The sequence below is a fragment of the Calothrix anomala FACHB-343 genome, from assembly GCF_014696435.1.
Taxonomy (GTDB): domain Bacteria; phylum Cyanobacteriota; class Cyanobacteriia; order Cyanobacteriales; family Nostocaceae; genus Aulosira; species Aulosira anomala_A.
Window position 1 is genome coordinate 1 of record NZ_JACJQG010000073.1, and the last position, 49,294, is coordinate 49,294.

The following is a 49,294-nucleotide window of genomic DNA, read 5'->3' on the forward strand; positions in this document are numbered from 1 at the left end:
GCAATTTAAACCCCTTAATCAATGTTTGAATTTTGGCTGTCGCCATCCAACGACTTCAGCCACATACTCTTGTTGGGTTTTAGCCAAAGTTTGATTTTCAAGTTAGAAGGGAAGAGGTTTTTAGGCAACTTTACTTTTTGTTAGATACTTTGGTTTATTTGCACCGTTCTACTTACAGTAGACTGAAAACTTCTGCGTTCGCTAAAAAATAGTAGTGTATAATACCCTCTTTAGCGGAATAGAAAAAAGCTGCCCATCTGTGAAAAATGCTCGGATGGGCTTATTGATTAAAGACGATTACTATTTTTAGTAATCAGTTGCCAACCTTCTGCTTGACCGATGATTTTCACAGATTCTAAGTTTAACTTCTCGTAAGCCGATTCATCGATGAGAAAGAAGGATTGACTTTTGTAGCGCCAATAATATTCTAATTCTCCTAAGGTAGCGGGGGTAATTTTGCGATCGCTATAAAAATCTAAGGAAGGACGGTTGTAGGGAAATGAGGTGTAAATTTGCTTAACGCTGGGATTTGCCTGTAATATCATGCTGGCAACGGGTTTAACTGGGTAAGCATTGCCTAATTCCCATACCCAATAGTTGGTTTTCATTAACAACAGCAGGGAAATATAAGTTCCCCAAAAAAGAATCTTCAGGAATTGCCCATCGCCCCGTTCGGCGTAAATGGCTGCTAAAGTCATAGTTAGGGCAACAGCTGCGCTAATTACTTGTAAATCTGTTTTTGGTGTAGCACCAGCACTAAAAAAAATACTCCCCGCAGAACCAGCTAAAGCCATGATGGATAACCCCGCAATCCACGACCGGGGATAGGATGAGAGTAAGGGTAAATTTTCGATTTCTGCGATTTGCGCACCCAAGGCTAAAGCTAAACCTGGATAAATAGGGAATAAGTACCAGTGCAGCTTGTCACCCATCCCGGTAATAATCAGCAGGTAAACCCCAATCCACACTAATACGAGTCTTGCCCAGCTAAGATTGCGATTTTCCCAAGTTAAGCGTAAGCTTTGAGGTACAAATAGCAGCCAAGGCCATGCACACAGGGCAATTTCTTGAAAATGAAACCAAGAGATTTGAAAATTGTCTTTGATGCCAATACTAATTTGATTGATGGCGGGATTAATAAAAGCCAGCTTGAGAAAAGAGTAACCGTAATGTAATAGCTGGGCACCATACCAACAAAAGGCTGGTAAAATACCGATGCCGATGGCTATCCACAGATAGTAACAAGTGAGTAGTCGTGGCGTGTCCCACAATAAAAATACAACTGCGATCGCACCTAGCAATAAACCAAAAATTCCTTGCGTTAGGCAAATCAAGCCTAGACCAATACCAATGCCCAAACAGTAACGCAAATCTCGACGCGATCGCAAGACACATAACATCATCACCATCAAAAAGCTGACGACTGCGCCATCTAACATCGCTAACCTACCGTGACGCACCACAGGTAGCATTGTCAGATAAATCAACGCGCTATAAATCGCCACCCAACGTTGACGGAATATCTCTCGCCCAATGCTATACAGTAATGGTACGGAACAAGCTGTTAAAATTGCGCCTGGTATCCGCGTACTCCATTCATTCACACCTTTGAGGTGATAAGCCCAAGCAACTAGCAAATGCATTAAAGGCGGTTTATCTGGATATGGTTCACCTGCGATTGTTGGGTAAAGCCAAGCCAGAGAATCGGCTGGGGCGCGGAAAATTTCACGGGCGACTTGTGCCACAATCCCCTCATCTCCATCGCGTAGGGGGACTCCTCCCAGATTGACGCTAAATAGTAACACTGCTGCCAATAGCAGAACAATTAGCCAGACGCCATCAATCAATTTATCAACTGCGCGATGTTGTTTTCCTAGATGACCCCAAATAAAGCTTCCTTCTTGCATATTCTATGATAATCATTTTGCTTGCTGGTTTGATTACATAGAGATCGAGGCGAATCTCTAATGTTGCCACCCAGTAATAACCTGTGTGTTTAGCAATTGCTAGATTCCAAATTAACTCATTTTTTCGGAATAGTAATCTTTTTTTTGAAGAAACTTGTCTAAGTTTTTTTACTCTATTTTTTATCTAAAATATTTTTCATCAACGAGATATAAATCATACAAATATAATGCTTTGGAGTTCCTGACTATTCTTTGGTAGCAAATTCTAACAGCATCTGCAAAGGCTTTAAATATTCGATATTTAGGGAAATAACTATAATATTTTTATGCGTTCCTATTTCAGGAACTGATAATTACAGTGTTGCAAAGATTAACTGTCAACCCCAGTTTATCAATTAAACTTCTCTGACTTGTAGTTGTAAAAACTCAAAATTGGCTAAATTAATTACAAAGTGCAGATTCTATTCATGATAAACCTAGAGCAGCAGGGAGTTGTGGGAAGGGAAGGAGGACAAGGAGGACAAGGAGGACAAGGGAAGGGGGATAAATAAAAAATAGTTGAGTTTTTTGTAATCGCAAATGACAAATGACAATTGTAGAGACGCGATTAATCGCGTCTCTCAAAATATAATAATCGCGTCTCTCAAGATATAATAATCGCGTCTCTCAAGATATAATAATCGCGTCTCTCAAAATATAATAATCGCGTCTCTCAAAATATAAAAATAATTTGCAAATCCCATGCAGATTGTTGACGAACAATTTCAATTTGGCGAATAAATTCTCGAAAATAAAATCTGCGTTCGGCTTCGGATAAATCTAACCAAAATTGCGGGATAGAAACAGCAACCGCAACAGAACGTAAATTAACTGGTGGTAAAGTAGCTAACTTAGCTTGCAGTGCAGAAATTTCTGTATGGAGTTTATAAGCTCTTAAATTTGCTGTTTCTGTATCTAAGACTCCGGTTTCTACTAATGCAGGTAATTTAGTCAGTATTTCTTGCTGACGAGCGATCGCATCTACTAAATTATTCTTAATTGCATCTAATTGAGGAAAGTTCATTCCCGCTACTGCTTGGGGTAATTCTTGACAAACTTTATTAATAGTTTTGTGCAAAATTTTATCATAGGCGATCGCTCGACATTTAGGATTTTGCGGACAGCTAATGGGACGTAAATAAAGATACTCTTTCTCTTGACGATGTTGGGTGACGCGAGTAACCGTCATGTGAGATTGACACTGGCTACAAACCACCAAACCCGCCAAAGAACGGGGTGCGCTAGCTGTGCGCGATGGTAAGCGACTATTACGGCGTAAAAGTCGGTCAACTTGGGCGGCTTCTTCCGGAGAAATAATTGCTACATGAGTGTTGGAAATAATCTCCCCATCTAGGTAAGCTGTATGACCCCGATATACTGGATTAGTTAGCCAGCGTCTCCCTGTGGTGACAGAGATTTTTTTACCGTATTTTTTGGCTAAATAACGCACAGCACCCCGCAAGGAACCATAGAGTAAAAATTGTTCAAAAAAATCTTTAACTACCGGGGATGTACTGCGGTCAACAATGTATTTATCTTTAGTACGACGGTATCCGTAGGGAGGCTTACCCGGTGGTGGTGCAGTTGCCAAACGACTGCGGGCGTGTCCTTGGCGAATCCGCCGACTACGTTGTTGACGTTGAATTTCTTGTAATAATTTCAACAATTCCGCCCGGAGATTGCCTTTTTCAGAACTGTAGGGTTGTTCTGTAGCAATAATTACTACATCCATCGCTTCTAATTCATTCAAGCGATCGCCTACCTCCCCAACAGTATCACCCAATTCCTCCAAGCGGCGAATTAACAAATAAATTCCGCTTTCAGCTTTACAGTCAGCAAATAATTGCAGTAATTGCGTTCTCCCTCCCAAATCGCGATACACTCGATCCACTTCCCATCCCCAATCCTCAGCATCAGGGAGATTTTCTAATAAAGGGTCAGTGTAGCTGTAGGCGATGATTTTCATGGGCATTGGGCATTGGGCATGGGGCATTGGTAGACAGTCAACAGTCAACAGTCAACAGTCAACAGTCAACAGTCAACAGTCCCCTCATTGCTGACTCAACTCGATAATATTCCCATCGGGGTCTTGGGTAAATACAGCCGGACGACCGGAGGCGCTGGCTTGAATGGGATAGTTGTGATTGAGTAATTCTTGTTTGGCGATTTCCAAATCAGCAACAGCGAAAGCAACATGGGGGTTGCGTCCCCATTTTTCGTTTTGGTTGTCTGTGGGGGAAGAAGGGGCGACTATCAGGTGAATTTGATAGTTACCGACTTGATACCATGCACCAGGGTATTTCAGAGAGCGATCGATTTTCGCTAGTCCTAATACTGTGCCATAAAAATGTTCGGAGCGTTGCAAGTCAGTAACGAGAATGGCGGTATGCAGACTGTTGGTAATTTGCATTGTCTATGAGATGCGATCGCGTTTATTTCAATTTTCGCCTATTTCAGGGATTAGGGGTTAGGGGCTAGGGACTAGGGAAGAGAGAGTATAACAGTTACTAGCAATCTTTTATACATCATTGCATTTATCGCTGATTATGGGACGCTCTCGGTATAAATTTCTGGAAAACTATCCACATTTTCTTACCTGCACGGTTGTTAACTGGCTGCCTATATTTAGCCAACCAAGATTTGTGCAAATAATTTTCCAATCCTTAGATTTTCTTCAAACAAATCAACGTTTAGCTTTGCACGCCTATGTGATTATGGAAAACCATCTTCACATAATAGCCTCATCCAATAACTTACCTAAAGAAATAGCCGCTTTTAAATCATTTACTGCGCGTTCAATTATTGATGATTTGAAAGGCAATCAAGCAGAATATTTACTTAAACAACTTCAATTTCACAAAAAATTCCACAAAACTGCTCAAGATTATCAATTATGGCAGGAAGGTTCACATCCACAAGCATTAACAAATGAAAATATGTTCTTACAAAAATTAGAATATATACACAATAATCCTGTGCGACGTGGTTATGTAGATGAACCTGCTCATTGGCGATATTCCAGTTATCGTAATTACATTAGTCAGGAAGGACTTTTAAATATTGACATCTTAGATATATAACGAGCCTCCGAGACAGTGTTTCTACGTATCTGATCTCTGGTTATCTGGTTCCCAGACTCTGGCTGGGAATCAATTCTGTGAGGCTCTGCCTCAATAATTTACTGGAGGCAGAGCCTCCCAGTTAGCGTTCCCAAGCAGAGCATGGGAACCAGAGCAAGCATGGGAACGAGAGCAACGGGAGATCTCTGGTTCCCAGACTCTGGCTGGGAATCAATTCTGTGAGGCTCTGCCTCAATAACTTACTGGAGGCAGAGCCTCCGAGTTGGCGTTCCCACGCAGAGCATGGGAACGAGAGCAACAAGAGCAACGAGAGCAACGGGAGATCTCTGGTTCCCAGACTCTGGCTGGGAATCAATTCTGTGAGGCTCTGCCTCAATAACTTACTGGAGGCAGAGCCTCCGAGTTAGCGTTCCCACGCAGAGCATGGGAACGAGAGCAACAAGAGCAACGAGAGATCTCTGGTTCCCAGCCAGAGTCTGGGAATCAATTCTGTGAGGCTCTGCCTCAATAATTTACTGGAGGCAGAGCCTCCGAGTTGGCCAGAGCATGGGAACAAGAGCAACAAGAGCAACGGGGTATTATGGATAGTTAATGCAATATCCAATCTACTGTATGAGCTTCGGTAATATTAGGCACTTCTAGCTTATGCTTTAACCGATAAAGTACTGACTCTGGAACTTTGGCAGCGCGATCGCGGTTTCTCCGTAATAATTCATGCCAAGATGTTTCTAAATACACAATGCGAATATTGGCTTGATAATTAGCAAACAGCCGAATTAGCATTGACCGTAATTGACGGCTAATATTAGTAGCATTCCAAACAAAGCATTGTCCATGACGCAGATATTCTTTAGCCAAGGCTTTAGCTGCATTTGCGACTACACCTTGGTCATCATCAGGTTCAATCCCCATTTTCTCGCGGAGTTTATCTAAAGAAATGACTTGCCAATCCGGGAGATTTTCGCTAATCCAGGTGTCTTTTCCCGCACCAGGTAAACCTGACATAAGTACTACCTGCAACCGGGTATCATCGTATGCTTCATAGTTTGGGTTACCATCTTCTTCTTGGAAGTAAATAAACCGACTATGGGCTGAGGGAAATATTCGCGGCTGGTGAAAGCAATGATTTTCTTGGCAGAATTCGCGGAAAAATTCGATGCGTTCGATTAATTGGGCTTGGTCGTCACAGTAACGCCCTTTTACGTCTGCTTCTGCTAGTAAAGCTAGCAAATCGCAACGGATAATTTGACTAGCTTTGATAACTGCTCGTTCAGGGTTGGGTTTATCCCAAAACCACAGGGGTAAACTGCCATATTTTACCAAAGATGCGATCGCTTCCCGTTCTGCTAATGGTACCTGCAAATCCCATAAAATCTGCTGTGCCATTTTTGCACCTTGGATTACGTGACCTTTCGAGGAAATAGCCCCATCATCAGCAATTTCTGTCGCTGCAGGTTTAGCAACATCATGTAGCAAAGCCGCCGCAAATACTATTGAACGTTCTTTAGCTGGTAACGCCCGCCATTGAGGTAAAGCAACTAACGCCTCACATACCAATTTTGTATGAATAAGAACATCGCCTTCACCATGATAACGCGGATTTTGGGGACAATTAGCAAGCGATCGCAGCCAATCAAATTCAGCCTCTAATGCAGACCAATTAATCGACCAATCGCTTTCATTCGGGCAATGAGGAAAAGACCACATAGTAGAGTTCATAAGGGGATAGGAGAAAAGGGAAGGGAGACAAGGAAGACAATTGTAGAGACGCGATTCATCGCGTCTCTGCCCAATGCCCAATGCCCTAATTAAACAAATCCACATCAGCACGCAGGACATTCGGTATAATTGGGCGATTAAGCCAATGCCCATCTGATTGTTGAATAGTCGTTAAAAAGCTGGAACGCACATATTTATACCTAGCAATTACCGTATCTTCCGGTTCAACTTTAATGTATAAACCTTCCATTAAAAAACTTTGATCGGTTTGTTTCAAGGAACGTTCCACATCAAGTCCTTGCGCTTGACAAGCTTCGCGGAAGTTTTGCAAATATGCGGCGGTTTGATAATGGGAATTACCCAGCAAAGCAATCATTTGCTGGTAAGATTGCAGCTTTCCAGTAAAAAGTATGGGTACGGAAACTAAAGGTAATCCACTGAGTAATTGCTGACGGCTTTTAGTGCTGAGAAATACTTGCTGTTGTAAATCCAGCACATCGTATTCTAAAAAGTAGTGAGGTAAGGCATCATAAAATACTGTGTGCTTGGCGTATAGCCATTCACCATAGAGAATATAACGACTTCCCAATACTTGCCAAAATGCACTGGCGTGAGTATGTGCCCATTGTTTAAATAAGTTAAAGTGCTTTTCGCGCAATCCACCTGTTAAATAATGTCCGCGACTTTGCAGCCGGATTTGTCCGTTAGCTGTAAAGCTAATTGCTGTATTGGCACCATCAACTTTTTCTTCAATGACTACGTACTGTTCCTTTAGGGCATCAAAGGGGATACAATCGAGGTCTTCATCCCCAGGTTGCGATCGCGAGCCTTGAATATGATGGGTACGCGGATATTTATAAATTTGTTCCATGACTTTTCTACCTTGGTAAGGGAAATAAGGCAGATGGCAGATGGCAAATGGCAGAAGCTTGAAATCAGAATTATTTCCTCTGTTAAAAAGGAAACAGAGTAACTAAATCTATTGATTAAAAAATGAATAGATATGTATTTACCTCGCCATACGTCTGGAAATACAACATCCATGACAAATCCCTGACATCTATTTTCGGGGATTCCCTTCTGCCATCTGCCTTCCTACATCTGCCTTTTTCAATGACTGCAATCAAATAAATTTGTGACGAATCGCAAAGAATCAGCAAGTTATTTAAATACTTGATGTCATTATTTTTCTGATGTAAATAAATTTGTAGTCAGGACTTCAGCCCTTGATTTAGCAGTAATACAATGCTAATTATTAACACACCAAAACTAATGACACCAATCATAGATACTTGATATATCAGGGACTTCCAAGTAAAAATATTCCCTTGGTATTGTTCACGGTCAACAGTCAACAGTCAACAGTCAACAGTCAACAGTCAACAACATCAAACGAAATAATTTATTTTTTGGAGTTCCCTAAGACTTGCTACCATTCGCCATTAAATTAAATTTTGATTGAGATGAGGGGCTACATATACCTTTACCGCAGTTTTCCAAGGGTAGTATTTTTCTAATAATTATACTTCACAGGCTTGGGCAATGTTTCCGGAAACTGGATCGGACTAACTCAACAGTTAAGTTGAAATCTATTTCGCGAATTCTGAAGCTGTAACACATCAGCATAAATGGTGCGTTAAGCTGATGCTAAAGACTTAAGATTTATCTATCAATCTGTTCTCGCAATTTAGGGCTGAAAATGACTGAAGTAACTGCTCCTCCTCTCAATAGCCGTATTCAAGAACGTATACCAACTATACATTATCAGGTGGCAATGCCCCATCCAGAAACTCATCTGTTTGAGGTAACTTTGCAGCTTGTAGACTATCCGACGGCGATTGTTGATTTAAAATTTCCGGTTTGGACACCAGGCTCTTACTTAGTGCGAGAATACGCTAAAAATATCCAAGATTTTACTGCTTTTGCTGATGGTAAACCATTACATTGGTGGAAAAAAAGTAAAAATCATTGGCAGGTAGAAAAAGGCAATGTTTCCCAAATAACAATTAGTTACCGTGTATTTGCGAATGATTTATCAGTAAGGACAAATCATTTAGATATCTCTCATGGTTATTTTAACGGTGCGGCACTGTTTTTTAGATTACCAGGTTGGGAACAGCAACCCATTCGCGTAACTATTGTACCTCCCCATCCCCAATGGCAAGTAACTACAGCTTTACCAGCAGATAAGCAAGGAGAGAATACTTTTTACGCGGCTGATTTTGATACCTTAGTTGATAGTCCCTTTGAAATTGGTAGCCACAATTTATATCAGTTTGATGTGTTGGGGAAACCCCATGAATTAGCGATTTGGGGACAGGGAAATATTCACCCCCAAAGTGCGATCGCGGATATCCAAAAAATTATCGAAGTAGAAGCACAAATGTTTGGCGGGTTACCCTATGACAGATATGTGTTTCTGCTGCATTTATTTCATCAAGCTTATGGTGGTTTAGAGCATAAAAATAGCTGCTCTTTAATTTATCAAAGATTTGGTTTTCGCAGTCAAGATAAGTACGAGCGCTTTATGCAATTAGTCGCTCATGAATTCTTTCACTTATGGAATGTGAAGCGCATTCGTCCTCAAGCTTTAGAGGTGTTTGATTACGACCAAGAAAACTATACTCCGTCTTTGTGGTTCTGTGAAGGTACTACCAGTCATTATGATTTACTCATTCCTTTATGGGCAGGAATTTATGATAGTAAATCATATTTAAATCACTTGAGTAAGGAAATCAGCCGCTTTCTGACTACACCAGGGCGGAAAGTACAGCCATTAGCTGAGTCGAGTTTTGATGCTTGGATTAAACTTTATCGCCCAGATGCTAACAGTGCCAATTCGCAAATTTCCTATTATTTGAAAGGAGCGATGGTTTCTTTGCTACTAGATTTATTAATTCGCGCCAAGCATCGCAATCAACGTTCTTTAAATGATGTGATGCGGCAAATGTGGCAGCAATTTGGTAAAGCCGAAATTGGCTTTACTCCCGAACAATTGCAAGCTGTAATTGAATCGGTAGCGGGAATGAATTTAAGTGATTTCTTTCAACGTTATCTTCACGGTACAGAAGAGTTACCTTTTAATGAGTATTTAGCACCTTTTGGCTTACAATTGCTGGGGGATGCTGATGAAGAACCTTTCTTAGGTATAAAGGTAGCGACTGAAAATGGACGGGAGACGATCAAGTTTGTAGAAACTGGTTCGCCAGCACAAAAAGCCGGAATCGATCCAGGTGATGAATTACTGGCTATTAATGGCATTAAGGTGACAGCAAATAATTTAAGCGATCGCCTCAAAGATTTCCAGCCTAAAGATATCATTCAAGTCACAGTTTTCCACCAAGACTTACTCCGTTCTGTTCATGTCACCTTAGCTGAACCACGAGCGACACGCTATCAAGTAATTTTAGTGAGTAATCCCGATTCAGTTCAGCAAGAAAACTTAGCTGGCTGGTTGGGTACAACACATTAGGGACTTCCAAGTAAAAAAATATTCCATTACTATGGTTCACTGTTGACGGTTGACTGTTAACTGTGAACCGTCAACGTTTAACGGAATAATTTATTTTTTGGAGTTCCCTTAATAGTTCTTGCGTCACCATCAATTCTCATTAGTGGGTTTAGTAATGCTAAACCCCTCTAGTACAAGTCGGCGGAAATAAACCACCCATTCCAAATCAATGAAACACCTATGCTGTATTCATTTTGAATTTTGAATTTTGAATTTTGAATTCCGCCTTGCGGTACTAGTAATATTTACTACCCTATCAAAAGTCCAGTTTAGAGTTCTGCAATTTTGTTACAGCAATCGGGAACTCTAATATTATGTTGACTTTTGAAGGTTTTTATGACTTTCCAGAATAAAGGTTCAAATGTATCACCTGTATCTAATAGGACTCTTACCTTAACCTTACCCGGAACAAAGTGGTTCTTGCAGATTTTCAATAGGTTGAGTATTGGTAACAAAATTAAATTTGGCTATGCGATCGCCCTTGGGGTGGGAATTTTTGGCACTACAATAGGCTTAATATTAGGCGATCGCTATCAGCAACAGGCGTTTAAACAAGAGGAAAATGCCTTTAAAGAAATTAATATGCTCCAACGTTTGCAAGCAAGTATCCTGCAAACCCGCACCCATCAGCAACAACTGATTCCCTTGGTAGCGAATCCAGAACTCTACAAGGAAGAATACAGTCATATTACTGATAAGCATACGCCAGATATTCAGAAAGTTTGGTCAGAATTGCATACTTATATCAAAACGGCTGATTATCAAAGAGAAAAGCATACCGATAATATTCCTCAGCTACTACAAACTTATCATGGTGTACCACAAGCTTATCTACAGGAACTAGCAATAATCCTTAAAGAACTGGATTTATCGCCTTTAACAGCAGAGAAAATCGCCACAGCACAACAAAAATTATTAAAGTTTACTAATAGTGAATTAGCCTTAAAATTTGATGGTATATCCGATAGTTTGGTAGAAGTTATTAATGCTGGTTATGAAGACTTAAAAATAGCCACAAATCAATTTCAAATAGCCGAGCAAATCCGCATTAAAATTATAGTTGGTAGTATATTGCTATCAGCTGCGCTCGCCACTTTGTTAGCCCTGTTAACTAGTCGCACTATTACTCGTCCCGTACAAGCACTCACCAGTATAGCGCAGCGAGTGACGCAAGAATCTAACTTTGATTTGCAAACGCCTGTCACCACCACAGATGAAATTGGTATTTTGGGTGATGCTTTTAACCAAGTTTTACAAAGAGTTAAAAGCCTTTTAGAAGAACAAAAAATGGCGGCTTTGCGTCAGCAACAATTACAAGAAACTCAATTAATTCAAAGTGAGAAAATGTCTAGCTTAGGCAGAATGTTAGCTGGCGTTGCTCACGAAATTAATAATCCGGTGAATTTTATTTATGGTAATTTAGCACCGGCGATTGAGCATGTAGAAGATTTATTAGAATTGCTGCGAATTTATCAAGAAGAAGTAGCAAATACACCAGCAACCGTTGCAGATTATGCTACCGAAATTGATGCGGAATTTGTCGCCGAAGATTTACCAAAACTATTACATTCAATGAAATTCGGTGCCGATCGCGTGCGTCAAATTGTCTTGAGTTTAAAGAATTTCTCCCGTTTGGAAGAAGCCGAAGCTCATGCGGTAAATTTACATGAATGTATTGATAGTACATTACTAATACTCAATAACCGCATCAAAAAAGGTATTACAGTTGAGCGTAACTACGGCGATATTCCTAACATTGAAGGCTTTGCTGGTTCACTGTATCAAGTGTTTATGAATATTATTAATAATGCCTTGGATGCATTGGAAGGAAAGGATAACAGTCAAGAAGCAGCCAAAATTGCGATCGCAACTGAACGTCAAGACAATAACTGGGTAGTGGTGCGGATTGCTGATAACGGTTCCGGGATTCCTGTGGAAAATCAAGCCAAAATCTTTGAAACCTTCTTCACCACCAAACCTAGAGGAATTGGTACGGGAATGGGACTTTCTATTAGTTATCAGATTGTAGTTGAAAAACACCGAGGACAACTAACCTGTAAATCTGAGGCGGGTAAGGGTACAGAATTTATGATTTCTCTGCCTATTCAGCTACCATCAGAGGTAGACAGTCATAATTTATACCCCAGTTGCCTGATTAGTGAAAAAACCAGTATTTAGCCTACAAAACAGCTGCTACTCAAAATAATTTGTGTTGGTTATAACTGAACAGAAGTAAATGTTTATAAGCAAAGTTACAAATTATTTAACTTGTTTCAGAAATAATACTGAGCTTAAAGGCTTGTCAACAACCCGCGTATTTCCTCCAACAGGAGCAGTCAGATGACTAAGGAAACGACATATCTAGAGCTTTCGGATGGTAAGTCGCACAAATTCTATGAGGTGACAATTGATGATGTCGAGGTAACAGTACGTTACGGGAGAATTGGCGATGCCGGAAAGACGACTGTAACAGCCTATGATAATGCCGAACAAGCACAGAAAGAAGCTAGCAAACTCGTCAATTCTAAACTGAAAAAAGGCTACGAGCGAGCAAACAAAGGCGATCGCATTAAGCAACCCATTTCTCGAAGTGATCGCCGTTTAGCGCGGTTAAATCATCTGCGGCGCACTGGCTGGAAACCCTTGATAAAACCGACTCTTGACGCTCCCTTGGCATCTAAATATCTCGGTAAACCTTGGCTGAGTCCTGGTGCAAATTATCCTCATTGTCCTAATTGTCAAGGTGCGCTCAACTTTCATTTTCAACTGAATCTGCAAGAACTACCTGAAAGCTTGCAAGGTAAATTTGGCACTGGATTATTTCAACTATTTACCTGTTTCTCTTGCTACACACAATTTCCCCAAATTTTACAGCTTCCGGAGGCTGCAAACTCAACATCATTAGTCACAGAAATTACTCCCGAAGATGCGGCAAACCTCAGTACATGGGCACCCTATGTAATTCAAACCAGTGGTATTGATGACTTTCATGGTCGCTATATGCTGCAAATTGTCGGTTGGCAACCTTTTGATGACTATCCTTATTATGAGGAAGCACAGGACACTTACGGCACAGAATACAGCGAATACGAAGAAATGCTGATTTTCCATGTTGATGAGCAGGATTGTGAATTCTACGAAGAAGATGACCCCGACAGGCCTACACCAACAGATATTCAATTAGCTTGGGATAGAACAGCAGATAAGCTTTCCGGCTGGGGATACTGGGGACAATCTGTAGAGCATCAATATTGTCGAATCTGCGGTCAACTAATGCAACTTTTATACCAACTAGGTCAAGGTATTGAATATGCAGGCCATCAGGGTATGACATACGATACCGATAATCTCCTGCTGGTGTTTCAGTGTGCGGAACACAAAGAAGAATTTAACTGTTATGGAAGTGCTTTTTAGTCAACGGTCAACAGTCAACAGTCAACAGTGAATAACCATGCATTCAAGCTTCATTGTTGTATTAGTATTGCTGTACTTGGTGCCATCTCTATGGATTGGCTATCAGGCCTTTATGCGATTTGGTTGGACATGGATGTTGCTGTTGTTACCCATTGCGTGGTTGGTGGGGTTGTTCCTGGGAGCGATCGCGGCAATGTTTGTCACGGGAATACTCGAATGGCTCAGTAATTTCAACCAGCCACCAGCAGCATCAGGTTCAATGGGTGGGGTCGCATGGCTGGGTATCTGGGTAGTTCTAGCATTGATAACAAGCCCATTTTTTGCGGCTGTCTCTACCTGGCTAACTGCAAATTTCTTGTTACCCGCTTTTAGGAGATAGTATGGCGGAAAGTTTGTCAGCGTCGCAAAAACAACTGATTATCTCGCAAAATTTAAATCAATGGCAGAATATCGGCAGTAAACCTCTGGATTTAGCGCAGGCAACAATCGCCATTCAAGCATTGTATAAATATGCTGGCTTGCCTCAACCAGAAGTCCGGTTTTTTGCCAGTCCGGCGGCGGCGAGAGAGCAGATTGAACAAGAAAGTATGCAGTCTGACTGTGTGTTAGCTGAGTTATGGGATGTGTTGCGTGAGGATTTATGGCGATCGCTCTCTAGGAGTTTAGGCACATTACAACCTGAATTAACTCATAGTATAAAAAATCCCCTAGCTGACATTTGGGAACGCTCTTTTCAGCGAATTATGTTAGATGGATTAATGGATATTTTGGGCGATTTTTTAGGAGATTGTCTGTTACCAGAATGGGGTATTTCCTGGGCTGGGATGTTTGCAACAGCACATCGGTTAAGCGTGGCATTACCAGAAGAGAAATACAATCTGTTTTGCAACTATATGCAACAGGTTGGTTGGATGTTCCCCTACGAAGGAGTTGCGATCGCAATTCAGCGTCCTTCAATTCGCCGCAATAGTGCAGGGGAAATTCATGGCGAAGGTATACCCGCAATTGAGTTTCCTGATGGTTTTGGTGTCTATGCTTATCGGGGAATTAATCTCCCAGAACAGTATGGTAAAGTTCATCCCACAAATTGGCGTGGTGAGTGGTTGCTAGAACAACGAAACGCGGAACTCCGGCGAGTCTTGATTCAAGGGATTGGCTATGAAAGGATTTGCCAAGATTTACAAGCCAAAGAATGCGATCGCTGGCAAGAATACACTTTACTGCAAATTGAGTCTGAGATTGATGTAGAACCCATACATTTACTCAAAATGACTTGTCCCAGTACAGATTTTATCCATGTGTTGCGAGTTCCGCCTGATATCAATTCTGCGCGTGAAGCTATTCGCTGGGTAAATTGGGGGATTGATCCGACTGAGTTTGCGGTTCAAAGCTGATATTTTTCGATACAAGCAAAATATACCTCAAAGTCGTATTGAGGTACTTCAAAATCGTGTTGAGGTACTTCAAACTCGTGTTGACGCGACTGCAAAATCTGTATACTGCCGCATTTTCGGCTCATGGAATGCCAAAACAATATCTTCCTTGGGAACACCCGCACTAACTAAGTCATTTGCAATACCATTTTCCGTCCAATCTTCCTCAATCCAGAATTTGCGATCGCGAATCCGAACGTAAACAGTTATACCATTAATGCGTTCACCATTCTGCCAGCCAAGGTTCATCCAAATATAATGGCCTTTTGGCTCATCCACAATTAAAAATGTCTCAATGTCTTGGTTGGGACGACAATTGCATAATTCTACATATTCCGCCAAAATACGCTGAATTATTTGGGAATAATCATCTAATTTATCCATTGTATCATCTTCTCTACCTCTACCTCTATATCTACAATTTTCATTACTGCATTGAAAACCCATCCCTAGAGCGTTAAGCTATTAAGGCTAAATCTTTAATATAGTTATTAGTATTTTTTACATCATCAGGTGTTATGACTAACCCCCTCCAAGACTACAACCCTAGCGGCGTAGGTGAAATCAACGGTAACCTTTTGGGTTTACCCGGCGATTACGAGTCTGCAAACCTGATTGTGTTTGGCGTACCTTGGGAAGTTACCGTTTCCTATGGTGCAGGAACCGCCAATGGCCCCCAGCAGATTTTAGATGCTTCTACGCAACTAGATTTGTTTGATTTCGATCATCCTGATGGTTGGAAACAGGGAATTTTTATGATGGAAATTTCCCCAGATATTAGCGAGAAAAATGAATATTATCGGACTTTAGCTGCCCAAATTATCGATCGCCTTGCCCAAGGGAAAGCACTGACAGACGAGCCAGATTTAACACCCGTACTTACGGAAATTAATCAAGCTTCCCAGCAAGTGAATCAATGGCTATTTGAAAATTGCCAGAAAGCAATCAATGATGGAAAACGAGTGGCGGTGATTGGTGGCGATCATAGTTCACCTTTAGGTTACTTTCAAGCCTTAGCAGCTAAGTACCCTAATTATGGCATTTTACACCTAGATGCCCACGCAGATTTACGCAATGCCTATGAAGGATTTGAATTTTCCCATGCGTCGATAATGTTCAACGCCATGAAAATACCGCAAATTTCTAAGTTAGTGCAGGTAGGTTTGCGGGATATTTGCCATGATGAAGTGCAAATAATTAACGAATCAGGCGATCGCATTATCGCCTATTACGACCCAGCCATCAAACAAAAACTTTATTCGGGAACAACTTGGATTGATTTGTGCCAAGAAATTGTCAGCCATTTACCCGAACTCGTTCACATCAGCTTTGATGTTGATGGTTTAGATCCCAAACTCTGTCCGAATACAGGTACTCCCGTTCCCGGTGGTTTGGAGTTAGAACAAGCCTTTTGTTTATTTCGGGAAGTGGTGAAAAGCGGTAGAAAAATCATTGGCTTTGATGTCTGCGAAGTTGGTGATGCTGAGTGGGATGGTAATGTTGGTGCGCGAATCGTCTATAAACTGGCGAATTTCCTAGATTTATCTTGGCGATAAACCCTAAGTCATCAAGTAAAAATCAGTAGTGCGAGCATCTTGCTCGCGCGGGCAAGATGCCCGCACTACAAATATTACAGCTATTTTCAGGTAAATAGACCACACTGTAGGGGCACGGCACCGACAATCTTTTGGTACATACAATAATTTTACTGTTGCCGTGCCCCTACGACAGATGTGGTTCAAATAGGTGAAAACTGCTGTAAATGGTTCAACTGATTTTTACACGACTCCTAACCGTAACATTGGCTACTTTTACTATTTTTTCATCTGTGCAAAGCAAACAGAAAAGATTTGGCCAAGTTTGATACATATTTATGAAGAATAGTTACAAGCCTCGTAACGTTAGGAAACATTTCTTATGGAAATTTCACGTGAAAATCAACCACCCCATCAAGTTGTGATTATTGGTGGTGGTTTTGGTGGTTTACATGCAGCAAAAGCACTTGCTAAAGCACCTGTAAATGTGACGCTGATTGATAAACGCAACTTTCATTTATTTCAACCACTGTTATATCAAGTAGCCACAGGTAATTTATCACCAGCAGATATTTCCTCACCCTTGCGATCGGTATTGAGTAAAAGCCAAAATACTCAAGTATTGCTAGGATCTGTAAATGATATCGATCCCCAAGGACAGAAAGTCATCCTAGAGAATGAAGCCATACCTTACGATACGTTGATTGTAGCTACAGGCGCTAAACATTCCTACTTTGGTAAAGACGACTGGGAAGAATTTGCACCGGGTTTAAAAACTGTAGAAGATGCAATCGCTATGCGTAGCCGGATTTTTACAGCCTTTGAAGCCGCAGAAAGAGAAACCGACGCAGAGAAACGTCGTGCTTGGTTAACCTTTGTGATTGTTGGTGGCGGCCCTACCGGGGTAGAATTAGCAGGTGCGATCGCAGAATTAGCATATCAAACCCTCAAAGCAGATTTTCGCAACATCGACACATCAGAAACCAGAATTCTCCTCTTAGAAGGTTTAGATCGCATCCTCCCACCTTTTGCCCCCGAATTATCACAAACAGCAGAAAAATCTCTCAAAGAATTAGGCGTTTTGGTGCAAACAAAAACCTTAGTAACTAATATTGAAAATGATATTGTTACTATTAAACAAGGAGATAGCGTTAGAGAAATTGCCGCTAAAACAATCTTATGGGCTGCAGGCGTTAAAGCCTCGCCAATGGGTAAAGTTTTAGCAGAAAGCACAGGTGTAGAATTAGATCGTGCAGGTAGAGTAATTGTTGAATCAGACTTAAGTATTAAAGGACATGGTAATATTTTTGTAATTGGTGACTTAGCTAACTTCTCTCATCAAGATGGCAAACCTTTACCCGGTGTTGCACCAGTCGCCAAGCAAGAAGGAGAATATGTAGCCAACCTGATTGCAGAGAAATTACAAGGCAATACCCTGTCACCATTTAACTATAAAAATCATGGCAGTTTAGCGATTATCGGACAGAAGTTAGCGGTTGTAGATTTAGGCTTTATGAAGCTGAAAGGCTTCTTTGCTTGGATATTTTGGTTATTCGTACACGCATACTTTTTAATTGAATTTGACAACAAATTAAAAGTAATAATTCAGTGGGTATGGAACTATATAACCCATAATCGCAGCGCCAGATTAATCACAGTATACGAATCACCAACCAAACTTGAAGATAATCCGAGTTATTATTCATCTACTAGCAGTAGACAACCAGTCAAAGTTTAGAACATAAAATAGGGGAGCATCCCAATGTTGATGCAATCCCCTATGAATAGAAATCCTATTGGATATGTCAACAAAAAGGACAAGTAAGACAAGGAAGATGGGTATTTGTGAATCTTTTAGGATTGCTATATATACTAGAGTGCATGGCATTGCCCATTGGTGTCAACTTAACGTGAAACCCGCTTGGTGGCAAGGTTTTGCCCTCACCCCCAGCCCCTCTCCCAGAGGGAGAGGGGAGCCTTTTATTAAATTCCCCTTCTCCCAAGGGAGAAGGGGTTAGGGGATGAGGGCGAGAGGGTTTTGCACAACGCCTACCCTATATAGCTTTTAGCTTAAGTTGACACGTATGGGCATTGCCACACCCCTACCATCTGTTGTATTCTTCTTGAAAATAGTATGACTATTGACCATTGACCATTGACTATTGACTATTGACCATTGACTAAACAGGCAAATTCACAATAAAAGTCGTACCAATTCCCGGCTTACTAGCAAAAGATATCTCTCCACCATGTAACTCTACATAATGTTTGACAATTGCTAGTCCTAAACCATTACCGGGGATATTACCGACATTACTACCTCTTTGAAATGAAGTAAATAAATTTTCTTGATCCGCTTCAGGAATACCAATACCTTCATCCTGGATACGAAAAATTACTTCTCCCGGAACATAAAAAATTTCAAACTTGACTGTACCCCCTTGCGGTGAATATTTCACAGCATTAGTCAACAAGTTAGTCAGGATATGGCGTAGCATTTTTTCATCTACGCTGATTAACTGGGGAGTTTGGGAAATTATGGGATTATTTGTAATGCTGTAACTACCTATAGATTTAAAGATAATATTGTGATTAGTATTAGCACCAAGTTGAATATCTGTTACCAAATTTCGGCAAAATGTTTCTAAATCTATTGGCTGAGGCTTAAACTGATTTTTATCTATTTCTGCTTTACCAATTAACAAAACATCATTTAACAAATTTTCTAGGTGCTGTACAGATTTTTGAATATGATTGAGGTATTCCTCTTTTTTATCTGCATTTAATTGATGAGAATGATCTGTCAGTAATTCCGCACAAACAGAAATACTATTTAAAGGATTACGAAATTCATGACTGAGCATCGAAAAAAATTGACTTTTACTTTTTTGGCGTTCTTTCTCTTGTTCTAAAGCTTCCCGCATCACAACTTCTTTTTGATGCTTGTTCAAAGCAATCTCAATAGTAGTGATTAATTGATTTTCTTCAAAGGGTTTCAGTATATAGCCAAATGGCTGTGTAGTTTTTGCCTTTTGTAAATTACTTTGATCGGAGTAAGCGGTTAAATAAATCACTGGTATATTAAACCGACTATTAATTTCCGCAGCAGCTTCTATACCACTCATCTTCCCTTTCAACATCACATCCATCAACACCAAATCCGGTGCAAATTCTTCTGCTTTGGCTATTGCTTGTTCTCCATAAGCTGCAATTCCGGGAACGATATAGCCTGCTTGTTGTAAGCAAGATTTAATATCAGCAGCAATAATGATTTCATTTTCAACAACCAGGATTTTTTCTTTCATATTTTTGTCTGCTCCTAGTTTTGTTCGCTGAAGGTTATGCTAAATTTAGCGCCAGAAGAATTATCAAGAGTTATTTTCCCTTCTAATTGATCTACCAGGCTCCAAACTAATTGCAAGCCGAGTGATTCTTGTTTATATATTTCTACATCTTTAGATAAACCTACACCATTATCGCTGACGATTAACGAGTAATTATTTTGTGAGGTTTCGATTAATTCTATACATATAGAACCTGGTTGAGTATTGACAAAAGCATATTTGATGGAATTGGATACCAACTCATTAATAATTAATCCACAATAAATTGCAGTATCAATTTTTAAATAAATTTTCTGAATATTCATTTGGATATGAATTTTCGTATTAATTCCATAGGAACGTAAGAGATTATTAACTATGCTTTGGATGTAATCAGAAACTTCAATTTTGGTTAAATCATTAGCTTGATATAAGATTTCGTGAATTATTGCCATAGCTCGCACTCGATTATGACTATCTTGAAACACTTCTAAAGCTTGTTCATCATTAATATATCTAGTTTGCAATCGTAATAAACTAGAAATTATTTGTAAATTATTTTTCACTCGATGGTGAATTTCTTTTAATAAGATTTCTTTTTCTTTAAGGGAGATTTTAAGTTGATTTTCTGCCTGGATATGAGCGCTAATATCAGTATTTGAGCCAGCAATAAAACTTTCTTTATTTTGGAGATTGCACAGAATTATCCCCCGACTTAAAAACCAAATATAGCTACCATCTTTTTTGAGCATCCGATGTTCAATTTCGTATTTAGATGTGATTCCTTCTAAATAAGCTGTGACAGCATTTTTTACTAATTCAACATCATCAGGATGGACAAATTTTAACCAATGATCGTAAGATTTAGGTGTTTCTTGCTCTGTATAGCCAAGCATGGCTTGTAAATTAGGATCTATATAAATTTTATTGGTTTGAATATTCCATTCCCATATCCCAACTTTTCCTGCTGTAATCGCACGAATATATCTATCTTCACTGACTCGCAATGCTTGTTCTACACGTTGACGTTCGCTAATTTCTTGTACTAAACGGTGATTAGTATTTTTTAATTCTTTAGTTCTTTCCTCAACGCGAATTTCTAATTCTGCTTTGGCTGTTTGCAATGCTTCTTGTGCTTGCTTGCGTTCAGATATATTGCGGATAATGGCGATAATTTGATGGCGGACTGATGGTAATAAGCGTGCTTCAAAAGTTTGATTTATATCCTCGTTAACTAATGCATACTCAATATCTACAAGGGCGTTTTTATGCTGGACATTTAAAAGCGCTTCGATAAATTTATAGCCAATCTTTTCTGGTAAGATATCTTGAATTCTTTTTCCTAAAGAATCTGTTGTTAATAGATAAAAATCGCTAATATTTTTCGTGTAATAGCTCATAATCGTGCCATCATAATCCAGGCGAAGATATAAATCGGGAAAAGCTTGAAATATTTCTTGGAGTTCAGATGTTGTTTGTAAAAGTTGTGCTTCAGTCGTGATGCGATCGCATATTTTTTGCTGTAATCTTTTATTAAGATTTAATAATTCCGCAGTGGCTTGCACAATGTGCTTTTCCTCATCTTCTTCAGCTTTTTTAAAGCTCATTTCTAATGCACAACGCTGGGCAATTTCTAATTGTAAACTTTCCTGGAGTTTGGCTACTTCTGTTTGTAAACCAACAGCTAGGCTTTCTGGTGTAATAATTCCTAACAATTGTCCTTGCTCGTTGACAATTGGTAATTGACGGATGGCATATTCATGCATTAAATATAGTGTTTTATTAGCATCAAAATCTCTTTCTAAAGTAATGATAGGCTCCTGCATAACTTCAACAGCTTTAACTGTAGCCAAATTAATCCCCGAATTAATTAACCGGATAATATCCACAATCGTTAACATACCTAACAATTGCAATTTATCTACTATATATATGCAATCTATGGGCAATTTAGATTGATAATTTTGGGGATTTATTTTCGTAATTTCTACAGGTTTTAATGTAGGTGCTGCTTTACCTGCAACCATTCTTACTTGACGGCGAACGCTTTGAAATTTCTGGGCAGTAACAAACGCTCCACTATCTATATATACAGATACCCCTAATTGTCCCATGCAAATCATAATATCTTGTAATGAAGTGTGAGGAGCAAAAGTCAAAACAGGGCTTTGAATGGCATAGTCTAATACGCGCATAATGGCAACTTCTAAATTACATATTGATAACTAGAACCAGTAGCCTAGTGAAATTTTTAAGCATGGAGAAATTGTTTAAATCTTATTAACCAGATTCTGTCTAGAAGAATTATTGAAATATGTTGCTACTTCAAGATTGCCAGTAATTTCAGCAATCAGTTTTCAAATAAATTAAGCAGGCGAAAGAATTTTGACTGCTACAATTCTCATGGCAGTATTAGATATATAGCAATCTGAATTAATTTTGGCAAAAAATCTCAGTTTTTATAGCATTTGTAGGCATTACCAACCGCAACCCTGATAGGTAAATCATCGCCCTACTTCAGTATGATTTCATAACTCAACTAGTCATCCTACTAATTTATTAGCCATAAAGATACTGCGGTTATGTAGATGTATGTACTGTAATCCAACAGACTTAAAAGATGCTTGATGACCATAATTGATAACATTGCTACCCTGATTCAATAAAGATGCATTTTTCAGTCACATAAAGTTTATATTTGCCAAATTTAACAAAATATAAATTCTTTGATGACACTATCCTGTAGTCAGCTTAAGTCATAATTAATATTATCGCTTCAGGATTTTTACTTAGAAAATACGAATAGTATGAGAGTAAATTTAATAACTTCACCTGATCTAGTGACAATATTTACGTATAGCAACAAAGATTGTGGTTGCATTTGTCAGGGTTTTTTGTTAAGAGAACTGAGTGCCCTGATGTCAAATTACTCAGCAATTTTTTCGGGAACTTAACCAGTAAATTAGAAATAAGGCGTAAAAAATAAACTGATGAATGCGATCGCATCTTATCTAGCATCTATCGTTAATGAAGAAAATGCTGTCTATCCTTGGGAAAATCTCGAACCCAAGCTTAAAGAATCTATCCAAAAGGCAATGGCTGTGGGTAAAACTCCCAGTTGTCTTGTCTACCCCCGTACCCAAGAACAACTAGCTGCCATTGTTGCACAAGCGGCTCGGCAAAATTGGCGTATCCTTCCCTGTGGTAGTACTAGTAAACTTAGCTGGGGAGGTTTAGCACAAAACATTGATGTGGTAGTAAGTACAGAACGCATCAATCGGCTAATTGAACACGCCGTAGGTGATTTAACGGTGACAGTAGAAGCGGGGATGAAGTTTTCCCATCTTCAAGAAATTTTAGCTAAATCTCGCCAATTTCTCGCCCTCGATCCCACCGCACCAGCTTCTGCCACAATCGGCGGTATCGTCGCTACTGCGAATACAGGTTCCCTGAGACAGCGTTATGGTAGTGTCAGAGATCAGTTGTTAGGGATTAGCTTTGTCCGTGCTGATGGTGAAATCGCCAAAGCTGGGGGAAGAGTGGTGAAAAATGTCGCCGGCTATGACTTGATGAAATTATTTACCGGTTCTTACGGCTCATTGGGAATTATCACCCAAGTCACATTTCGAGTTTATCCCCAACAAGAAGCATCCGCAACGGTGGTATTAACTGGCGCAGCTGAAATGATATCTCAAGCGGCGGAGACTTTGCGCGGTTCGGCGTTAACACCCACCCAAGCTGATTTATTATCGACAAAGCTAGTATCTAACCTGAATTTAGGTACAGGATTAGGATTAATCGCCCGGTTTCAAAGTATTAGCGAGAGTGTCAACGAACAAGCCAACCGTTTGTGGGAAGTTGGGCAACAATTAGGATTAAAAGGGATAATATATCAAGCTGAGGATGAAGCTAATCTATGGCAGAGATTGCCAGAACAAATGCATTCTGCTGCCACATCTTTGCCGATTACTTGCAAAATAGGAGTATTACCAAGCACGGCTTTTGAGATTTTAAATCAAGTCGAAGTAGGAATAATTCACATTAGTAGCGGCTTGGGTTTATTGTGTTTAAATAATCAAAAGCAAGCTCTAAAATTGCGAGAAATATGTCAAGTAAACAATGGTTTTTTGTCGATTTTAGAAGCACCAGCAACAGTAAAAGAAAAATTAGATGTGTGGGGATATAAAGGTAATGCTTTAGGATTAATGCGCAAGATTAAATCACAATTTGATAGCAAAAATATTTTCAGCCCCGGTCGATTTGTAGGAGGGATTTAAACAATTCAAAATTCAAAATTCAAAATTCAAAATTAAGAATTCTATTTGACTTTGTCCCCATGACGCCAGTTGCTACAACGGGGGGGGAACCCCCGCAACGCACTAGCTCCCCAATGCCCAATGCCCAATGCCCCATGCCCAATGACTATTGACTAATATGCAAATTTCCGAAAATTCTGTTAATAACACGGCAAGTTTAAAAAATTTACAAGGGTTTGATCCTAATCATCCCCCAGAACCAAAGTTAATTGATAGTTGTGTACATTGTGGATTTTGTCTCTCAACTTGTCCGAGTTATCGGGTATTAGGTAAAGAGATGGATTCGCCTAGAGGGCGTATCTATTTAATGGACGCCATTAATGAGGGAGAAATTGCCCTGAATACGGCAACTGTAGAACATTTTGATTCTTGTTTAGGTTGTTTGGCTTGCGTGACAACTTGCCCTTCTGGGGTGCAATATGACAAGTTAATTTCAGCAACTCGTCACCAAGTAGAACGCAATTATACGCGCAGTTTACCAGATACATTAGTGCGGAAATTGATATTTTCTCTATTTCCTAATCCCGATATTTTGAGAATATTACTTGTGCCTTTGATGGCTTATCAAAAGTTGGGTTTATCGAAATTTGTCCGCGCTACTGGTGTACTCAAAAATATCTCTCCCCGGTTGGCAGCAATGGAATCAATTCTGCCAGAAATTACGCTGAAAACTTTTCAAAATAATTTACCGACGGTGATTCCTGCTAAAGGTGAGAAGCGTTATCGAGTAGGGGTAATTTTGGGATGCGTACAACGGCTATTTTTCTCGCCTGTGAATGAAGCAACGGTACGGGTGTTGACGGCGAATGGTTGTGAAGTTGTCATCCCTCAATCCCAAGGTTGTTGTGCGGCGCTTCCCGAACATCAGGGACAAACCGAACAGGCGAAAGCTTTAGCCAGACAGATGATTGATAGTTTCGCTAAGACTGATGTCGATTTCGTAATTATCAATGCGGCTGGTTGCGGGCATACTTTGAAAGAATACGGTCATATTTTAGCCGATGACCCAGAATATCGGGAAAAAGCGCAGCAATTTGCAGCTAAGGTGAAAGATGCCCAAGAGTTTTTGGCAACGGTGGGGTTAACGGCGAAACTGTTACCCATTACCGATAAACCTGTGAATTTGGTTTATCAAGATGCTTGTCATTTGTTACATGGACAAAAAATTAGCGTTCAACCGCGTCAATTATTGCGCCAAATTCCTGGGGTGAAGTTAAAAGAACCGTTAGATGCAGCTTTATGTTGTGGCAGTGCGGGTGTTTATAATATGTTACAACCGGAAGTTGCTGAAGAATTGGGACAGCAAAAGGTTCAGAATTTGCTGAATACTGGTGCGGAGTTGATTGCTTCGGCTAATCCTGGCTGTACGTTGCAAATTACTAAGCATTTGCATTTGCAGGGTAGGGATATTGCGGTGATTCACCCAATGGAGTTGTTAGATTATTCGATTCGGGGTGAGAAGTTGCTAGCTTAAATATTTTAGAGGGCATGGCACTGCCATGCCCCTACAATTTGTTGCATTCTTTTGGCAAATTGGTATCAATTGACGTTGATGATTACACGGCAATTTCTTTTAAAGCGTGTAATACTCGCTCAACTTCTTCCATTGTGTTGTAGTGGGTGAATCCCAGCCGCACTAAGCCGCCGGTAGCTTCTACGCCTAATTTTTCAGTTAGAGCGATCGCATAAAAATGACCATACCATGCAAATATACCGCGATCGCATAATGCTTTGGCAACTGCTTCCGGTGTTTGTCCCGCTAATCGAAAACCTACTGTAGGAGTGCGGGAAGTAAAGCGTTCTGGGTTGGTAATTCCATATAACTCTAAACCGGGAATCCCTAGCAATCCGGGAATTAATTTATAGCTTAATTCTCTTTCATATTGTTGAATTGCTGACATCGCCGCCACTAAAGCAGCGCGACGGCTATGATAAGCCGATGTAATGGCGGTTGCAGATGGTTCTGGTGTGGTGAGAAAGCTGGGACAGTGGAATTTTTCGATACCTTCTTTATCGGCTTCAATTAAAGCGGAAATTAATTCGTTATCAATGGAAGGTGAAACGTGACAACCAAGTTTTGTTAAATAGTTAATCGCCGCAACTAATCCCGCTAAGGCTTCAAAGTTTAATGTTCCTGTTTCCCAACGCGATGGTACTTCATCGGGCGCTGGTCTAACTTTATACGGGGTAAATCGTGCCAAATGTTCGCGCTTGCCATATAAAATCCCTAGATGGGGGCCAAAGAACTTATACGCCGAACAAGCGAGGAAATCACAACCTAAAGCATGGACGTTAATTGGTGCGTGAGGTACGTAATGAACGGCATCAACAAATACTAAAGCACCTACCGCATGGGCGAGGCGAACCACGGCGGCGATATCGTTGATTGTCCCCACTGCATTAGAGGCGAAGCCAACAGCGACTAACTTTGTCCGGGGATTAATCAACCGTTCCAATTCAGCCATATCTAAGGTGCAATCTTCGTTATGAAAATCTACCACCTTGACAATTACACCCTTTTCTTCTAAGGCATACCAAGAAGAAACATTAGCGTAATGGTCAAGCCGCGTCACAATAATTTCATCACCTGCAAGCAGTTCTCTCCCAATAGCGCGGCTAATGCTAAAGGTGAGGGTAGTCATGTTCGCACCAAATACTATTTCATCACTATGGCATCCTAGCAAATCGGCACTAGCCGCCCGTGCAGCGTTAATTAATGCATCTGTGCGGACGCTGGTAGGGAAAACCCCGTGAGAATTGGCGTTTGACCTCACTAAATAATCGCTGATAGCATCCAGCACCGCACCGGGTACTTGAGTCCCACCGGGGCCATCACAAAAAACTACAGGTTCACCGTTGATAGTTTGTGTGAGGGCGGGAAATTGGGCGCGTATCCATTTTAGGTCTAAGGCTTGCATACAAATCTCCTGGGGTGATTTTTGAGTTGCTTCGCGCGCCATGTTAGTTGTGATTGATTATTGTTTTGCAAGGTTGGTAAGTTCGTAGTCAGGGCTAAAGTCCTCAATACGAAGCGCGCAAAGTTTCATGAATAAAGTAATATTGATGCTGCCCAAGCTAACACAAAAATATTGTTTCTACCCTTGGGTTACGGGTATCGCCACACTTTTTAAAATATTCATTGGCCCTTGCTGCTTGAGGAGTTGCATTTGTTCTTGATTGCGCACTAGTAACGCACCTGCAAATCCTAAAGAATTAACGGAAATGCCTTGGTATTCTTCTTGCGATCGCGCTACGATTAACATCCATTCTCTTGTAGCTAATAAATTATAAGCCGCAGATTGCATGTTATCGTCGATGGCGGTAATACCTACAGCTTGGAGTAGGGCGCGATACAGTTCTAATGTGGTTGTAGCTGACCAACTGGGGTCTAGGGTACCAAAAGCATGTTTAAATGGTAAACCTGGTAAAGTAGCAATTAAATTCTCAACTGTTGCTGCTTTAAATAAAGGCTCAATCGGTACGCTTACACCCGCAGTTGTTAACGGTAACGGAACCATCTGCAAATGTTTGTGTCGTTGACTTGCACCTGCAACCTGACCGCCGTTATAAAACACTAAACCGTCATATTCTGCCAAGCAAGCCCACATCGCCGCAAAATCTTCACGGGTGAGCAAGCTTTCTTGTTCTGCAAAGGCGCGAGTAATAATTAATAAATGATGGTCAACAACATTAAACTTATTTAAAATGCAGACATGAGTATCAGAAATATTCGCAACAAATAAATCTTCGTCATAGGGTAAAAAAGGATTAAAATCTTTACCAGTTACGGCAGATTGTTGAGTTTGTTTCTTCTTGGCTGCATCTTTACGCACAAGATTAGATAAAATCCTCACCAAAAATTTCACCCCATCTTGTTCAACAAACTCAAACTCCGTCGGTATCGACAGCAATGCACCACAATTTAAAGCATATTCTGTCCGTTCTTTAACACTTTGCCATAAAGTACCAGGCTGCAATAATATTTTTTCCTCTGTCATTGCTGATATTAATGTAAGTAGGTCGGTGCAATTAAATATAACTGGCAAAGGCTGTCATTGGTCATTGGTCATTTGTCATTGGTCATTTGTCATTGGTATAAGTTTTGTAATATATAGGACTCCTATTTGATTTTTTAAAAAAACTCAGTACACTTTGATTCTTTCTTCCCTGTTCCCTGTTCCCTGTTCCCTGTTCCCTATACTTGAACCACATTTCTTTAGATGCAGTTCATCATCCTCAAGGCTAATGCTTCTAGTAGAAGAGACTCGGAGGGAGAAATGCATATACTGCAATTACCAAGCAATAGTTTGACAAGCTTCTAGTGACCTGCTAGAAGCTTTTTCTTCCCAAACTATAATTGTTGATGGGGTTGATTCTTTTGATTTTCGTCTTTTTTGACAGCAGGTACAGTTTTTAGGGCTGTCGCTTGTTCTTTGGCTTGGATTTCTAATAATTCTGAACTCGTGACAAATTTATAACCTTGAGCTTTCAGACCAGCAATAATTTGTGGTAAAGCTTTCACAGTGCGAGAACGGTTACCACCGCCATCATGTAGTAGCACAATTGCGCCAGGTTTGGCGCTTCTCAATACATTATTGACCATTCCTGCTACCGATGGTGTATGACGGTCAGCATCACCGCAAAGACTTGACCACATCATAACTGCGTAATGCTGATTTTTGGCATAATCGGCTAATCCATTATTGAGGTAGCCTCCAGGGGGACGGAATAATGCAGTTTTTACGCCTGTGGTTTTATAGATAGCATCTGCTGTGCGGTCAATTTCACTAGATGCCGTTGCTAGATCCATGCGACGATACCAATGATGCCAAGTATGGTTACCTAATTCGTGACCATCAGCTACAACTTGTTTAGCAATTTGGGGATAAGCTTGTACCATTGCCCCAATGAAAAAAAATGTAGCTTTAACCTGATTTTTCTTTAAAATTTCTAATACTTGTGCAGTGTTTTTGGGGCTAGGGCCATCATCAAAGGTCAAAGCAATGAATTTCTGATTTGGTTTGAGCTGGGCGTGATAAATAGCTTTTCCCTGTAATGATTTGGGTACTTCTACTATTAAGTTTTTAGCTAGTGGTAAAGTCTTGGCAGATTGGTTAGTTTTATGAGTTGATTTTTTAATAGCTGCTTCATGGTTTAAGCCACTCTTAAATATGCCTAGAGCTAAACCACTAGTAGCCAAAAAGACTATAGTTATTACTTGTATAAATCGTGAGAACCTGTGGGCAGTCACCTTAACACTCCTTACACTAAAATTCAGAAGCAATAGGGAATGCACTACAGGTTAGCTAAGACGCACAAGGCCAAAGCTTGATAATTGGCTGGCGCAAAAGTTACGTCTGGTTTTCCCCTTTTGCAATCTGGAACTGTTGAATCATAACTTATATTTTTGTTCCTTTTTAACAGTTGAGATCGGGTTAGCTGGAAACTAGGGGTAAGGTAGTCTCAATCAAAAAATTTTCATCGTCATGCATGAAAGAGAAGGAGGAAAAGGAGGGCAAGGGAGACAATGGAGAAATAAACCTTTCAAGTCAGTCAATCACGAGAAAATCTCACAACCAAACATGAAAATCTCTCTCCCCTCACACCTAGCCCCTAGCTAGAGGCTTTTTCATGCTTACAGCAGTTTTCACCTATTTACAGCACATCTGTCGTAGGGGCACGGCACCGACAATCTTTTGGTACATGCAATAATTTTACTGGTGCCGTGCCCCTACAGCGTGGTCTATTTACAGGAAGATGCTGTAAAAAGGTGCGCTGATTTGAAACGCACCTTTTTAACAGGACTTATTGATTGTTAATGACAAACCTTAACGAATATTGCTACTAAGTTCTAAACAATATGAATGTTTAAGCTAACATCGAAACCAGAAAGTTTATTTTCAAGAGTAGCAAATTGCTGCGCGTTAAAGAATAAACCACCTGTAGTTTGGTCATAACTGAACTGACTAGTGGAAGTTGCACCAAAACTAGCGCCAAGAACTTGAATCTTATCTCCTTGTTGGAAACTAAAGTCTTTGATGACATCTATTCCTTCACTCAGAGAGTTAAAGACAAATGTATCAGCCCCAAGTCCACCAGTGAGGATGTCATTACCAGTCCCACCAGTCAAAATATCATTGCCATCTCCACCGACTAGATTATCATTACCTGCATTACCAGTGAGTTCATCATTACCTGCACCGCCTTTGAGAATGTCACTGCTAGCGCCACCGGCTAGAATATCGGCATATTTTGTCCCTGTAATCTCAAATTTCTCAACATTGGTGTAACCAAGTATACCTGTACCAGTGGCGCGGCTGAAAATCTGACTTTGTCCTAAATAACCAACATGAACGCCAGCGCCATTGTCAAATTGGCTATAGTCTGCTCTCAACGTGTCGGTACCTGCACCACCATCAACAGTACCCTGTGTGTCAATTATCACATCGTTGCCAATACCACCTTTGATGGTGTCGAAACCAGCCCCACCATCTAGGGTATCATTACCTGCACCGCCACTGATTTCATCATGACCAGCAGCACCGTTAAGAACATTATTTGCACTACTGCCAGTAATGGTATCATTGCCGCTTGTGCCAATTAAATTTTCGATGCTAATTAAGGTATCTGTGAGGGTAGAATTACCTGGGAACTGAACCACACCGGTTGCTAAATCGGCATCAATTGGCCCGCCATAGAATGCATAGGAAGTAGTGTCAGTGCCCGCGCCACCATTAATGGTATCAAAGCCATAGCCGCCATCTAAGTAATCATTACCATCGCCACCACTGAGCGAGTCATCACCAAATTCACCATACAGTGAGTCATTACCTGATAAACCAGACAGCAAATCATTACCCACAGCACCATTAAGAACATTATTTGCACTACTGCCAGTAATGGTATCGTTGCCGCTTGTGCCAATTAAATTTTCGATGCTAATTAAGGTATCTGTGAGGGTAGAATTACCTGGAAACTTAACCACACCAGTCCCTAGATTGGCATCAATTGGCCCGCCATAGAATGCATAGGAAGTAGTGTCAGTGCCTGCACCACCATTAATGATATCGAAGCCATAGCCGCCATCTAAGTAATCATTGCCATCGCCACCATTGAGCGAGTCATCACCAAATTCACCATACAGTGAGTCATTACCTGATAAACCAGACAGCGAATCATTACCAGCAGCACCATTAAGAACATTATTTGCACTACTGCCAGTAATGGTATCATTGCCGCTTGTGCCAATTAAATTTTCGATGCTAATTAAGGTATCTGTGAGGGTAGAATTACCTGGAAACTTAACCACACCAGTTGCTAAATCGGCATCAATTGGCCCGCCATAGAATGCATAGGAAGTAGTGTCAGTGCCTGCACCACCATTAATGGTATCAAAACCATAGCCGCCATCTAAGAAATCATTGCCATCACCACCACTGAGCGAGTCATCACCTGATTCACCATACAGCCAGTCATTACCAGCAGCACCGTTAACAACATTGTTTGCACTACTGCCAGAAATGGTATCATTACCGCTTGTGCCAATTAAATTTTCGATGCTAATTAAGGTATCTGTGAGGGTAGAATTACCCGGGAACTTGACCACACCGGTTGCTAAATTGGCATCAATTGGCCCGCTATAGAATGCATAGGAAGTAGTGTCAGTGCCCGCGCCACCATTAATGGTATCAAAGCCATAGCCGCCATCTAAGTAATCATTGCCATCGCCACCATTGAGAATGTCATCACCAAATTCACCATACAGTGAGTCATTACCAAATTCACCAGATAGCGAATCATTACCAGCAGCACCATTAAGAACATTGTTTGCAGTATTGCCAATAATGGTATCATTACCGCTTGTGCCAATTAAATTTTCGATACTAATTAAGGTATCTGTGAGGGTGGAATTACCTGGAAACTTAACCACACCAATCCCTAAATTGGCATCAATTGGCCCGCCATAGAATGCATAGGAAGTAGTGTCAGTGCCTGCACCACCATTAATGATATCGAAGCCATAGCCGCCATCTAAGTAATCATTGCCATCGCCACCATTGAGCGAGTCATCACCAAATTCACCATACAGCGAGTCATTACCTGCATTGCCGTTAATGGAGTCATTCTGTGTTCCACCTGTTAAGACATCATTACCGCCGTTACCAGAAATGTTCCATACTAAACCGTCATTAGGTGCGGTAAAGGTATTGTTTTGATTATCACCATTGTATGTAGGCATTGTGATTTCTCCTGTAATTTTTCCCAGTAAATTGTTTGTTTAGGTGAGGTTATAAACCTCTGTTTCAATGTGTGATGGAGTTTAGCGTTAGCTGTTTAACTCCTTGATGAGTTACACGTTGAGGTTTTTGGTTTTATGCAGTGGTTGGGAAAAATAAAACAAAAAAACTCCATCCCCTTGTGGATGGAGTTTTTGGGCATGGAGAATAGGGCATAGGGCATGGCAAAGAGTTACCCATGATGCGTAAAAATTTGCTGCTCATAGCTGGAAGTTTCAACTGGAGCAGAAAAAAAATAGATACTTGTCTGTAACGGGTAATAACTGGCTGGAGTAAGGGAAGCAGAGTGCGATCGCATTTTTGCTACTGGTTAAAATCAAACGCAGAAGCTACTCCTTACCAATTGCAGATTGATTGCAGCTTAAAGCTATAACCACAGAGAGTTGCTTAACAAAACTGCTTCAATCATTTAATAATGAATTTGCCCTTTAATTAATTCCCTGACTGGCGTCAACCTAAAAGCCGAGCAGCAGAGTCAATTTGTTTACAAATATTGTTTAATATAGTTAATGGAGTTATCTCCGTTACCTTTATCATCAGTAAAGTTCAACAGTATAAACCAATTGTAGATTAATTGCATATCTCTACTGACTTAATTCCATAACTGAATTTTCTGACCAGTTTGAAATATTACTTATTCTGTTTGCGTTAATTTAGGTAATCTGATGAAAAAATTGATTAGAGGCTTGCGAGATTTCAAAAGTAGTTATTTTCGTGCTAATGAAGAACTATTTGAGCAACTTTCTCATGGTCAAAAGCCTAGAGTATTATTTATTACCTGTTCTGATTCGCGCATCGATCCCAACCTGATTACACAAGCTGGGTTAGGAGAATTATTTGTGATTCGCAATGCAGGCAACATTATTCCCCCGTTTGGTGCTACTAATGGCGGTGAAGGAGCAACAATTGAATATGCTATTCAAGCATTAGATATTCAACAGATTATTATCTGCGGACACTCCCATTGTGGTGCCATGAAAGGGTTAATGAAGTTAGACAAGTTGCGAGTAGAAATGCCGCTTGTACATGACTGGCTCAAGTATGCAGAAGCAACCCGACAGCTAGTGAACGAAAACTACAGCGACTACGAAGGGGAAGAACTTTTAGACGTAATTATTGCTGAAAACGTACTTACCCAAATCGAAAATTTACGGACTTATCCGGTGATTCGCTCTAAACTCTACCAAGGAAAACTGAGTATTTATGCTTGGATTTATCAAATTGAGGCAGGAGAAGTTTTAGGATACGATCCACAAAATCACGCCTATGTCTTGCTGCAAAATGAGCTTCCCCCATCAGAGATAAATCAGAAGTTAATTAGCCCACCTTTAACTAGCAATGTGGAAATACATTCAAGTGAAATTAAGGAACAGGCGTATAAATTACCTCAGGAAATTCCTAGTTCAGAATATGAATGGTTTCCCATGACAGTACTATCTCCAGAGCAAATGGAGCGAATTTATCGAGGCTCAATGGCAAAGTAAAAATATCAAGTCAACCTAAATTTTTGGGTTTTTTAAAGACGTTCAATCGGACTTTCTGTCAGATAAACAACTAAGTAACCAGATTGCGATCGCATTTTTAGTAAGAATGGATAATAGCGATCGCCTTTCTTCAAGCTACGATGACAAGGTTCACCTCTTCTATCACTTTGGGAAGAGAAAAATAAATGTAGGTTGGGTAGAAGATTGTGAAACCCAACAATACCAAAGTTTTCGGGTGTTGGGTTTCGTTCCTCAACCCAACCTACGCAGCTGAAGGTTTTTGGCGCTAACTGAACTGTATTGGAATATAAGCCTTTTGACTGTTGACTGTTGACTTACTCGCTAGCGGTACTACAGCCAATTTCCCAACAATACGTAAGCCGCCCAATGTACAGGATGGCGATAATCTGGATCTTTTAATAGGGAAAGTTGCGCCAGTCTTAATGCTTGAGCTTTTGTTACTTGCTTGGTTGCGAGTTCTTTATAAAATTGACCTACTAGACGCGCCCCGGATTCATCATCTAAACTCCAAAGGGAAGCTAAGGTACTGCGCGCGCCTGCTTGAATTGCTACCCCAGCTAATCCTAAAGCTGCTCTTTTGTCGCCGTCGGCGGTTTCGCAAGCACTGAGAACGAGTAATTCTATGGGTTCAGGGCTAATTTCATCTCTGCGACGGAGCAAATTTTTCAATTCATTGACTTTGACTGGTTTATCCCAAGCCAAAACAAAAGTTTCCTCAGCATTGGAGCTAAATTGACCGTGAGTCGCTAAATGTACGACCGAAAAGGGTAAAGAGTCAAGCTGTTTTTGCAACGCTAAACTAGTAAATGTCTGATTTAGCAACACTGCGCTAGGGACTTCCGATTCCACAGCTTTTAATTCGTCAGCGACATTGGGTAAGGAATTAAATCCGTGTCTTGCTTCTGTTAATCCCGCTACTAAGGTTTTGAGTTGAGTTTGTTGCAAAGGCTTAGGCCCTAACAACTCTAACCCAGGTGTCAGGGCAATACTATATTTTTCCACCAAATACTGTTTACCATCATATAAAGCTGCCATTGGCAAGTTGCGTAAAGCACCATCTAAGACAAAAACTAATGTTTGCACTTCGCTTTGAGATAGTTGGGTTTCTACAGGGCGAATTAACCAATCGTAAACTTTGACGGCTAAATCTTTACCTTCTGGTGTGGTGAAAGGTTTTTCTAAATTTTCTCTAAGTTGTACGACAATTTTTTCTAGTTCAGTTTGAGATACTTTGGTAGCATAGTGGCGTAATGGCTGCTGCGGTAAGCTGAGAATTACTTCTAGTCTGTCTGGCAAAATAATCGGATAAATTAAGGCGGCGCTTGACTGTTGTATCTGCTCAATCGGGACTATTTTTCCTTGGAGACAAGCGGAACGAAAGAAGTTATCGAGTTCAGCTAGTTGTAATGATTCAATTACTTGTCGAGCTTGTTTTAGTTGCTCTTGAGTGGGTTCTAAGTCTTGGCCTGAATTTAAGAGTAATTCTACATATTCACGATAAACTGGCTCTACAGCTTCGCGAAAAGAAAATTGAATGTCGCTGTTAATGGCTACTAAATCGCTACGGAGCGATTTTAATGTGGTGAAGGCGACTTCATAGGCTGCTGTTGCTGGCTTAATTGCTCCTTGCGCTTTTAAAATCCGTCCTAATTGCCATTGCCATTGATAAGCAACATCGGCAGCATTAATGGCTTGAGCTAATTGTAAAGCTTTTGCGGTTAACTCTTGAGCATTTGACCATTGCTGGGTTTGTTCATAGAGTCCACCTAAATAGCCTAAAGCATAGGATTGGGCTTTTTGATCGGTTAAATTTTTGGCTTGTTCAACAGCTATGGCTAGTAGTTGCGCCGATTCAGTTTGTTTATTTCCCAGTTTTGTTAAAGCTTTAGCCAGGTTAACACGAGCGTAAATTGTCGAGCGACTGGGAGGGAGATTAGCTAGCTGAGGCTGGAGTTGTAGCCAAAGATTTTCGGCTGTTTTTGCTTCGCCAGCAGCTAATAATAAATTAATTTGATTAATTTTCGCTTGAATGCCGATAATGCTGGTAGGAGCGATCGCACTTACTTGTTCGTAGTATTTTACAGCAGAAGCGCGATCGCCTTGAGCATAAGCTGTGTTACCTAAACTCAATAAAGTTGCACTCAGTTCTGGTGTGGATACATTACCTGCATCCTGTAATAGTTGCAAACTTTGCTGCAAAACTTGTCGAGAATCCGCAAAAGCCCCAACTAATCGCAGAACATTCCCCAAACTCCGCAAACCTGTACTTTTTAATTGTGGATCTGGCTGATTCTCTAAAGATTGTTTCACATCTGCTAGGGTTTTACGCGCTTGCAGATACAGCCCTAGAGTTTGTTGTGCCTGAGCTTGATTGATTAAACTGCCAATTTTACCTTGTATATAGCTAACGCTGCTATAAATAGTAGTAGCCTGTTGCCAACTATTCAAAGCTTGTTCTGGTTGACCTTGAGCTAATTCTAAACTGCCTTGATTGTTGAGCGCTTGGGCTAAAATTAGCTGTGCTTGTGAAGTTGTCGGTTTGGCATTACCCAATAACTTGAGACTGGCGGTAATGGCTTGCTTTGCTTGCTGCCACTGTCCCAATTGCTGATAAGCTAAAGAAAGATAATTTAGCACCATAGCTTGAGACAACAAATTATTTTCTGCTTTAAGTGCTAATTCCCAAATCTTTATAGCTTCAGCATATTTTTCTTTTTGGTACAGTTCTCTACCTTGTTGAATTAAATTTGATGGGGATAAGTCTTTTGTCAACCTATTCCCAATTTCCTCTACTTGTGGAGGCGCGAAGGGTGGAACAAAAGAAGCTGTAGCTTGCCTAAAATTAATTAATAGGGTGAGAATCATCCCCATTAACATGCACAGCAAAAAAGCTATAACTCGACGCCAAAATTTCAGCTGTTTTTTTGCCATTTCCGAGTCCCAGATTAATTTTGCACAACTGGACAGCTAACAGGTTTCACAAAGGAATTGTGAGGAGTAGTAGCGGGTGCTTGAGCTACCAAGGTGACAATACCATTAGCCGCAATTTCCCAACCTTGAGCTTCTACAATAGCTGTCGGTGGTTGAGCAAGGGTTTTCTGTTGTGGTTGAGAGTTAGACAGTTTTTCATTCAGTAAAGCGTGGGGTTGTAAGTCTTCCCACACAGCATCACTACTCAATATTTCGCTGGGATTTGCTGGTAAACCACCTCTTCCTGTGATGATAAATTCACTTTTTTGATTGGCTATTGCGCCTGTGCTATCTCTACAGCTTTGGGTAATTTGTTGGGAAGCATCGACGAGATTTGTGGGTAAATTCACCAATCCGTTACTAGGATCTACATCAGGGGTATTGATTTCGACAACTCCGTTGATGCCTAATTGAGAACTTGCAGTGATGTCACTAAAAGCGGTTTGGCGATCGCGAAATTTAATGCCAAAAATCCCTTGTGCCTTAATATCAATGTTGCCACCTTTACCTGTAAAAGCATCGGCGGTAATGTTGCTATCTTCAGTTGGCGAAGCCACAATCAAGCCAGCCGCGATCGCAATATTGCCACCGTCACCACCTGCTTGGGCTGTACCTGCTGTGGTGGATAGGTTGCCACCCCGACGCAGCAAGAATAACCTGGGCACATCCAGGGTGATATTACCTCCGGTGTTACTGGCGGTTTCCGCAGAGATTTCCCCTTGGCGATCCAAAGTCAAAGAATCGGCGCGAATGCGAATGTTGCCGCCGATACCTGTACCTTGACTGCTGGCATTAATTTGCGCGCTATCTGTCACTTGGAGCGATCGCGTCTCTACTTCAATGTCTCGGGAATTACCAACAGCATTTGGCTGCACTGTCACCAGAATTCTGCCACCATTAGTCAAAGTGACTGTATCTGTTGCTTGCACAAAGACGCGCCCAGAATCTCCTCTCCCTATCGTACTGGCAAACAATCCCGCTTCATTGGCGATTGATAATGCTCTAGCGCCAATCTCGATATCGCCACCCCGCCCCACACCTCTTTGTTCTAAGCTGCTAAAAATACCACTGGGAATGTTATTACGATTAACTCCATCCAGAATCAAGGTATCACCCACATTCACCCGCACGTTACCTGCATTTCCACGTCCAAAACTACTGGCAGCTAGTTGAGCGCCGTTGGTTAAAGCCAGCGATCGCGCTGTTATATTAATGTTACCGCCATCACCAATACCAGGAGAGGCGACCTGACTTACCATCGCACTGGGAAAGTTAGTCGTTCCCGTACCATCAAGAACAACCCGATCGATAGCATTCACAACAATATCGCCGGCGCGTCCTTCACCAAAGGTACTGGAAAATAACCGTCCACTATTGGTGATTGAAAGTAACTCAGTATCAATTTGAATTGTGCCACCCTTGCCAACACTCCGAGGCGCAACGCTGCTGGTAATCCCACTCGAAAATCGTCTGCTAGCAGTTTGCATCATACCATCTACGGAAACAGTCTGAGCAGTAATGGTAATATTGCCAGCATCCCCTTGACCGAACGTAGAAGTTCCTAACTGAGCACCATTAGTCACAGAAAGCGCACGAGTAGCAAGGGTAAAGTCGCCCGTCTTGCCAATTCCGCCTATACTCAGTTGAACGCCGATCGTACTGACAATTCCCGTTGCTGATGCGCCATCAATGGCTACTGTATCGGTTGTTTTGATGTTGATACCGCCAACACTGCCTTGTCCGCTATTGGTGGCGACGATCAATGCCCCGTTGCTCACAAAGAGCGATCGCGCTGTGATGTTGATATTGCCAGCATTTCCTACTGTTTGGCGAAATACACCATTCTGAATCAGAGAATCTTGGCCATCCAGTCTAATAACTCCGGTAGCATTTAGCACAACATCTTTGACTGTTGTCTGGGGCGTTACTGCTGTTGCTCTAGTTCCTGCTAATAAAGTGCTTCCCTGGAGAATATCGATGTTTTCAGCTGCGATCGCAATCTCACCCCCACCAAACGCCATCACATCAATGCTGCTGCGATTGTTCAGGAGTATATCCCCACGGTTAGCATCGGCAAAATGGAAGCTGAAATTATCTCCCACAGTCTTTAAACCAACAGTTCCAGATTTTACTCCCCCAATCTCAATTTGCCCTTCTAAGGTTTGTAACTTGGCACCATCCAAGCTGACATTCCCAGCCACCAGCGCAAAAGTTTCACCATCACGAATTCGCAGCATTGAGCGTTGCACCTGAATATTGCCGGAATTGCCACCAAACTGCAAACCCAAGGGAACATTAATCGTTAATAAGGGAACAGACTGGGGATTATTGGCGCTGAAGGCAAAGCCGTTATCAAACAATAAACTGTCGGCGGTACTTGCAACAAAGGAACCGCCCACATCTAACCGAGCATTTTGCCCAAACACAATGCCATTGGGATTAATGAAAAATAAATTGGCATTACCTAATATCCCAAGAGTTCCCAAAATCTCAGATCGATTATTTCCTGTGACTCTTGTGAGGATATTTTCCACTCCCGTGGGGTTGGCGAAATATATTCTTTGCCCATCACCAATGCTAAATTCGCGAAAGCTGTGAAATAAATTCGCTCCCCGAACTGCACCGCCATTGATGATATCTGCTGTCGCGCCTTTAACTTCTACTCCTGGTGTTAATACAGTAGCTTCGCCACCCAAAGTATTATCGGGTTGAATCTCTGCGCGGACTAGAGTTGCTTTACAAATCACCGAACTAAATGTACAACAGGCTAATCCCAACAATAAAAATTTCCTGCCGCAGTTTAGGCTTGGCTGATATTGGATAGATTTAAACCTTTCATGCAAAAATTTCCGCTTAAATATTTGAGATTTCCTAAAAATCATGAGTTATATATAATTAAATAGTAATGAAAGCACAACGTTTAATTGATATCATTACTATCCTAGCTTGTTTGGCATTTTTTGAAATATATCTGCCTCTTATTTACCCTACTTAATCAGAGGTAGGTAGGATAAATAATGCAAATTATATTACGAAACGTAAACAGCCTTGAAACCCTTACCAATGAATAATGTAGGGGCGGGTTCACCGATATCCTCATTTATTAACAAAGATCCAAATAAACCCGCCCCTACAAATGACAGCCCTTGCCAGTTATATTTACAGCTGTTTTCACCTATTTGAACCACATCTGTCGTAGTAGGGGCACGGCACCAGTAAAATTATTGTATGTACCAAAAGATTGTCGATGCCGTGCCCCTACTTGGGCATATTTTTTTTTAAGTTTCAACTGAAGCTAGGTAAGTTTGAATGCTTTTTGAGCATTCATTTAGTTGTATAATTACGTAGTAATTCCAGTACAGTTTCTTCAATTTGATATACAGTTTTTGGACTGTTAATAGGGCGTTCAGGCGCATCTGGATTTGTAATTATCAAAGCTGCATCTAAGAATTGATGCACTGTTTGACGGCGCACAGTTTCTCTTGTATTTGGTTTATAAGATTTGCCATAGTGCTGTGACATAAATTCCATTATGGGTGTAATTCCCATTAAAGGAGATGTAGCAGCAGTCCAAGGATCGTTTGGTTTTAAATCAAGTAAAGCTAGCAGCGTTAAGGCTGAACGTTCATTAATTTGTGCCTTGGGTAATCCCATTTCCACTAATATTTTTCGTGCTTCATCAATACGATTTTTAATGATTATCGGGTTATTTTCCGATTGATTTGTCATCTTAAATAATGCTTGTACAAGTTTGTCAATTTCTGACTGTGAGGGAAAATCTTCGCCAATATTTAGCCCCAAAGTTATTAATTGTTCTATCGTCGGATATTTTAAATTGCGTAAATCCGTTGCATTAACTTGAGTATGTCCATTAAATAAACGAAAAAATGCGTCTACAAGGCTGGAATTAAGATAAGCTGCAAGCCCCCGTGCTAAAGTAATATCCAGTCCCTTGCCATCTTGATGAAAGTAGTTTAAGTGATTTTCAAAACCGACGCGATCGCAATTAATTCGGTTAGCATCATAGACAACTGCAACGACTCGCTTTTTCTCTTCTTTTGTGGAGAATCTTTTAGTCAAAACATAATTTTCGTTCGGGACTAACAGCGAAAAAGTTGCTTCTGTATACAATAACGCTTGGGGTTTTTTAGTTACCTGGGGATATTTGACATATCCGGCGGAGAAATTTAATGGATATATTAAGGGAACAGTATTTTTCTCAGGTAGTAAACGTAGATATTCTTTAGCACGAAAATCAACTACCCTTCCTGTGGAAACAGTTAATCCTAAATCTTGTAATGTGCAGGTGAAATTCGCCATTTGTTGAATAACCTGCTGACTCAGATTATCGGGAATAATATGAATAAATTGTTGTGCGTCGTCGGGATGAACTATTTCAGCATAAGGTAAGGAATTGGACATGATAAAATCATCATCAGCATTTGCAGATGTGGTGATGAGTACATTGTCAGATTTTTGTTTTTGTTTTATAGCATGAATAATAATTGTTTCTTGTAAAACGTCATCTTCGCTAAAAGTTTCTTCCCTAGATTCAAAAAGATGTATTTTGTCTAAAGCCATGATTTCCAAAAACATCTGGCGGAAGTCTTGAAAATACGGGCCATTACAAAAACTACGCGGTGAAATAGCAACAAACTCGCCTCCTGGCTGAAGTAACTGGGCGGTAGTAGCCATAAAACCTGGATAAAGATTGCTGGTTTCTAATCCCAGAGAACGTAATAATTTCCGCACCTGAGATTGCGCATTAATTTTTAAATATGGGGGATTGAGAATAGCATGTGTAAATCTGAAATCATCGAGATTATCGAATAAACTAGGCTGAATTAATCTGACAACATCTTGAATAAAGTCCTGATGCCGAATGTGATATTTTAAGGAAATACCAGCGAGTTGACATTCTTGACTACATAATTCTAATGTTTGCTGCAAATAGCTAATTAAAAATGAATCAATTTCATAAGCAACAATATCTAAATTAGTTGGGCGTTGTGGTTGCTGACAAAGGTGAGTCACAAACGCCGCAATTAGTGAACCAACTCCTGCGCCAGCATCTAGTAAAGATATATGAGTCAGATTCAGTTTGTTAAACATCCCAGCCATTAATTCTGCTACTGGCGCGGGAGTGAAAAATTGACCGAGTTTTCCCTTGAGTTTTTGCTCTTGTTTCCTGCTAGCGCTAATCCTCAAAAGCTCTACTTCACGAAGTAAGGTTTTAGGAGAAGATTCTAGCAAACTATTAAATTTCGTCTTTCTATTGGTTGGTTGAAGCATCAATGTTGATTTTCACTGCACAGAAGCGATCGCCTTTGACGATCAGAGGTTATTTATACCATTTTTCTCAAGTTATTCTACGTGGTGATGCATCTGAGGCTGTTCCCTATCTTGTTGAACGTTCTTAAAACAAGGCGTAAGCGTCACCCTTGAGATTGGGGACATCCAATTTTTTAAATCCCCAATCAATTTGTAGTGCGAGCATCTTGCTCGCTGGTGTTCAAAAGCGAGCAAGATGTTTGTCCTTCGGACACGCTACGCGAACGCACTACGGAATTTGGGTAATTTATTTTTTGTAAGTCCCTTGACGCTTACACCCAACAAATTTGGGCAAAATATTCTTAAGTTAACAGCAATGGGCACTGCCATGCCCTCTAGAGTATATTGATGTGCCGCAAACACTAAGCTAATACGCATCTAAATTGCATAACTACTAATAAGGGCTGTCAACAGTCAACAGTCAACAGTCAACAGTCAACAGTCAACAGCCAACAGCCCTCACAATGGATTGTGCAACTTACAGCAGTTTTCACCTATTTGAACCACATCTATCGTAGGGAACATCAGTAAAATTATTGTATGTACCAAAAGATTGTCGGTGCCGTGCCCCTACAGCGTGGTCTATTTACAGGAAGATGCTGTAAAAGAAGATTAGCTTATCCCGTCGCGTTCAATGAACTTATTGCACTTCCACCGGATGCTGTTCTTGTTGTCTTTCAATAAACGTTTGCACGCGGGCGCGGTAGTTTCTTAAAGTTTCATCAACCCAATCGCGCTCATTACTGTTGGCATACAGATGTACTACTGGCTCGCTAGCATCGGGTAAAACTAACAGCCAACTATCATCATAGGGCTGACCAATTTTCACCCCATCAATTAATTCTAAATTTTGGGCGGGGTGAGTTTCGACTAAATAACGCATGAGTGCGCCTTTAGCACTCCAAGGACAACGGATTGTATGGGTTCTGTGAACGACGCGGGGTAATTCGGTGCGCACAGTAGCGAGCGATCGCTCTTGAATTGTCAGCATCTCAATTATCTTAGCAATACAGAACATCGCATCAAATCCCGGATGCAGTTGGGGAAAGATAAAACCAGTATCGCCACTACCAGCCAACACCACATGACTATATTTTCGCGAAGCCTCCATTAAAGCTGTCGGGTTAGCTTTGGTGCGGATCACTTTACCATCATGGCGACGGGCGACTTGTTCCACCGCACTGGAAGCATGAACTGGCACAACTACCGTACCCCTGGGGTTAGAGGTTAAAATCATGTCTACCATCAATGCAGTTAACATTTCTCCGCGAATCGGCGCACCGGATTCATCAACTAAAATTAGCTGTTCGCCATTCGCCGATACCTGAACGCCAAAGTTAGCTTTTAACGCTTCCACCACATGTCCCAACTGAGTTAACAGTCCTTCCCTCTCTGCCGTCGAGACAGCGCTTTTATTCAAGCTAGCGTTTAAAACTACCGCATCAGCCCCAAATTTATCTAACATTTGCGGTAATACAGCCCCAGATACCGCATAAACATAGTCAATCACCACTTTAGCCCGACTGTTGCTAAGAGTAGAAACATGTAATAATTTCTCAAAAGCAGTGCAGTAAGTGTCATTGATTTGGCTAGGATAGGCAACATCGCCAATTTCATGAATTTGAGCGCGGCGCATATCTTCCTTAAAATAAGCCCCCTCAATTTTCTTTTCTTGGGCTTTAGTGATATTAATCCCCTTATTATCCATAAATTCAATCAGGATATAGTCAGGGCGATCGGGGTGGACGCGCACGTGAATACCGCCAGCTACCCCCATAATGGGTATAACTGTGCGGGCGATGGGTACAGCTGTGGCGTCTAGGTTTTGAATATCAATCCCGACTGACATTAAACCCGCAATTAGCGATCGCGTTACCATGCGCGATACATTGCGCTGATCGCGAGAAACCGCCACCTTAGAACCTGGTTTTAAAGTTGAACCGTAAGCCGCACCCAACTTCACCGAAAATTCTGGAGTGATATCAATATTTGCTAATCCTTGGACACCACGTTGCCCGAATAAATTTCTTTGGGCAGTATTCCCCCAAATCAAGTTAATGTTTAAAACAGCACCTGACTCAATCTTTTTACTTGGCCAAACTCTAATCCCTGGGCTAATCTGCGCTTCTTCACCCACCGTAGATAACGAACCCACTACCGATGCTTCCAATACATGAGCGCGTCTATCTACACGGGTACCACGAGAAATCACGCAAGCGGAAAGCTGGGCTTCTTCGCCAATAATCGCCCCATTCCAAACAATCGGACGTTTCAAATTAGCATCAGCTGCGATCGTTACATTATCGCCAATCACAGTGCCCGCTTCAATTTGCACCCTGGCACCAATCCGGCAATTATCACCAATTACTGCTGGACTTTCGATTGTTGCTGTGTGATCGATATAAGTATTTTGACCCTTCCAAATACCTGGAGAAATTTCTGTGTAAGCAAAATCGAGTTTTACCTTACCATATAGGGCATCATATTGCGCCTCTCTATAAGCATCTAAATGACCAACATCGCACCAATAACCTTGAGCAATGTAACCATACATTGGCTCATTTTTTGCTAGTAATAAAGGAAATAAATCTTTAGAAAAATCTGTTTCTGTATTATCTGGTAAATATTCTAAAACTTCTGGTTCGAGAATATAAGTACCAGTATTAACTGTATCCGAGAAAATTTCACTAGTAGAAGGTTTTTCTAAAAATCGATTAATGCGACCATCTTCATCAGTAATCACCACCCCAAACTCAATCGGGTTGGGCACGCGGGTTAAAATTAAAGTAGCTTTTGATTTGTTTTGTTTGTGAAATTGGATTGCTGCTGTTAAATCAAAATCAGTGACACTATCGCCGCTAATTACTAAAAAAGTTTCATCCAGTAGTTCAGCAATATTTTTTACACAACCAGCTGTACCTAAAGGTTGATCTTCTTCCACAGCATAGGTCATTTGGACGCCAAAATCACCGCCATCTTGAAAGTAATCTCGCAAGACATCTGGTAAATAATGCAGAGTCGCAATTACTTCTGTAATTTGATGCCGTTTGAGAAGATTAATAATATGTTCCGCAATTGGTCGATTTAAGATTGGCACCATTGGTTTGGGCAAATCACAAGTTAAGGGACGAAGCCGCGTTCCCGAACCGCCTGCCATCAGCACTGCACGCATAAATCCTCCTTAGCTATTTGCAGCATTTGCTGCTTTGAGATCCGCAATATACGTTGTGTTTTTCTTACTCTAGTCTCTTATGAATGTTGATATTTCAGGAACACCCGCAAGAGGCATCTAAATTAACAAAGTATATATACTTATTTTTATAGATGAGGCTACTAGAGAAAAGTCTTGATGTAGTGAATTGTTGATTTTTGCATTGTGCGCGCGATCGCGACTAGCTACGATGTCAAAGCCTACTCTAAACTGGAATAAGAGAATGTAGCGTTAAATCACTCGCTTACCGAACAACTAAAAAGTTCCTCTGGGAGTTATAAGAATGATTAAGTTAATTATCATTGGGTTAATTGCAGGCTATGTCTATGGTGCTTGGAAGTTCTGGAACGGTTTCGAGCGGACTCACTTTACCCGCAGCCTACCTAATCGTATAGGTTTATCTATACTGTGGCCCGCTTTATTTGTAGCTAATAAATCCTATCGCCGCAACTTTAGACAAGCCCTAAAAGGCAAGTAAGTATCATATTTCTTAACTTAAATTCTCACGGGTGTATCAATTTAATATTGAAAGCGAAAAAAAATCCAGTAACAGAAAAATCTTCTTCATTAAACTTAGGGGATTGATTGGTATCAGGATTATTAGCCATAGATAATTTAAGGGTTTAGCCGTGCTAAACCCTTAAATTAGATGGGATTTAAATCAATTAAACCCACAAGTAAATCCGTAATTCATAATTCGTAATTAATTCCTTAGCTACAAATTATGAATTACAAATTACCGATTTCTTTGTCCATTTCTAATGCCATTAATCGCCGCACCCGCAGCAGCGCCATCAACCGCATCACCTAAAGTATCCTTAGTACCATGAAGAATGATACCTGTAACTGTACTAGCGGCTGCACCAACAGCCATATCTTGACCTAAGTTACCAACTCGGCGATTTCTGGCCCTTCTTCTGGTACCATGTACTGCATTCACAGCCGCACCCGCAGCTGCACCTTTGACAGCATTGTTGACAACCGAACCACGCCCTCTAACAGCACCAGATACTACACCAGCACCAGCACCAATGCCGATATCTTTTAAAATATCAGCCGAAGCTGGTTGAGCCGGCACTAAGGTACCACCGGCTAAACTTGCAGCCATTAAACCTGGTAGAATTGTGCGTTTTAAGATGGGATTCATAGTGATAATTTCTCAAAACATCAAACGATCGCAATACAACCGCAGAGGTTGTATTGATAACTGCGTTTATTTTTATTGTAGACAACAACGACGGTTGCCAACTTGAGGAATTATCATCATCTCATTAGAAATCAGGCGATCGCATCAGCTAAAAGCCAGAGATTTTTTCCCAATTTTTAGTAACTTACAATACTTAGCCACTAACAAACAGCTACTTGATAGCAGGTTTTGTAGCATTGATATTGCTATCTGTTAAATACCCCATCTTTATACATACAGTTTTCTCAGATATTTACAACTTACTACTGACACCTTTTATACAATTCCTGTTTGTTGAATAGGAATTGTCATGCTAAATTTAGAACCTTATCCAGGTACAGAATTTACCTCAAGAGTTCACCGTGTTTTGCGACAAGAATTTGATAAGCAATTGCTAATCCTCAATATTATTTGTCATCGTTAAGGGTTTCAAGCAGATTTACTTGTTGTAATATAGTTTGGTGCAATCACTGACTGAGGTTATTCAAAAATACCTGACAGCATTTTGGAAAATCAGCAAAATTTAGACATCTTCTTTCAGAAGACGATAAATAACTTTTTGGTTGCTATCAAAACTCACAAAAATTAGCAGATATGACAATTTAAATCAATTACTAAACAATTTTTGTGAAATCAACCATAAATTAATCACTTTTTGGACTGACAAAAATTACTCATAGCTGACGCAAATGCTATTTGATTTTTTGTTTAATAAATGTCACAACTTGAGTTAGCTGTTTCTTCAAACTATCAATTTCTGCTTGCATCTTGGTAATTTTTTCATTGAGCATTTCAATTTCCGCCGCAGAAGCAGATGATTCCGCAACAGCAGGTTTAACTGCTCCATTAACAGTACTAGAACTTGTTACCGTGCTATTACCATTAACAGCAATCGGTGCTGGAGGATGATGAACAGTCGCCCCTGCTCCAACTAAAGTAGGTTCTGGGCGTACCTGTTTAGCTTTTGTCATTGCTGATTTAATCGCGCTAATGAGTTGCTTTTGATCGAAGGGCTTACCCAAAAATTCAAAATACTCAAAGGGTTCGGATATTTTCTCCGTTACCTCTTCCTTGCGCCCAGACATCATGACTAAGGGAATTTTCCTTAATTCCGGTTGAGATTGAATGTGTTGGAAAACCTCCCACCCACTCATTTTGGGTAAGAGAAAATCCAACATGATCAAGCTAAATTTTTCTTGCAGGATGAAATTAAGTCCTTCCATCCCGTCTTTCGCTTCTACAACCTCGAAATTGCCAGGAGGCAGCATTTCTCGTACTTTTACTCTGACAACTGTGGTGTCATCAATAACTAAGATTTTATTACTTGCCACGACTGATTACTCTAACAAAAACTATGGATGGAGATGGCAATATTGCCGATTGACCTTGAGAATTATCCCACTATATCCAAAATTTCTCTTGATTGGGGGATAGTATATTCCGGTATAAGGGATGTTTCCCAATGTGTTGGAAAAAACTTCTGCCTATATTCTTGGCAAATTGTGTCATGGTGATATTTAAGGCTTTTACCTTGCTTGAAAGCATAGGAAACTTGCCTCACAATACCTTCGGATCTTGCTTGGATTTCTATGACTTCGTCACAACAAGCCCAACTCAAGTCAGAAATTATGGCTATGCCTAGCTGGCTGCGCCGTTCTATCGGTAAAGCTAGCGAAATCTCTACCGTACAACGCATTATTAAGCAGCGCCAAATTCACACCATTTGCGAAGAAGGACGCTGCCCCAACCGTGGGGAATGCTATGCCCAAAAAACTGCAACTTTTTTACTAATGGGCCCTACTTGTACACGTTCTTGTGCATTTTGTCAAGTAGATAAAGGTCATGCACCAATGCCCATTGACCCAGAAGAACCGCAAAAGATAGCCGAGGCAGTGCAGCTTTTGGGATTACGTTATGTGGTGCTGACTTCTGTCGCCCGTGATGACCTAGCAGATCAAGGCGCGGGGCATTTTGTCAAAACAATGGAAACCATTCGCCAGTTGAACCCAGAAACGCAAATTGAAGTGCTGACACCAGACTTTTGGGGTGGTGCTGGATCTGGGGAAGCAGGGCAACGCCAACGGATAGAGATGGTAGTTAAAGCGAAGCCAGCTTGTTTTAACCATAATATTGAGACAGTGCGCCGTTTAACCGGGCCAGTACGTCGGGGAGCCAAGTACGATCGCTCTTTGCATGTACTGGCAATGGTGAAAGAACTTGATGCCTCAATCCCTACTAAATCAGGTTTAATGCTGGGACATGGGGAAACCGTGGAAGAAGTTCTCGAAACAATGGCCGATTTACGCGCCGTCGGATGCGATCGCCTGACAATTGGGCAATACATGCGGCCGTCTTTAGAACATCTACCAGTACAAAAATACTGGACTCCTGAAGAATTTGACGAACTCGGCAAGCAAGCATGGCAAATGGGATTTAGCCATGTCCGTTCCGCGCCCCTCGTGCGCAGTTCCTACCATGCTGGGGAAGGGGGATGAGGTAGGGGGCAGGGGGGCAGGG

33 protein-coding genes are annotated in these 49,294 nt (G+C 40.9%); 15 read left to right on the forward strand and 18 right to left on the reverse strand.

Features of this window, described 5'->3' with window-relative positions:
* Positions 1-287: 287 nt before the first annotated feature.
* From H6G08_RS30200 to H6G08_RS30210, 3 genes are all read right to left on the reverse strand, one after another.
* Positions 288-1,907 (reverse strand): ArnT family glycosyltransferase, encoded by a 1,620-nt coding sequence (locus H6G08_RS30200; protein WP_190549855.1) that lies wholly within the window; start codon positions 1,905-1,907, stop codon positions 288-290.
* A 712-nt stretch (positions 1,908-2,619) separates the two neighbouring features.
* Positions 2,620-3,912 (reverse strand): recombinase family protein, encoded by a 1,293-nt coding sequence (locus tag H6G08_RS30205; protein WP_190549927.1) that lies wholly within the window; start codon positions 3,910-3,912, stop codon positions 2,620-2,622.
* Between the two features lie 84 nt (positions 3,913-3,996).
* Complete coding sequence (locus H6G08_RS30210; RefSeq protein WP_190549856.1) at positions 3,997-4,356, reverse strand: VOC family protein; 360 nt, start codon at positions 4,354-4,356, stop codon at positions 3,997-3,999.
* A gap of 136 nt (positions 4,357-4,492) precedes the next feature.
* Between H6G08_RS30210 and H6G08_RS30215 the strand changes: the two genes are divergently transcribed.
* On the forward strand, positions 4,493-5,026 hold the full coding sequence (locus H6G08_RS30215) for an REP-associated tyrosine transposase (protein WP_190549858.1): 534 nt from the start codon (positions 4,493-4,495) through the stop codon (positions 5,024-5,026).
* A gap of 588 nt (positions 5,027-5,614) precedes the next feature.
* On the opposite strand, the gene H6G08_RS30220 is transcribed toward H6G08_RS30215, so the two are convergent.
* Complete coding sequence (locus tag H6G08_RS30220) at positions 5,615-6,745, reverse strand: AAA family ATPase (RefSeq protein WP_190549860.1); 1,131 nt, start codon at positions 6,743-6,745, stop codon at positions 5,615-5,617.
* A gap of 85 nt (positions 6,746-6,830) precedes the next feature.
* Positions 6,831-7,616, reverse strand: coding sequence for an RNA ligase family protein (locus tag H6G08_RS30225; protein ID WP_190549862.1), 786 nt, complete (start codon positions 7,614-7,616; stop codon positions 6,831-6,833).
* 828 nt (positions 7,617-8,444) lie between these two features.
* Here H6G08_RS30225 and H6G08_RS30230 point away from each other — a divergent pair.
* The 5 genes from H6G08_RS30230 to H6G08_RS30250 all read left to right on the forward strand — a co-directional run bounded on the left by H6G08_RS30230 (position 8,445) and on the right by H6G08_RS30250 (position 15,064).
* On the forward strand, positions 8,445-10,217 hold the full coding sequence (locus H6G08_RS30230; RefSeq protein WP_190549864.1) for a M61 family metallopeptidase: 1,773 nt from the start codon (positions 8,445-8,447) through the stop codon (positions 10,215-10,217).
* Positions 10,218-10,592: 375 nt separating this feature from the next.
* Positions 10,593-12,434, forward strand: coding sequence for a sensor histidine kinase (locus H6G08_RS30235; RefSeq protein ID WP_190549866.1), 1,842 nt, complete (start codon positions 10,593-10,595; stop codon positions 12,432-12,434).
* Positions 12,435-12,596: 162 nt separating this feature from the next.
* Complete coding sequence (locus H6G08_RS30240) at positions 12,597-13,670, forward strand: WGR domain-containing protein (protein ID WP_190549868.1); 1,074 nt, start codon at positions 12,597-12,599, stop codon at positions 13,668-13,670.
* A gap of 37 nt (positions 13,671-13,707) precedes the next feature.
* Entirely contained in the window at positions 13,708-14,049 is a 342-nt protein-coding gene (locus tag H6G08_RS30245; RefSeq protein WP_190549870.1) for a hypothetical protein, read from the forward strand.
* A 1-nt stretch (position 14,050) separates the two neighbouring features.
* A complete protein-coding gene (locus tag H6G08_RS30250; protein WP_190549872.1) occupies positions 14,051-15,064 on the forward strand; it encodes a DUF6745 domain-containing protein in 1,014 nt (337 codons plus the stop codon).
* A 69-nt stretch (positions 15,065-15,133) separates the two neighbouring features.
* Here the strand turns inward: H6G08_RS30250 and H6G08_RS30255 are convergent, their stop codons facing one another.
* Complete coding sequence (locus H6G08_RS30255; protein WP_190549874.1) at positions 15,134-15,487, reverse strand: XisI protein; 354 nt, start codon at positions 15,485-15,487, stop codon at positions 15,134-15,136.
* 134 nt (positions 15,488-15,621) lie between these two features.
* On the opposite strand from H6G08_RS30255, the gene speB reads away from it, so the two are divergent.
* Both speB and H6G08_RS30265 read left to right on the forward strand, forming a co-directional pair.
* Positions 15,622-16,659 carry an agmatinase SpeB gene (gene speB / locus H6G08_RS30260; protein WP_190549876.1) on the forward strand — a complete coding sequence of 346 codons (1,038 nt, stop codon included), beginning with the start codon at positions 15,622-15,624 and terminating at the stop codon, positions 16,657-16,659.
* Positions 16,660-17,020: 361 nt separating this feature from the next.
* Positions 17,021-18,376, forward strand: a complete 1,356-nt coding sequence (locus tag H6G08_RS30265; RefSeq protein WP_190549878.1) for an NAD(P)/FAD-dependent oxidoreductase — start codon at positions 17,021-17,023, stop codon at positions 18,374-18,376.
* A gap of 442 nt (positions 18,377-18,818) precedes the next feature.
* Here H6G08_RS30265 and H6G08_RS30270 read toward each other — a convergent pair whose 3' ends face one another.
* Complete coding sequence (locus H6G08_RS30270) at positions 18,819-19,943, reverse strand: hybrid sensor histidine kinase/response regulator (protein ID WP_190549880.1); 1,125 nt, start codon at positions 19,941-19,943, stop codon at positions 18,819-18,821.
* A 14-nt stretch (positions 19,944-19,957) separates the two neighbouring features.
* Entirely contained in the window at positions 19,958-22,156 is a 2,199-nt protein-coding gene (locus H6G08_RS30275; RefSeq protein ID WP_190549882.1) for a histidine kinase dimerization/phosphoacceptor domain -containing protein, read from the reverse strand.
* Between the two features lie 795 nt (positions 22,157-22,951).
* Here H6G08_RS30275 and H6G08_RS30280 point away from each other — a divergent pair.
* Entirely contained in the window at positions 22,952-24,238 is a 1,287-nt protein-coding gene (locus tag H6G08_RS30280) for an FAD-binding oxidoreductase (RefSeq protein WP_190549884.1), read from the forward strand.
* A 157-nt stretch (positions 24,239-24,395) separates the two neighbouring features.
* Positions 24,396-25,751: a (Fe-S)-binding protein gene (locus tag H6G08_RS30285; protein ID WP_190549929.1), complete on the forward strand. Its 1,356-nt coding sequence runs from the start codon at positions 24,396-24,398 to the stop codon at positions 25,749-25,751.
* Between the two features lie 82 nt (positions 25,752-25,833).
* Here the strand turns inward: H6G08_RS30285 and H6G08_RS30290 are convergent, their stop codons facing one another.
* The 4 genes from H6G08_RS30290 to H6G08_RS30305 all read right to left on the reverse strand — a co-directional run bounded on the left by H6G08_RS30290 (position 25,834) and on the right by H6G08_RS30305 (position 32,516).
* Positions 25,834-27,195 (reverse strand): cysteine desulfurase-like protein, encoded by a 1,362-nt coding sequence (locus H6G08_RS30290; protein ID WP_190549931.1) that lies wholly within the window; start codon positions 27,193-27,195, stop codon positions 25,834-25,836.
* A gap of 177 nt (positions 27,196-27,372) precedes the next feature.
* Entirely contained in the window at positions 27,373-28,275 is a 903-nt protein-coding gene (locus H6G08_RS30295) for an ATP adenylyltransferase family protein (RefSeq protein ID WP_190549886.1), read from the reverse strand.
* A gap of 353 nt (positions 28,276-28,628) precedes the next feature.
* Positions 28,629-29,528 carry a polysaccharide deacetylase family protein gene (locus tag H6G08_RS30300; RefSeq protein ID WP_190549888.1) on the reverse strand — a complete coding sequence of 300 codons (900 nt, stop codon included), beginning with the start codon at positions 29,526-29,528 and terminating at the stop codon, positions 28,629-28,631.
* Positions 29,529-30,128: 600 nt separating this feature from the next.
* Entirely contained in the window at positions 30,129-32,516 is a 2,388-nt protein-coding gene (locus H6G08_RS30305) for a beta strand repeat-containing protein (RefSeq protein WP_190549890.1), read from the reverse strand.
* A 723-nt stretch (positions 32,517-33,239) separates the two neighbouring features.
* On the opposite strand from H6G08_RS30305, the gene H6G08_RS30310 reads away from it, so the two are divergent.
* The gene (locus H6G08_RS30310) at positions 33,240-34,058 is read left to right on the forward strand and encodes a carbonic anhydrase (protein ID WP_190549892.1); all 819 of its coding nucleotides are present in this window, start codon (positions 33,240-33,242) and stop codon (positions 34,056-34,058) included.
* A 106-nt stretch (positions 34,059-34,164) separates the two neighbouring features.
* The gene (locus H6G08_RS30315) at positions 34,165-34,332 is read left to right on the forward strand and encodes a hypothetical protein (RefSeq protein WP_190549894.1); all 168 of its coding nucleotides are present in this window, start codon (positions 34,165-34,167) and stop codon (positions 34,330-34,332) included.
* Positions 34,333-34,409: 77 nt separating this feature from the next.
* On the opposite strand, the gene H6G08_RS30320 is transcribed toward H6G08_RS30315, so the two are convergent.
* The 3 genes from H6G08_RS30320 to H6G08_RS30330 form a co-directional block, all read right to left on the reverse strand.
* Complete coding sequence (locus tag H6G08_RS30320) at positions 34,410-37,010, reverse strand: CHAT domain-containing protein (RefSeq protein ID WP_190549895.1); 2,601 nt, start codon at positions 37,008-37,010, stop codon at positions 34,410-34,412.
* Between the two features lie 14 nt (positions 37,011-37,024).
* Positions 37,025-39,796 carry a two-partner secretion domain-containing protein gene (locus H6G08_RS30325; RefSeq protein ID WP_190549897.1) on the reverse strand — a complete coding sequence of 924 codons (2,772 nt, stop codon included), beginning with the start codon at positions 39,794-39,796 and terminating at the stop codon, positions 37,025-37,027.
* A 577-nt stretch (positions 39,797-40,373) separates the two neighbouring features.
* Complete coding sequence (locus tag H6G08_RS30330) at positions 40,374-42,341, reverse strand: Eco57I restriction-modification methylase domain-containing protein (RefSeq protein ID WP_242046335.1); 1,968 nt, start codon at positions 42,339-42,341, stop codon at positions 40,374-40,376.
* A gap of 2 nt (positions 42,342-42,343) precedes the next feature.
* Between H6G08_RS30330 and H6G08_RS38385 the strand changes: the two genes are divergently transcribed.
* Positions 42,344-42,469: a hypothetical protein gene (locus H6G08_RS38385; RefSeq protein WP_277877832.1), complete on the forward strand. Its 126-nt coding sequence runs from the start codon at positions 42,344-42,346 to the stop codon at positions 42,467-42,469.
* 551 nt (positions 42,470-43,020) lie between these two features.
* Here H6G08_RS38385 and H6G08_RS30335 read toward each other — a convergent pair.
* The gene (locus tag H6G08_RS30335; RefSeq protein ID WP_190549899.1) at positions 43,021-45,552 is read right to left on the reverse strand and encodes a mannose-1-phosphate guanyltransferase; all 2,532 of its coding nucleotides are present in this window, start codon (positions 45,550-45,552) and stop codon (positions 43,021-43,023) included.
* A gap of 322 nt (positions 45,553-45,874) precedes the next feature.
* On the opposite strand from H6G08_RS30335, the gene H6G08_RS30340 reads away from it, so the two are divergent.
* Complete coding sequence (locus tag H6G08_RS30340) at positions 45,875-46,069, forward strand: hypothetical protein (protein ID WP_190549901.1); 195 nt, start codon at positions 45,875-45,877, stop codon at positions 46,067-46,069.
* Positions 46,070-46,327: 258 nt separating this feature from the next.
* On the opposite strand, the gene H6G08_RS30345 is transcribed toward H6G08_RS30340, so the two are convergent.
* Together H6G08_RS30345 and H6G08_RS30350 are read right to left on the reverse strand one after the other, a co-directional pair.
* A complete protein-coding gene (locus tag H6G08_RS30345) occupies positions 46,328-46,738 on the reverse strand; it encodes a hypothetical protein (protein ID WP_190549920.1) in 411 nt (136 codons plus the stop codon).
* 731 nt (positions 46,739-47,469) lie between these two features.
* Entirely contained in the window at positions 47,470-48,108 is a 639-nt protein-coding gene (locus H6G08_RS30350; protein ID WP_190549922.1) for a response regulator, read from the reverse strand.
* A gap of 258 nt (positions 48,109-48,366) precedes the next feature.
* Here H6G08_RS30350 and lipA point away from each other — a divergent pair, with 258 nt between their 5' ends.
* Positions 48,367-49,272: a lipoyl synthase gene (gene lipA / locus H6G08_RS30355; protein WP_190549925.1), complete on the forward strand. Its 906-nt coding sequence runs from the start codon at positions 48,367-48,369 to the stop codon at positions 49,270-49,272.
* The last annotated feature ends 22 nt before the right edge of the window (positions 49,273-49,294 follow it).

What these genes read in the sequence shown, in the direction of transcription:
- H6G08_RS30315 (WP_190549894.1), top strand. Translation starts at nt 34,165, where the DNA reads ATGGATAATAGCGATCGCCTTTCTTCAAGCTACGATGACAAGGTTCAC.
- lipA (WP_190549925.1), top strand. Translation starts at nt 48,367, where the DNA reads ATGACTTCGTCACAACAAGCCCAACTCAAGTCAGAAATTATGGCTATG.
- H6G08_RS30320 (WP_190549895.1), bottom strand. Translation starts at nt 37,010, where the DNA reads ATGGCAAAAAAACAGCTGAAATTTTGGCGTCGAGTTATAGCTTTTTTG.
- H6G08_RS30245 (WP_190549870.1), top strand. Translation starts at nt 13,708, where the DNA reads ATGCATTCAAGCTTCATTGTTGTATTAGTATTGCTGTACTTGGTGCCA.
- H6G08_RS30255 (WP_190549874.1), bottom strand. Translation starts at nt 15,487, where the DNA reads ATGGATAAATTAGATGATTATTCCCAAATAATTCAGCGTATTTTGGCG.
- H6G08_RS30250 (WP_190549872.1), top strand. Translation starts at nt 14,051, where the DNA reads ATGGCGGAAAGTTTGTCAGCGTCGCAAAAACAACTGATTATCTCGCAA.
- H6G08_RS30205 (WP_190549927.1), bottom strand. Translation starts at nt 3,912, where the DNA reads ATGAAAATCATCGCCTACAGCTACACTGACCCTTTATTAGAAAATCTC.
- H6G08_RS30200 (WP_190549855.1), bottom strand. Translation starts at nt 1,907, where the DNA reads ATGCAAGAAGGAAGCTTTATTTGGGGTCATCTAGGAAAACAACATCGC.
- H6G08_RS30235 (WP_190549866.1), top strand. Translation starts at nt 10,593, where the DNA reads ATGACTTTCCAGAATAAAGGTTCAAATGTATCACCTGTATCTAATAGG.
- H6G08_RS30340 (WP_190549901.1), top strand. Translation starts at nt 45,875, where the DNA reads ATGATTAAGTTAATTATCATTGGGTTAATTGCAGGCTATGTCTATGGT.
- H6G08_RS30295 (WP_190549886.1), bottom strand. Translation starts at nt 28,275, where the DNA reads ATGACAGAGGAAAAAATATTATTGCAGCCTGGTACTTTATGGCAAAGT.
- H6G08_RS30240 (WP_190549868.1), top strand. Translation starts at nt 12,597, where the DNA reads ATGACTAAGGAAACGACATATCTAGAGCTTTCGGATGGTAAGTCGCAC.
- H6G08_RS30215 (WP_190549858.1), top strand. Translation starts at nt 4,493, where the DNA reads ATGGGACGCTCTCGGTATAAATTTCTGGAAAACTATCCACATTTTCTT.
- H6G08_RS30230 (WP_190549864.1), top strand. Translation starts at nt 8,445, where the DNA reads ATGACTGAAGTAACTGCTCCTCCTCTCAATAGCCGTATTCAAGAACGT.
- H6G08_RS30335 (WP_190549899.1), bottom strand. Translation starts at nt 45,552, where the DNA reads ATGCGTGCAGTGCTGATGGCAGGCGGTTCGGGAACGCGGCTTCGTCCC.
- H6G08_RS30280 (WP_190549884.1), top strand. Translation starts at nt 22,952, where the DNA reads ATGAATGCGATCGCATCTTATCTAGCATCTATCGTTAATGAAGAAAAT.
- H6G08_RS30265 (WP_190549878.1), top strand. Translation starts at nt 17,021, where the DNA reads ATGGAAATTTCACGTGAAAATCAACCACCCCATCAAGTTGTGATTATT.
- speB (WP_190549876.1), top strand. Translation starts at nt 15,622, where the DNA reads ATGACTAACCCCCTCCAAGACTACAACCCTAGCGGCGTAGGTGAAATC.
- H6G08_RS30345 (WP_190549920.1), bottom strand. Translation starts at nt 46,738, where the DNA reads ATGAATCCCATCTTAAAACGCACAATTCTACCAGGTTTAATGGCTGCA.
- H6G08_RS30210 (WP_190549856.1), bottom strand. Translation starts at nt 4,356, where the DNA reads ATGCAAATTACCAACAGTCTGCATACCGCCATTCTCGTTACTGACTTG.
- H6G08_RS30225 (WP_190549862.1), bottom strand. Translation starts at nt 7,616, where the DNA reads ATGGAACAAATTTATAAATATCCGCGTACCCATCATATTCAAGGCTCG.
- H6G08_RS30285 (WP_190549929.1), top strand. Translation starts at nt 24,396, where the DNA reads ATGCAAATTTCCGAAAATTCTGTTAATAACACGGCAAGTTTAAAAAAT.
- H6G08_RS30220 (WP_190549860.1), bottom strand. Translation starts at nt 6,745, where the DNA reads ATGAACTCTACTATGTGGTCTTTTCCTCATTGCCCGAATGAAAGCGAT.
- H6G08_RS30330 (WP_242046335.1), bottom strand. Translation starts at nt 42,341, where the DNA reads ATGCTTCAACCAACCAATAGAAAGACGAAATTTAATAGTTTGCTAGAA.
- H6G08_RS30275 (WP_190549882.1), bottom strand. Translation starts at nt 22,156, where the DNA reads ATGCGCGTATTAGACTATGCCATTCAAAGCCCTGTTTTGACTTTTGCT.
- H6G08_RS30270 (WP_190549880.1), bottom strand. Translation starts at nt 19,943, where the DNA reads ATGAAAGAAAAAATCCTGGTTGTTGAAAATGAAATCATTATTGCTGCT.
- H6G08_RS30290 (WP_190549931.1), bottom strand. Translation starts at nt 27,195, where the DNA reads ATGCAAGCCTTAGACCTAAAATGGATACGCGCCCAATTTCCCGCCCTC.
- H6G08_RS30305 (WP_190549890.1), bottom strand. Translation starts at nt 32,516, where the DNA reads ATGCCTACATACAATGGTGATAATCAAAACAATACCTTTACCGCACCT.
- H6G08_RS38385 (WP_277877832.1), top strand. Translation starts at nt 42,344, where the DNA reads ATGTTGATTTTCACTGCACAGAAGCGATCGCCTTTGACGATCAGAGGT.
- H6G08_RS30310 (WP_190549892.1), top strand. Translation starts at nt 33,240, where the DNA reads ATGAAAAAATTGATTAGAGGCTTGCGAGATTTCAAAAGTAGTTATTTT.